Consider the following 56805-nt stretch of genomic DNA (forward strand, 5'->3'; position numbering starts at 1 on the left):
GTTGATAGGCCAGATGTGGAAGCCCGGTAACGGGTGGAGCTGACTGGTACTAATAGGCCGAGGGCTTGTCCTCAGTTGCTCGCGTCCACTGTGTTGTTCCCAGGCCACGAATAGTCGTGCTGGTTGAACAGTTTCACTACTTAATTGAAAAGTGTGCTTGTTCGCTAAGTGCCGATGCTCTGCTTTTTATTGCGGAGTTGGCCGATAGTGTTTCGGTGGTCATTGCGTTAGGGAAACGCCCGGTTACATTCCGAACCCGGAAGCTAAGCCTTTCAGCGCCGATGGTACTGCAGGGGGGACCCTGTGGGAGAGTAGGACGCCGCCGAACAATCTTTCAAGGACCCTTGGTCCCAGCGTTCATGCTGGGACCAAGGGTCCTTTTGTTTTTTGTCGAAGCGCGTCGGATGGTCGGCTGCGCGAGAATGTCTGTGGTACCCGATGACAGGAGTCACCCCCATGTCCACCAACTCTTCCGACGACCGTCCGGAGCGCGAGCCGCGTCGCCGTGACGGCGGTGACAGGGGCGGTTTCCGTGGCGGTCGTGACGACCGGTCCGGCGCGCCTCGACGTGACACCAACGACCGTGCCGGCGCCCCCCGTCGTGATGACAGTCGTGGTGGCAGCACCGGTGGCGGTTTCCGTCGTGACGACAGCCGTGGTGGCAGCACCGGCGGTGGTTTCCGTCGTGACGACAGCCGTGGTGGCAGCACCGGCGGTGGTTTCCGTCGTGATGATCGTGCGCCGCGTCGTGATGACGAGCGTGGTGGGTACCGCGGTGGTCAGGGTGGTCAGCGTGACGACCGTGGTGGTCGTCCCAGTGGTGGCTTCGAGCGCCGTGACGACCGTGCACCGCGTCGTGACGACCGTCCCAGCAGCGGCCCCCGCCGCGACGACAGCCGTGGTGGCAGCACCGGTGGCGGCTTCCGCCGTGATGATCGTGCACCGCGTCGCGATGACCGTCCCAGCAGCGGCCCCCGCCGCGACGACAACCGTGGTGGCGGCACCGGCGGTGGCTTCCGTCGTGATGATCGTGCGCCGCGTCGTGATGACGAGCGTGGTGGGTACCGCGGTGGTCAGGGTGGTCAGCGTGACGACCGCGGTGGTCGCCCCAGTGGTGGCTTCGAGCGTCGTGACGACCGTGCGCCGCGTCGTGACGACCGGCCCAGCAGCGGCCCCCGTCGTGATGACAGTCGTGGTGGCAGCACCGGCGGCGGTTTCCGTCGTGATGACAGTCGTGGTGGCAGCACCGGCGGCGGTTTCCGTCGTGATGACAGTCGTGGTGGCAGCACCGGCGGTGGCTTCCGTCGTGATGACAGTCGTGGTGGCAGCACCGGCGGTGGCTTCCGCCGTGATGATCGTGCGCCGCGTCGTGATGACGAGCGTGGTGGGTACCGCGGTGGTCAGCGTGACGACCGTGGTGGTCGTCCCAGTGGTGGCTTCGAGCGTCGTGACGACCGGCCCAGCAGCGGCCCCCGCCGCGACGACAACCGTGGCGGCAGCACCGGCGGTGGCTTCCGTCGTGATGATCGTGCACCGCGTCGTGATGACGAGCGTGGTGGGTACCGCGGTGGTCAGCGTGACGACCGCGGTGGTCGCCCCAGTGGTGGCTTCGAGCGTCGTGACGACCGTGGTGGTCGCCCGAGCGGTGGTTTCGAGCGTCGTGATGACCGTGGTGGTCGTCCCAGTGGTGGCTTCGAGCGTCGCGACGACCGGCCGAGCAGCGGCCCCCGTCGCGACGACAGCCGTGGTGGCAGCACCGGCGGCGGTTTCCGCCGTGACGACAGCCGTGGCGGCAGCACCGGTGGTGGCTTCCGCCGTGACGACCGTGGTGGTCGTGACGACAGGAGCCGTGACCGGGACCGTGCGCCCCGCCGCGACAACGACCGCGGTGGCTACCAGGGTCGCGACGACCGGGGTGGTTACCAGGGTCGCGACGACCGCGACCGTGAGCCGATCAAGCGGCTTCCCATCCCGGACGACGTCACGGGCCAGGAGATCGACAAGGATGTCCGGCAGGAGCTGTACAGCCTGCCGAAGACCCTGGCCGATGACGTCGCTCGTAACCTCGTGATGGTGGCCCGCCTCCTCGACGAGGACCCCGAGCAGGCATACGCGTACTCGCGTATCGCACTGCGTCTTGCCTCACGCGTCGCAGCGGTGCGTGAGGCGGCCGGCTTCGCGGCGTACGCGACGCAGAAGTACGCGGAGGCGCTGGCAGAGTTCAGGGCGTCCCGTCGGATGACCGGCTCCGTGGACCTGTGGCCCGTCATGGCCGACTGCGAGCGCGGACTCGGCAGGCCCGAGCGGGCGATGGACATGGCCGGTGGGCCCGAGGTCCAGAAGCTGGACAAGGCCGGCCAGGTCGAGATGCGCCTGGTCGCCGCCGGAGCCCGCAGGGACATGGGGCAGATCGAGGCGGCAATCGTCACGCTGCAGGGCCCCGAGCTCGCCTCCACAGCCGTGCACTCGTGGACCCCGCGCCTGCGGTACGCGTACGCGGACGCGCTCCTGGAAGCCGGGCGCGAGGACGAGGCACGTGAGTGGTTCGGCAAGGCGCTCGAGGCGGACAAGGACGGCGCGACCGATGCGTCGGACCGGCTCGCCCAGCTCGACGGTGTGGAGTTCGTCGACGCCATGGGTGAGGACGACGAGCACCCGTCCACGGCCGAGGCCGAGGCCGAGGCGCCGGGCGCTGCGGAGCAGGACGACGAGGACGACGAGGACGACGGCGTCGAGGAGTACTACGACGAGGACGACCTGGAGATCGAGGAAGTCGAGGACGACGACGCGGAGGGTTCCGCGAAGGCGTAAGCGCTGAACGGCTGAAAGAAGGAGGGCGGCACCCGTCACGGGTGCCGCCCTCTTCTGTTTGCCGCCCGTCCTCAGTCCGTGTCGAGACTGCGAAGGACGAGACCCGTGGCCGGCTTGGGGCCGAACGAGGTCGATTTGCGGGGCATGGTGACGCCCTGTCTGGCCAGGTCCCGGACGACGTCCTCGCGGACCGGATGCATCAGCACCGCCGTGGCGTTGTGCCGCTCGGCCTGCTCGACGGCCGCCGCGGTGTCGTGGATGTACGCGATGTGCTCCGGCGCGTCGGGAATCCTCCAGACGTGGTCCAGGAGTGTGGAGTGCAGCACGGTCGCGTCCAGTGCACGCCAGGCCGCCGGCCGGTCGGCTCGAACCGTGCGGGCGAGGAGGTCCCCGTCCGGCCGGTCGACGAGGTGGAAACTGCCGTCACCGGCGAGCAGGAAGGCGTTGCCCTCCGCGGCGGCCCCCGTGAGTGCGTCGAGGGCCCGGGGGAGAGGCCCCTCGACCTCCCTGACCCGGAAGCTGCTGCCCAGGGCCTCGATCGCCTCGGCGACCGGAAGGCGGTGCAGCAGCCGGTGGATGGCCCGGACCTGCAGGGGATAGCGGGCCGTGTCGACGAGGAGGACAAGACCGAAGTCCCAGGGGCCCGGCGCCGGCTGTTCCTTCTGGAGCCCGAGATAGGTGGCCCAACGGTGGTGGCCGTCGGCGATCAGCGCCTGGCGGCGGGAGAGATCCGCCTGGATCTCCGTGTGCTCGCCAGGATCGGTGACGGCCCAGAGGCGGTGGCTGAAGCCGTCCTCCGTCGTGGTGGTGAGCAGCGGGAGGCGCTCCACCACGCGTTCGATGACGGCGTTCGCTCCCGCTCGCGCGCCGTCACTGACGTAGCTGAGCAGCAGCGGTTCGAGATGGGCCGCCGCGGTGCGCATCAGGTCGGCACGGTCCTCCACGACATCGGCCATGACGTCTTCGTGCGGGAGCACGATGCCCTCGCCGGCGGGGGAGAGCGCCAGGGCCCCGATCACACCGCGCTGCAGGATCTCGCCGCGCCGCTGCTCGTAGACGTAGAGCGCCGGGACGGGGTCCGGAGCGAGAACGCCCTCGGCGAGCCAGCGCTTCAGGGTCTCGGCTGCCTGCTGGTGGCGCGCCGCGGCGGTGCCGGCCTGCGGAAGGATCAGCCGCACGATGTTGTGCGGGTCCGCGGACTCCAGGTGGTGCAGCCCGTCGGGCCTGACCACGACGTCGTACGGCGGTGAGGTCACCGCGGCAAGGCTGCCGACCCGCTCGGGGACGTACCGCAGCCCGCGGAAGGGGATCAGCCGCAGTCCCTGCTCGGCGGGCCCTGATGTGTTCATTTGTGCATCGTATGTGCGGTCCCTATATGCGCGATGATCGGGGCAGAGGCATGGAAAGAGGAGCACAGGCATATGAGTCAGCAGTACAGGTCACGGCCGCTCGGGAGCACCGCGGCGCTGAGCGAGGCGTACGACACGGCTCTGCTCGATCTCGACGGGGTGGTGTACGCGGGCGGGCACGCCATCGTCCACGCCGTCGAATCGCTGGGCACCGCGCGTGAGGGCGGGATGCGGCTGGCGTACGTCACCAACAACGCCCTGCGCACCCCCGACGCGGTGGCGGAGCACCTGACGGAGCTCGGGGTGCCGGCGGAGCCCGGCGATGTGATCACGTCGGCGCAGGCGGTGGCCCGGCTGATGGCCGATCAACTGCCGTCCGGGGCCAGGGTGCTCGTGGTCGGCGGGGAAGGACTGCGCGTCGCGCTGCGCGAGCGGGGGCTGGTGCCGGTGGAGTCCGTGGACGACGAGCCGGTGGCGGTGGCGCAGGGGTACGGCGGGCCGGACCTGGCGTGGGGGCGGTTCGCCGAGGCGGCGTACGCGATCGCGCGCGGGGCCGTGTGGTTCGCGTCCAATACGGACCTGACGATTCCCGGCGCCCGCGGCATAGCGCCGGGCAACGGTGCGGCGGTGGAGGTCGTACGGATCGCCACCGGTGCCGAGCCGCAGGTCGCCGGCAAGCCGTTGCCCCCGATGCACCGGGAGACGGTCCTGCGGACCGGTGCGAAGAGGCCGCTGGTCGTCGGGGACCGGCTGGACACCGACATCGAGGGCGCGTTCAACGGAGGGGTCGACTCGCTGCTGGTGCTCACCGGCGTGACCGACGCGGCACAGCTGCTGGCCGCCGAGCCGAAGTACCGGCCGACGTACGTGGACCGGGACCTTCGGGGGCTGCTCACCGGTCAGCCGGAGGTGGCGGAGGAGGGCGGCCGGATCCGCTGTGGTGGCTGGACGGCCGAGGCGCAGGGGGACGCCCTGGTGCTGGAGGGCGACGGGGATGCGCTGGACGGGCTGCGGGCCCTGTGCGGTGCGGCATGGACGTACGCCGGTGAAGGTGCCTGCGGGCTCGACGCGGCGAAGGCGGTGGCCAGGCTCGGGCTGTAGGCGCCCGGGCGGAGGAGGCTGCCGAACCGGCCAGGTGAGGCAACTGGAGGGTAGGCTAACCTAACCCGGTGTTGGTTGAGAGTCCCTCCGAATCGAGCGCCGGCCCCGCGGCCACTCCGGAAACGCCCACGCGCCCCGCGCGTCATGCGGTGCGTGCCGCCGGTCTGCTGGCAGCCGTGGGCGTCCTGGTCCTGGTCTGCCTCGCGAGTGTCGCGATCGGGGCCAAGGCGCTGCCCCTGTCCGAGGTCTGGCACGGCCTGTTCCACTACTCGGGAACCAACGGTGACGTCCTCGTACGGGACGTGCGCGTCCCGCGGACCGTGCTCGGGCTGATCGTCGGAACGGCACTCGGCCTCTCCGGCGCGGTGATGCAGGCCCTGACGCGTAACCCGCTCGCCGAGCCCGGCCTGCTGGGTGTCAACGCGGGCGCTGCCGCGGCGGTCGTCTCCGCGATCAGCTTCTTCGGCGTCACCTCGCTGACCGGGTACGTCTGGTTCGCTTTCGTCGGTGCCGCGGTCGTGTCCGTGGCCGTGTACCTCCTGGGCGGCAGCCGGTCGGCGAACCCGGTGCGGCTCGCGCTCGCCGGTACGGCGGTCACCGCGGCGCTGTTCGGCTACGTCAACGCCGTACAGCTGCTGGACGCGGCGGCGCTGGACCGGCTCCGGTTCTGGACCGTCGGTTCGCTGGCCTCCGCCAACATGGAGACCGTCGGCAAGGTGTGGCCGTTCATCGCGCTCGGCGTGCTGCTCGCGCTCCTCATCGCCCGGCCGCTGAACGCCCTGGAGATGGGCGACGACACGGCCAGGGCGCTCGGTGCCCATCTGACCCGGACCCGCGTCCTCGCGATGGCGGCCGTCACCCTGCTCTGCGGGGCGGCCACCGCCGCCTGCGGGCCGATCGTCTTCATCGGGCTGATGATCCCGCACCTCGTCCGCACCATCACAGGGCCCGACATGCGGTGGATCCTGCCGTACGCGGCCGTGCTCTCGCCCGTGCTGCTGCTCGGCGCGGACGTGGTCGGCCGGGTCATGGCACGCCCCTCCGAACTGCAGGTCGGCATCGTCACCGCGCTGCTCGGCGGACCCGTCTTCATCCATCTCGTACGACGCAAGAGGATGGCCCAGCTGTGAAGGCCCCGCAGGACACGGCGAAGTCCGTCCGCGCCGTACGGACCGCCGGCGGCTTCTCCTTCCGGGTGGACGTCCGGGCGCTCGTCGTGATCGTGCTGCTCGCCCTGGTGGCGGCAGCCGCGGCCGTGGTGCTCACCGGCAGCGGCGACTACTCCATGACGCCGGGCGAGGTGCTCACCACGCTGTTCGGCAACGGGACCTTCCAGCAGGAGTTCATCGTCACGGACCTGCGCCTGCCGCGGGTCCTGGTCGGACTCCTGGTCGGCGCCGCGCTCGGCGTGGGCGGCGCCGTCTTCCAGAGCGTCTCCCGCAACCCGCTGGGCAGCCCCGACGTGCTCGGCTTCGGCCAGGGCTCCGCGGTCGGCGCCCTCACCGTGATCGTGCTCTTCCACGGCGGGCCGACCGAGGTCGCCGCGGGGGCCGTGGCCGGAGGGGTGCTCACCGGTGTCGCCGTCTACCTGCTGGCCTGGAGGCGGGGGGTGCACGGCTACCGGCTCGTCCTCGTCGGCATCGGCGCGGCCGCGATGCTCACCGCGGCCATCCACTACCTGATCACCAAGGCCAACCTCGTCGACGCCACCCGTGCCGTCGTCTGGATGACCGGCTCACTGGACGGCCGGGACTGGGCGCAGGTCTGGCCGCTGCTCGCGGTCTGCGGTGTTCTCGTCCCCCTGGTCCTGGGCCACGGACGCGCCCTGCGCATGCTGGAGATGGGCGACGACGCCGCCCACGCCCTGGGCGTACGGGTGGAACGCACCCGGCTCGTCCTGCTGGGCTGCGCCGTGATCCTCGTCGCCGTCGCCACGGCTGCCGCCGGCCCCATCGTCTTCGTCTCGCTGAGCGCCCCGCAGGTCGCCCGCAGGCTCACCCGTTCGCCCGGCCCCAACCTGGCCGCCGCGGCGTGCACCGGCGCGGCCCTGCTGCTCGTCGCCGACTGGACGGCGATGAACGCCTTCGGGGACCGCCAGCTTCCGGTGGGTGTGGTCACCGGTGTGCTGGGCGGCTGCTACCTGTTGTGGCTGCTGGTGTCCGAGCGCAAGGCGGGACGCATATGAAGCCCGGTACACCGGTGACGGCACCGGACACCTCGCAGACGAACCCCATCAACTCCGGGAGTACGACCATGCAGCGCCTCACCGCAGACTCGGTGACCCTCGGCTACGACCAGCGCGTCATCGCCGAGAACCTCTCGGTCGAGATCCCCGACAACTCCTTCACGGTGATCGTCGGTCCCAACGCCTGCGGCAAGTCGACCCTGCTGCGCGCGCTGTCCCGGATGCTGAGGCCGAGCCGGGGCGAGGTCCTGCTGGACGGACAGGCCATCCACCGGATGCCCGCGAAGAAGGTCGCCAGGACCCTGGGCCTGCTGCCCCAGACCTCCATAGCACCCGACGGCATCACGGTCGCCGACCTCGTCTCGCGCGGCCGGTACCCGCACCAGGGGTTGCTGCGCCAGTGGTCTCCCGAGGACGAACGGATCGTCGTGGAGTCCATGGCGTCCACCGGAGTCGGCGACCTCGCCGACCGCTACGTCGACGAACTGTCCGGCGGTCAGCGCCAGCGCGTCTGGATCGCCATGGCGCTCGCCCAGCAGACCCCGCTGCTCCTGCTCGACGAGCCGACGACGTACCTCGACATCCAGCACCAGATCGACGTGCTCGACCTGTGCGCCGAACTCCACGAGACACAGGGACGCACGCTGGTCGCCGTGCTGCACGACCTCAACCACGCCGCCCGGTACGCCACCCACCTCATCGCCATGCGCCAGGGCGAGATCATCGCCGAGGGCGTCCCCGGGGACGTGGTCACGGCGGAGCTGGTGGAGGAGGTCTTCGGGCTGCCGTGCCAGGTCATCGACGACCCGGAGACGGGAACACCGCTCGTGGTCCCGGCCGCCCGCCGGAAGCGGGCCGGTGCCAGGGCCACCGCCGGGGCCTGACGGGCACGGCCTACAACAGGGACTTGAGCTTCAGCAGATCGCGGAAGCCCGCCTCCAGCCGGACCCGGCCCGAGCCCCAGGCCTTCGCGAAATTGAGCTCGCCGTTCACCATGGCCACCAGATCGTCCCCGGTCATCGCGAGCCGGATCTCGGCCTTCTCGCGGGGAGGGCCCTCGACCGTGTCGAGCACCCGGATCCGGCCACCCGCCAGCCGCCCGACGAACGTGACGTCGAGATCCTTGATGTGGCAGCTCAGCGAGCGGTCGAGAGCAGCAGCGCTGCGTACGTCGCCGTCGGCACCTGCCAGGTTGCCGGAAAGTGTGTCGAGTGCGCTGCGGCACTCCGCCATGGTCGCCATCGTCACCGACGGTACCCCAGCCGTTCGGGGTAGCGTTTCGGGCATGAGCGACTGGATGCCGGAGCCGGGGACGGCGCAGGAGGGCGACGCGGTACACGGGGCCGCGGCACAGCCCGACGTGCCGCCCGCGCCCTCCTTCGACCCCGCCCCGCCCGCCCCCCTCGGCGTCGCACGCACCGCCACCGGGCATCCCGGGGTCGACGCGCAGCTGGAGCGACTGGCCGACGCGGACCACCTCCCGGCGGACGGGCACACCGCGGTGTACGAGGATGTACACCGCGGGCTGCGCGACGCGCTGAGCGAGCTGGACGCCGGACCCGCACCCGCACCCCCGTACAACAACAGGAGCTGAACGAGAAGTGGCAGGAGTGGCACGTCGCCGCCTCGACGCCGAGCTGGTACGCCGCAAGCTCGCCCGCTCGCGCGAACACGCGAGCCAGCTGATCGCGGCGGGGCGGGTGACCGTCGGCGGCAACACCGCGACCAAGCCCGCCACCCAGGTCGAGACGAGCGCCGCCGTCGTCGTCGTGAAGGACGACAGCGACCCCGAGTACGTCTCGCGCGGCGGGCACAAACTCGCGGGCGCGCTCGCCGCCTTCGTCCCCCTCGGGCTGAAGGTCGAAGGGCGACGGGCCCTGGACGCCGGCGCGTCCACGGGCGGCTTCACCGATGTGCTGCTGCGGGCAGGAGCCCGGCACGTCGTCGCCGTCGACGTCGGCTACGGGCAGCTGGCCTGGTCCCTGCAGTCGGATGAACGCGTCATCGTCAAGGACCGTACCAACGTGCGGGAGCTGACGCCGGAGCAGCTCGACGGAGAGGCGGTGGACCTGGTGGTGGGTGATCTGTCGTTCATTCCGCTCGGTCTCGTGCTGCCCGCACTGGCGCGCTGCGCAGCACCCGACGCGGACCTGGTCCTCATGGTCAAGCCGCAGTTCGAGGTGGGCAAGGAGCGCCTCGGAAGCGGTGGTGTGGTCCGCAGCCCCGAGCTGCGGGCCGAAGCGGTACGGGAAGTGGCGCGCCGGGCCGGCCTCCTGGGCCTCGGCGTCCGGGGTGTCACGGCGAGCCCGCTGCCCGGGCCGTCGGGAAATGTCGAGTACTTTCTGTGGCTGCGGGCCGGAGCTCCTGAACTGGATCCCGCAGATGTCGACCGTGCAGTGGCGGAGGGGCCTCGTTGACGACGCATGCGGCACAACCCGAGAACGCGGCACAACCCGAGAACGCCGTACGAACCGTCTTCCTGCTGGCGCACACCGGCCGCCCGGCGGCGATCCGCAGCGCCGAGCTCGTCGTCCAGGGCCTGCTGCGCAACGGCCTCGGCGTCCGGGTCCTGGCGGTCGAGGCGGCGGACCTGCCGCTTCCGCCGTCCGTGGTGACGGTCACGGACGCCACGCCCGCGGCCGTGGACGGCTGCGAACTGCTGATCGTGCTCGGCGGGGACGGGACGCTGCTGCGTGGCGCCGAGATCTCCCGGGCATCCGGCGTGCCCATGCTGGGCGTCAACCTCGGGCGCGTCGGATTCCTCGCCGAGGCCGAGCGGGACGACCTCGACAAGGTCGTCGACCGGGTCGTCACCCGCGCGTACCAGGTCGAGGAGCGCATGACGCTCGACGTCGTCGTCCACAGCAACGGCGACATCGTGCACACCGACTGGGCGCTCAACGAGGCGGCCGTGCAGAAGGTCTCGCCCGAGCGGATGCTGGAGGTCGTGCTCGAGATCGACGGCCGGCCGGTGACCGGCTTCGGCTGTGACGGAATCGTCTGCGCCACGCCGACCGGCTCGACCGCCTACGCCTTCTCGGCGGGCGGGCCCGTCGTCTGGCCCGAGGTCGAGGCCCTGCTGATGGTGCCGATCAGCGCCCACGCGCTGTTCGCCAAGCCGCTGGTGACCTCGCCCGACTCGGTCCTGGCGGTCGAGGTGCAGCCGCACACCCCGCACGGGGTGCTGTGGTGCGACGGCCGCAGGACCGTCGAGCTGCCCGCGGGGGCACGCGTCGAGGTGCGGCGCGGTGCGGTGCCCGTACGGCTGGCACGGCTGCACCAGGCCTCGTTCACGGACCGTCTGGTCGCCAAGTTCGCGCTCCCGGTGCAGGGCTGGCGCGGCGCTCCGCACTGAGCGGGAAGCGGTCCCGGGGCCCGGGAGAGTGAACCGGTACCCGGGGCCCTTGGCGCACCGGGGTCCGGACCTCGTAAGGTCATGTCCGTGTTGGAGGAGATGCGGATACGGTCGCTCGGAGTCATCGACGACGCGGTGGTGGAGCTGTCACCCGGTTTCACCGCGGTGACGGGCGAGACCGGCGCGGGCAAGACCATGGTCGTCACCAGCCTGGGGCTGTTGCTCGGCGGGCGTGCCGACCCTGCCCTGGTACGGATCGGGGCCAAGGCCGCGGTCGTCGAGGGGCGGATCACGGTGTCCGAGGGCGACGCGGCGGCGCTGCGTGCCCAGGAGGCCGGGGCCGAGATCGAGGACGGTGCGCTGCTCATCAGCCGTACCGTTTCGGCGGAGGGGCGCTCCCGCGCCCACCTCGGGGGCAGATCCGTGCCCGTGGGGGTCCTCGCCGAACTCGCCGACGAACTCGTGGCGGTACACGGCCAGACCGACCAGCAGGGACTGCTCAAGCCCGCGCGGCAGCGGCAGGCCCTCGACCGGTACGCCGGCGACGGCGTCGAGGGTCCGCACACCAAGTACGCGGCGGCCTACCGGCGGCTGCGCGCGGTCGTCGTGGAGCTCGACGAGATCACCACGCGTACCAGGGAGCGGGCCCAGGAAGCGGATCTGCTGCGCTTCGGCCTCAACGAGGTCGCCGCGGTCGAGCCGCTTCCCGGGGAGGACACCGAACTGGCCGCGGAGGCCGAGCGGCTCGGCCACGCCGAGGCGCTCGCCTCCGCGGCGGCCCTCGCGCACGCGGCGCTCGCGGGCGACCCGGAGGACCAGGAGGGCGTGGACGCCACGACCGTCGTCGCGGCGGCAGGCCGGTCCCTGGACGCCGTGCGGGCCCACGACCCGGCGCTGGCCGCGCTCGCCGACCGCATCGGCGAGATCTCCATCCTGCTCGCCGACGTGTCCGGGGAACTCGCCGGGTACGCCGACCAGCTGGACGCCGACCCGCGGCGGCTCGCCGCCGTCGAGGAGCGGCGCTCGGCGCTGACCGCGCTGACCCGCAAGTACGGTCAGGACGTCTCCGCCGTGCTCGCCTGGGCCGAGGAAGGTGCGGCCAGACTGACGGAACTCGAGGGCGACGACGACCGCATCGGTGAGCTGACGGCGGAGCGCGACGCGCTGCGCAGCGAGCTCTCCGGGCTCGGGCAGGCGCTGACCGACGCGCGTACGGAAGCGGCGGCACGTTTCGCCGGGGCGGTGACGGAGGAACTGGCGTCGCTCGCGATGCCGCACGCCCGTGTGTCCTTCGCCATCCGGCAGACGGAGGCGGCGGACGAGGCGTCCGGCATCGACATCGGCGGGCGGAGCGTGCTCTACGGGCCGTCCGGCGCCGATGAGGTCGAACTCCTGCTGGCACCGCACCCCGGGGCCCAGCCCCGGCCGATCGCCAAGGGTGCGTCGGGCGGTGAGCTGTCCCGGGTGATGCTCGCGGTCGAGGTGGTCTTCGCGGGTTCCGACCCCGTACCGACGTACCTCTTCGACGAGGTCGACGCGGGTGTCGGCGGCAAGGCCGCCGTCGAGGTGGGCCGTCGGCTGGCCAAGCTGGCCAGGTCCGCGCAGGTCGTGGTGGTGACGCACCTGCCCCAGGTGGCGGCCTTCGCCGACCGGCAGCTGCTGGTCGAGAAGACGGTGGACGGCTCGGTGACGAGCAGTGGCGTCACGGTCCTGGAGGGCGAGGACCGGGTGCGCGAACTCTCCCGGATGCTGGCCGGCCAGGAGGACTCGGAGACGGCGCGGGCCCACGCCGAGGAGCTGCTGGCGACGGCACGGGCGGACGGATAGCGAATTCTGGCGTCAATTCCGGGCCGCCGATCTCACTCTTACGGGTGGGGCGGCCCGGTCGCCTGTCGCCGCAAGGACGGGAACAACGTTTCGTCAGTCCCGGAACGTGCGTACGGACTGGCATCCTTGGTCTGTACATTCCGCCGACTCCGGAGCTCCGGGAGCCATTCGACGTGTCACAGCTGCGTACGGTCCAAGTCCTGGGCGGTGGTGCCGGAAGCAGCGCTCATGTCGTCTCGCTCGCCGCAGGTCTGGTCGCCAGAGGGGTGCAGGTCACGGTCTGCGCCCCCGCCGGAGCGGACCGCGGCCATGACTTCCCCGCGACGGGAGCCCGCTTCGTCGCGGTACCCCGGCGCAGCGACCCCGCGGCCGTCGCCGCCCTGCGCGCCGCCTGCGCCGGAGCCGACGTGGTCCACGCCCACGGTCTGCACGCCGCCGTCCGAACCGGGCTCGCGCTCAGCGGCCGCAGTACGCCGCTGGTCGTGACCTGGCGCGCCCGTGCCCACACCGAAGGCGCCCGCCGCCGGCTGCTGCACCTGCTGGAGCGAAGGGCCGCCCGGGCGGCGGCCGTTGTGCTGGGTACGTCATCGGATCTGGTCGACCGGGCCCGTCGCCGGGGCGCCAGGGACGCACGCCTCGCACCGGCCGCGATCCCGGCGGGCCCCTCTCCCGTCGCCGGTCACGACGGCAAGGCGCGCGTAGAACTGGGCGCGGTGGGAAGGCCGTTGCTCGTGTCGGTCGGCAGTCTCCTGCCGCACCACGGCTTCGGCACGCTGCTGGACGCCGCCCGCGTCTGGCGCGGACTGGACCCCGTACCCCTGCTGGTGATCGTGGGGGAGGGGCAGGAGCGGGCCGCCCTGCAGCGCAGGATCACCGACGAGCAGCTGCCCGTCCTCCTTGCCGGCAGCCGGGACGACATCGTCGAGATCCTCGCCGCGGCGGACCTTGCCGTGCTGACCTGCGGCGGGGAGTCGCCGCCGCCGACGGCGGCGCACGAGGCGCTGCGGCTGGGGGTGCCCCTCGTGGCTGCCACGAGGGGCGGGCCGGCCGAACTCGCGGGCGACGCGGCGGAACGGGTTCCCTCCGGGGACGCGGAGGCGCTCGCGAGCGCCGTCGTGCGGCTCCTCGGCGACCGGGAACGGCGCGAGCGGCTCGTGGCGGCGGGGCTCGTACAGGCCGCGGGGTGGCCGACCGAGGACGACACGATCGCCCATGTGCTGTCCGTCTACGACGAGTTGGCGCAGCCGTTGGCCACGGTCCGCACGTGAGGCCCCGGGGCGCGAGCCCCGGGGGTGCGGGGCACCTGGGGCGTGGGTCTCACGACGTGTGGCGCCGGGCACGCAGGGCCAGGCTCAGGGCCAGGACCGTCTGGGGGTCGTCCAGATCGGCGCCGAGCAGCTCCCCGATGCGGGCCAGCCGGTTGTAGAGCGTCTGCCGGTTCAGATGCAGCTCGCGTGCGGCCTCCGCCTTGCGGCCCGCATGGTCGATGTACGCCTCGAGCGTGGGCAGCAGCGGGGGACGGGAGGTCCGGTCGTGCTCCCGCAGCGGCCCGATCGTCCGGTCCACGAAGGACGCCAGATCAGGGTGCTCCCGCAGCCGCCACAGCAGCAGATCGATGTCGAGGCGCTGTGCGTCGTACCAGGGAAGCTCGTCGAGCCCTTGGGCGGCCGTCGCCGCTTCCGCCGCGTGCCGCAGTCCGGCACCGGCCGCCGCCCAGCTGCCGGCCGCCCCGACCACCACGACCGGCGCACGGTCACCGGCCCGTTCGAGACCGGCCCGCTCGACGCCCGCCCGCAGCGCCACCGCCACCCGGTCCGCGACCGCCGCGCGCCCCGTCCCCGGACGCAACGCCAGCAGCAGCGGGATCCTGCCCTCCACGGGCCGCACCCCGAGCAGCACGGGTACGCCCACGGCCGACAGCTCCTCCAGCACCGCCCGGGCCAGCAGAGCCCAGTTGCCCGACGGCGACAGCTCGGGTGCGATACGCATCACCACCGGCAGCAGGGGGTCCCCGCCCGGCTTGAACCCCAGGACCTTGGCCTGCGCGGGCGCGTCCTCGGGGGCGATCCTGCCCTCGGCGAGATCCGTGAGGAAGTCACCGCGCCCCCGAGCCGCCAGCTCCTCGTCCTGACGCGCCTGCATCAGGACGACGGCGAGGATGCCCGCAGCCCGCTCGGCCGCCATCCGGTGCACCACCACCAGCGGCCCCGACACCGCGAGCAGCACCAGCCGGGCCCGCACGGAACCGGTCCCGGCACCGCCGCCCGGAACATCCACCAGGACCGCCCCGGCCGGCGGTGCCTCGCGGGCCGCACGGTCACCGCGCAGCCCCTCCCAGACCTGCAGCGGATCGGCTCCCACCGGCCCGGTACCCGTCCCCGCCGCGTACAGCAGCCGGCCGTCCGGGGTTTCGAGGAAGACGGGGTTCGTGGTGAAGTCCGCCAGGATGCCCAGCACCTGCGGCACCCCACCGCCGCCGAGCACCGCCTGCGTACAGCGCCGGTGCACCTCCTCGGCCCGCTGGAGCAGCGCGTAGTGCCCGTTGACGATCTCCGTATGGATCTCCTCGGTCACCGACACGAACGGGACCTCACGGTGCAGCTGTACGAGCGGCAGCCCCGCCGTCCGTGCCGTGTCCACGATCGCCGCGGGCAGCCGGCTGAAACGGGGTCCGAGCTCCACCACCAGGGCGGCGATGCCCCGGTCGGCGAGCCGCCGCACGAAGGCGCGCTGTTCGGCGGGCCGGGAGCCCAGCACGAGACCCGTGGTGAGCAGCAGCTCGCCGCCCTTGAGGAGGGAGGCGATGTTCGGCACCTCGCCCGTGTGCACCCAGCGCACCGTGCGGTCCAGCCGGTCCGCCCCGGCCAGCACCTCCGGGACCCCGCCGCGCAGCCCCGGCAGTTCCAGCGCCCGCCGCACGGTGATTCCGCCCTGTGTCTCCACTGACTCCGACCTTCGTGCTTCCTGCTCGCGTGCGACGGGGCGATTCGCCCCGGTCAGGAAGGTACCGGGCTCGGCCGGGAACGTCACACCGCGGCCGCGGCGGGCTTGATGTTGTGGTTCAGGTGGAAGACGTTGCCGGGGTCGTACCGCGCCTTGACGGCGGCCAGCCGGGCGTAGTTCTCCTCGCCCACTCCGGCGACGACGCGGTCCTGCCCCTCGCGTCCGATGAAGTTGAGGTAGACCGCACCGTTCGCCCAGGGACGGACGCCCGCGCGCACGTCACGCACCCACTGCTTGCCCCGCTCGTCGTCCGCCGCGCTCTCCCAGATCCCGAACGGGTGCACACCCCACGGGGACGAGCGCCAGGGGACCGGATAGTCGGCGGGGCCGCGCGCCATCGCGCCGCCCATCGGGAACAGCACATGCTGGGAGCCGGAGGGAACCGGCATCGCCTCCGCGGTGGAGCAGAACACGGACACGGCCTCGTCGGGGAAGCTGTCCAGGTACTCGGCGGACCAGTAGTTCCGCATGCCGGGCGGATCGTCCAGCATGCACTGGAGCTCCGCGTAGGGGAGTTCGGCCACGAGCTCCGACTCATGCCCGAGCGCGAGCAGCGGGGCCGCCGTCTCGCGGAGCTCCGCCTCCGTCCCGGCATAGGTGAACACGATCGCGCAGACGAGGGTGCCCACCAGCGGCTCGGGCACGAACTCCTCGGGCGGGGCGGTGAGGTACAGGCAGCCGCCACCCGCCTCGTCCGGCGCCGACTTCATCAGATCCCGGTACACACGGACGGCCCCGGGGCCGTCCTCGGGCCGGAAGAGAATCAGGGCCATGCTCATCGCGGGCAGGTCGTGCAGCCGCAGGGTGAGCGAGGTGACCACGCCGAAGTTCCCGCCGCCGCCGTGCAGCGCCCAGAAGAGCTCCGGGTTCTCCTCGGGCGTGGCGCGGACGCTGTCGCCGTCCGCGGTGACCAGATCGGCGGCCAGAAGATTGTCGCAGGCCAGCCCGAACTTGCGTTCCAGCCAGCCGGATCCGCCGCCCAGGGTGAAGCCGCCGACCCCGGTGGTGGAGACCCGGCCGCCGGTGGTCGCCAGGGCGTACGGCTGGGCCGCCCGGTCCAGATCGCTCATGGTGGCCCCGCCGCCGACGCGGGCCGAACGGGCCTCCCGGTCGACACTCACGCTGCGCATACGGCGCAGGTCCACCACCAGGCCGCCCTCGCTCAGGGCCATGCCCGCGACACTGTGGCCGCCTCCGCGCACGGCGACCTCCAGGTCGTGCTCCCGCGCGAAACGCAGTGCCCGAGCCACATCCGCCTCGGAGGCACACTGCGCCACCACCGACGGCCTGCGGTCGATCATGCTGTTGAAGACGGCGCGGGCCTCGTCGTAACCCGGATCGCCGGGCACATGGACAGCGCCGGTGAGATCGGTGCGCAGGCCGCTCAGAGCGGCGTCCGGCAAGGTGCTGCGGGGCGTCATGATGTCCCCTTCGCAGGGTGTGACAGGACCTTTCCATCGTAGGCCCGGCCCCGGAGATCGGCCGTTCCGCAGGGTCCTGTCACACCGCTCGCGCACGCCTTCCGGCGCGCCCCTCAGCCGACGTACGCCCCACTGGCCGTCAGCCGCAGCGCCGTGTCGATCAGCGGCACATGGCTGAACGCCTGCGGGAAGTTCCCCACCTGACGCTGCAGCCTGGCGTCCCACTCCTCGGCCAGCAGCCCCAGGTCGTTGCGCAGGGACAGCAGCCTCTCGAAGAGCTGGCGGGCCTCGTCGACCCGGCCGATCATCGCGAGGTCGTCCGCCAGCCAGAACGAGCAGGCCAGGAACGCGCCCTCGTCGCCCTCCAGGCCGTCCACGCCCGCGTTCTCACCGGCGGTGGGGTAGCGCAGGACGAAGCCGTCCTCCGTGGACAGCTCCCGCTGGATCGCCTCGATCGTGCCGATGACCCGCTTGTCGTCGGGCGGCAGGAAGCCCATCTGCGGGATCAGCAGCAGGGACGCGTCGAGCTCCTTCGACCCGTAGGACTGGGTGAACGTGTTGCGTTCCTTGTCGTAGCCCCGCTCGCAGACATCGCGGTGGATGTCCTCGCGCAACTGGAGCCACCGCTCCAGCGGCCCGTCCGTGTCCCCGGACTCGATCAGCTTGATGGTGCGGTCGACCGCGACCCAGGCCATCACCTTGGAGTGGACGAAGTGCCGGCGGGGGCCGCGCACCTCCCAGATGCCCTCGTCGGGCTCCTCCCAGTGCTTCTCCAGATAGCTGATCAGCTTCAGCTGGAGGCCCACCGCGTAGTCGTTACGGGTCAGGCCCGTCATGTGCGCGAGGTGCAGCGCCTCGGTGACCTCTCCGTACACATCGAGCTGGAGCTGGTTCGCCGCCCCGTTCCCGACCCGGACGGGCCCGGAGTTCTCGTAGCCGGGCAGCCAGTCCAGCTCCGCCTCGCCGAGCTCCCGCTCACCCGCGATGCCGTACATGATCTGCAGGTTCTCCGGGTCACCCGCGACGGCCCGCAGCAGCCACTCGCGCCAGGCGCGGGCCTCCTCGCGGTAGCCGGTGCGCAGCAGCGAGGACAGCGTGATCGCCGCGTCCCGCAGCCAGGTGTAGCGGTAGTCCCAGTTCCGTACGCCCCCGATCTCCTCGGGCAGGGACGTGGTCGGAGCCGCCACGATACCGCCGGTGGGCGCGTACGTGAGCGCCTTGAGAGTGATCAGGGAGCGGACCACGGCCTCCCGGTAGGGCCCGTGGTACGTGCACTGGTCGACCCATTCGCGCCAGAAGTTCTCGGTCGCCTCGAGGGAACCCTCGGGGTCCGGCAGGCTGGGCGGCTCGTGGTGCGAGGGCTGCCAGCTGATCGTGAACGCGATCCGGTCGCCGGGGGCGACGGTGAAATCGGAGTACGTCGTCAGATTCTGGCCGTACGTCTCCGCCTGCGTGTCCAGCCAGACCGAGTCGGGGCCCGCCACGGCGACCGTCCGGCCGTCGACCTTGTGCACCCAGGGGGTGACGCGTCCGTAGCTGAAACGCATCCGCAGTTCCGAGCGCATCTGCACCCGGCCGCTGACACCTTCCACGATCCGGATGAGCTGGGGGGCACCGTCACGCGGCGGCATGAAATCGGTCACGCGGACCGTGCCGCGCGGGGTGTCCCACTCCGATTCCAGGACGAGCGAGTCCCCGCGATATCGGCGGCGGTCCGCGGCGAGGGGCTGTGCCCCTTCCGCGCGTGCGGGTCCCAGACGCCAGAAGCCGTGCTCCTCGGTACCGAGGAGCCCGGCGAAAACGGCGTGCGAGTCGAAGCGGGGGAGGCACAGCCAGTCTGCTGTGCCGTCCCGGCAGACCAGGGCAGCGGTCTGCATGTCTCCGATGAGTGCGTAATCCTCGATGCGCCCGGCCACGTGCGTCTCCAGTCGAACGGCCAATTCGCCCCGTGGGGCGCTTATTGCTGGTCAAGGGGTCGTTGTAATAGAACCGACGAGCTCTTGCACGGGTGAGCGGGCTGGGGTGGAGCCGCTGGCCGGCCAACTCGGCAGCGAGTGGTCCGAGCAGGATACGACGCACCAGGAAGATCCGCGCGATGCTGTCCACAAGTTCTCCGCGGTCCGCCCGTGGCGAACGGGTGGGACGTGAAGTGCCTGCGGTGTTTCTGTGATGCCGGTGTGAGAGGTGTGGCCGGAAGCAGCCTCCTCCCGTCGCTGTTACCCTGGTAGCCCGTGGACCGGTGGTCGTCCCGACAGTGGACGAGGCCCCCGAACCGCAGCGACGGCGCCTCCGGAATTCTCCGGACGGCACGCCGGTACGCACCTCACGATCGCGACCACGGGAGCCCCCTTTGGCTATGCAGCCCACATCCACGACGACCAAGCACATCTTCGTCACCGGGGGTGTCGCCTCCTCCCTCGGCAAGGGTCTGACTGCCTCCAGCCTGGGTGCCCTGCTCAAGGCACGTGGCCTGCGGGTCACCATGCAGAAGCTCGACCCCTACCTCAACGTCGACCCCGGCACGATGAACCCCTTCCAGCACGGTGAGGTGTTCGTCACCAACGACGGCGCCGAGACCGACCTGGACATCGGCCACTACGAGCGCTTCCTCGACGTCGACCTCGACGGCTCGGCCAACGTCACCACCGGCCAGGTCTACTCGCAGGTCATCGCCAAGGAGCGGCGCGGCGAGTACCTCGGCGACACCGTCCAGGTCATCCCGCACATCACCAACGAGATCAAGCACCGCATCCGCCGCATGGCCACCGCGGACGTCGACGTCGTCATCACCGAGGTCGGCGGAACGGTCGGCGACATCGAGTCGCTGCCGTTCCTGGAGACCGTCCGCCAGGTACGCCACGAGGTCGGCCGGGACAACGTCTTCGTCGTGCACATCTCGCTGCTCCCCTACATCGGCCCGTCCGGTGAGCTCAAGACCAAGCCGACCCAGCACTCGGTGGCGGCCCTGCGCAACATCGGTATCCAGCCGGACGCCATCGTGCTGCGCGCCGACCGCGACGTACCGCTCTCCATCAAGCGCAAGATCTCGCTGATGTGCGACGTCGACGAGGCCGCCGTGGTGGCCTGCCCGGACGCCAAGTCGATCTACGACATCCCCAAGGTGCTGCACACCGAGGGCCTGGACGCCTACGTCGTGCGCAAGCTCGACCTGCCGTTCCGCGACGTCGACTGGACCACGTGGGGCGATCTGCTGGACCGCGTCCACAACCCCGACCACGAGGTCACCGTCGCCCTGGTCGGCAAGTACATCGACCTGCCCGACGCCTACCTCTCGGTCACCGAGGCCATCCGGGCCGGCGGCTTCGCCAACAAGGCCCGCGTCAAGGTCAAGTGGGTCGCCTCCGACGACTGCAAGACACCGGCCGGCGCGCAGAAGCAGCTCGGTGACGTCGACGCCATCTGCATCCCCGGCGGCTTCGGCGAGCGTGGTGTGGTCGGCAAGGTCGGCGCCATCCAGTACGCCCGCGAGAACAAGGTGCCGCTGCTGGGCCTCTGCCTCGGCCTCCAGTGCATCGTGATCGAGGCCGCGCGCAACCTCGCCGGAATCCCCGACGCCAACTCCACCGAGTTCGACGCCGCCACGAGCCACCCCGTCATCTCGACGATGGAGGAGCAGCTCGCCTACGTCGAGGGCGCGGGCGACCTCGGCGGCACCATGCGGCTCGGCCTGTACCCGGCGAAGCTCGCCGAGGGCTCCGTGGTCCGCGAGGCGTACGACGGCGAGCCGTACGTGGAGGAGCGCCACCGCCACCGCTACGAGGTCAACAACGCCTACCGCACGGAGCTCGAGAAGAAGGCAGGCCTGGTCTTCTCCGGCACCTCCCCGGACAACAAGCTCGTCGAGTACGTCGAGTACCCGCGCGAGGCGCACCCCTACCTGGTCGCCACCCAGGCGCACCCGGAGCTGCGTTCCCGCCCGACCCGCCCGCACCCGCTCTTCGCCGGTCTGGTGAAGGCGGCCGTGGAGCGCCAGGCAGCAGCGCGGGGGACCGGCGCCAAGGCCTGAGGCGATACGGTTGACCGGGGTACGGATCCTTCGTGGATGCGTGCCCCGGTTTCTGTTTTCGTGGGAGGACGTACATGGGTTTCCAGGACACGCCCGAGGAGTGGCAGGTCACCGCGACGGTGACCCCCTTCACCGGTAACAAGACCAGCGTCCGCACCGACGACGTGGTGATGCCCGACGGCACCGTCGCGCGCCGCGACTACCAGGTACACCCCGGATCCGTCGCCGTCCTCGCACTCGACGAGAGCGGCCGCGTCCTGATCCTGCGGCAGTACCGGCACCCGGTACGCCACAAGCTGTGGGAGATCCCTGCCGGGCTCCTCGACGTCCCCGGCGAGAACCCGCTGCACGCCGCGCAGCGGGAGCTGTACGAGGAGGCGCACGTCAAGGCCGAGGACTGGCGGGTGCTGACCGACGTCTACACCACGCCCGGCGGATGCGACGAAGCCGTACGCATCTTCCTCGCCCGGAACCTCTCCGAGGCGGAGGGTGAGCGTTTCGAGGTCTCCGAGGAGGAGGCCGACATGGAGCAGGCCCGCGTGCCGCTGCAGGAGCTCGTGCAGGGAGTGCTCGCGGGAGACCTGCACAACAACTGCCTCGTCGTGGGCGTCCTCTCGCTCACGGCGGTGCTCGCGGGCGACGGGGTGGACTCACTGCGCCCGGCCGAGGCGCCGTGGCCCGCCCGGCCGTTCGAGGTCTGAACCGGCCCTGCCAGGTCCGAGCCGGCCTCGGATGTCCGAGGCCGGCCGGTCCGGGGCCCGGCGATCCGCCGGCGAGGCCCGCATCGGCATTCGATCGGCATCCGATCGTACGAAACGCTGATCCGATCGGGGGATGTGTCCGCCGCGCTCGGCCGTGATCGTCCGCACCACTGAACTACGCTCAAAAGGCCCCGACCGGAGTTCCGGCGGGCAACCGCGTGCAGTGAAGTGGAGCGTGGCCCGTGACCGATCAGGCGGTGGACACCAGCGGTCCGGCCGGTGCGGCCAGAACGGCGGGGACCGAGAAGCCGTCCGATCCCACCCCACCCCAATTCTTCGGCCGTGAACGTGAGCTGAAAGCCCTTCAGGCGGACATCGAGCGAGCGGGACTGGACACCCTCGCCGGCCGGAAGGCCGCACGCGCCAGGGTCCTGCTGATCGCCGGACGGCCCGGATCCGGACGCACCGCCCTCGCCGCCGAACTCGCCCGTCGGCTCGCGGAACCCGGCGACTACCCCGACGGGGTGTTCCGGGTCCCGCTCACCGATCCCGGAGGCGAACGCGTCCCCGTCGAGCGCACCGCACGCGAACTCCTGGACCTGCTCGCCATTGCCGCCCCGGCCGGCGCCGACGAGGACGAACTCTCCGAGATGGTCCGCGAGGCGTTCGCCGTACGCCGCGCCCTGATCGTGCTCGACGACGCCGTGGACGCCGAACAGGTCGACCCGCTGCTGCCGGACAACCCGGACTGCCTGGTCGTCGCCACCTCCACCGGCCCGCTCACCGGAATTCCGGGCGTCCGGCCGTGCACCATCGGGGGCATGGACGCCGGGTCCGCCGTACAGCTGCTCGCCCGCACCATCGGTCAGGTCCGCATCACCGTCGATCCGCGCACCGCCGAGACACTGACGGAGGAGTGCGCGGGACAGCCCGCCGCCCTGACGCTGGTCGCCGGCTGGCTCGCGGCCCGCCCGGGCGCCTCGGTCGCCGACGTCACCAAGCAGCTGCACGACCTGCCGGGCGACGCCGAACAGCCCACCGGCGCCCGCCCGCTGGCCCGTGCCTTCCAGCTGGTCCACGAGTCGCTGCCGCAGGCCGCCGCCCGGATACTGCGACTGCTCGCGCTCGCCCCCGCCGGACTGGCCGACGCCCACACCGCCTCCGCGCTGGCAGGGTGCTCCGTCTCGGCCGCACAGACCACCCTGGACGACTTCGTCCGGTTCGGCCTTCTGCGGACGAACGGCGCGGTCCTGCCCCAGTACGAGGTCCCCGGCTGCCTCGCACCCCTGCTGCGCGCCCTGTTGGAGGAGCGGGACCGGCCGGCCGAGATCCAGCTGGCACGGGCCAGGATGCTGGAGCGGACCGTACGTCAGCTCCAGTCCTGCCGGGCCGTCACCGATCCGGAGGGTTCCACGGCCCGCCGCAAACTCGCCGGGCTGCCCCGCTCGCTGCGCTTCCCCAACCCGGAGGCCGCCGCCGAGTGGCTGCGGATCCGCAGGCCCGCCCTGCTGGCCTCCGCCCGGATCGCGGTCGAGGACGGGGAGCTGGACACCCTCGCCCGCCGGCTGGTCGCCGCACTCGTCAGGGCGCTCGCCGTGCACCGGGGCACCGAGGACGCCGCGCCCGATCTGTACGGGCTGCACGGTCTGGTCCTGGACGTGGCCGAGCGCCGCGATCTTCCCCGGGAGAAGGCCGCGGCCCTGCTCAATCTCGCAGACCTCGACGCGGGCACCGGCCGTACCCGGGCGGCGCTGACCCGGTACCGGGCCGCTCTGGACGCCGGACGCGCGGCGAACGACCTGTACGCGACCGGACGCGCCATGGAATCCGTGGGCGGTGCCTACGCGGAGCTCGGCGACTTCAATCGTGCCTCCGACTGGTACGGCCGGGCCCTCGCGCAGCGGCTCACCCAGGGCGAGGGGGCCGACGAGGCGCGGCTGTACGGGCGGCTCGGGGCCGTCCACACGTACGCCGGGCGCTACGGCGAGGCCCTGCGCAGCTGGCGGGCCGCGGCCGCGGGCCACCGCAGGCTCGGTGACCTGCCCGCGCAGGCGCGGGCGCTCAGTGAGGCCGCGCGGGTCCAGGAGTACGCGGGCAGGCCGCAGGAGTCGCTGCACACCTGCCACGAGGCGGTCGAACTGGCGCGTCGGGCGGGTGACGTGCGGCTGCAGGCGGCCCTGCAGCTCAGGCTGGCCGACACGCTGGACCGGCTCGGTGACCCCGCAGCGGCCAGGCTGCACCGGGGTGCAGCCGACAGATTACTGGCGGAGGAGGGCTCAGCCTACGAAATCCGTAGTGCTTCGACGGAAACTTAATGCTTTGTAAGGCTGGACAGCGAGAAGTCCTTCATTAATGATGGCTCTGCCGCGCATCCCTGCGGTGTCTCCATTTATGCTTGATTCATGCGGGTATCTCCCGTCATGTCCGAGCCATCCTCCGAGCCAAGGACCGTGATCGACGTGAAGGTCGGCATCCCCCGCGAAGTCAAGAACAACGAGTTCCGGGTGGCGATCACCCCCGCCGGAGTGCATGAGCTCGTCCGTCACGGCCACCAGGTCCTCGTCGAGCAGCACGCCGGCGAGGGCTCCTCCATCCCGGACGAGGAGTACGTCGCCGCCGGGGCGCAGATCCTTCCCACCGCCGACGAGGTCTGGGCCGCCGCCGACCTGCTGCTCAAGGTCAAGGAGCCGGTCGCCGAGGAGTACCACCGCCTCCGCAAGGGCCAGACCCTCTTCACGTACCTGCACCTCGCCGCCTCCCGCGAGTGCACGGACGCGCTGCTGGAGTCGGGCACGACCGCGATCGCCTACGAGACGGTCGAGACCGTGACCCGCGCGCTGCCGCTGCTCGCTCCGATGTCCGAGGTCGCGGGCCGCCTCGCCCCGCAGGTCGGCGCGTACCACCTGATGCGCTCGGTCGGCGGTCGCGGTGTGCTCCCCGGCGGCGTCCCCGGTACGGGCTCGGCCAGGGCCGTCGTCATCGGCGGCGGCGTGTCCGGCTGGAACGCCACGCAGATCGCCGTCGGTCTCGGCTTCCACGTCACGCTGCTCGACCGTGACATCAACAAGCTCCGCGAGGCCGACAAGATCTTCGGCACCAAGGTGCGGACGGTCGTCTCCAACGCGCTCGAGCTCGAGAAGGCCGTCGTCGAGGCCGACCTCGTCGTGGGTGCCGTGCTCATCCCCGGCGCGAAGGCCCCGAAGCTCGTCACCAACGAGCTGGTCGCCAAAATGAAGCCCGGAAGTGTCCTTGTCGACATTGCGATCGACCAGGGCGGCTGCTTCGAGGACTCGCGTCCGACGACGCACGCCGAGCCGACCTTCATGGTTCACAACTCGGTCTTCTACTGCGTCGCGAACATGCCGGGCGCCGTGCCGAACACCTCCACCTACGCGCTCACGAACGCCACGCTGCCCTACATCCTGGAGCTCGCGAACCGCGGCTGGGTCGACGCGCTGCGGCGTGACGCCGCCCTCGCCCGGGGTCTCAACACCCATGACGGACAGGTGGTTTACCGCGAGGTGGCCGAGGCGCACGGCCTCGACCACGTCGAACTGAGCACGCTTCTCGGCTGAACGGTCAACGCCGTTCGTCAACCTCATGAGTCCGGCCGGACCTTGCCCAGCAAGGTCCGGCCGGACTCATGCCGGGGCCCGTCGGGGGCCCCGCTCAACTCGCCGGAGACGTAACCCTCTACCCGTTTTGCACCCCCGTGAATGATGCGCTCCGCTCCCCGTGCACTCTTGACAGAGGGGTGTTCGATTGCCGACACATCGGGCCGGGTCCGGCGGATTGTGTTGCTGCGAACCGGTGACACGCCATAGAGTCGCCAATCGTCGGCATGGTGCCACGCTGACCTATCGATAAGTTTCCTGGTCACATCCAAGGAGGTAAGACGACTTGTGAATGAGTCGACAATTACTCCCGGGGGTGGTCAACCAGGGATGCCTGCACGGGGTCTGAGCCCGATCGGGCTCGAAGCTGTCGGCTCCGTCGCTGTCCGCACCTTCGCCACCCACCAGCACATGACGACAGCCCCCCAGATGATGGACGGCCTACACGTGAACGCCATGGCCGGCAACGAAAGTGGCCGAGACACAGCCCACTTCGCCGACTTCGCCGAGGTGCCCGAGGGGCACTTCTACGACCCCGATGCCGAGTACGAGCCCGATCCGGAGTACGCGGCCACCCTCGCGCCCGACGCCGCTCGCCAGCGCCGCGAGCGGATCGGCCCGACCGGCCGGCCGCTGCCGTACTTCCCGATTCCCGGTCCGCTGACCGATCACGGCCCCGCGAAGATCATCGCGATGTGCAACCAGAAGGGCGGTGTCGGCAAGACCACGTCGACCATCAACCTCGGTGCCGCGCTCGCGGAGTACGGACGACGTGTCCTGCTCGTCGACTTCGACCCGCAGGGTGCCCTGTCGGTCGGACTCGGGGTCAACCCGATGGAGCTCGACCTCACGGTCTACAACCTGCTCATGGAGCGGGGCATGGCGGCCGACGAGGTCCTCCTGAAGACCGCCGTACCCAACATGGACCTGCTCCCGAGCAACATCGACCTCTCGGCCGCCGAGGTGCAGCTGGTGAGCGAGGTGGCGAGGGAGTCGACGCTGCAGCGTGCGCTCAAGCCGCTGATGGCCGACTACGACTACATCGTGATCGACTGTCAGCCCTCGCTCGGCCTGCTCACCGTGAACGCCCTGACGGCGGCTCACAAGGTGATAGTCCCGCTCGAGTGCGAGTTCTTCGCACTGCGCGGGGTGGCGCTGCTCACCGAGACCATCGAGAAGGTCCAGGAGCGGCTCAACCCGGAGCTGGAGCTCGACGGCATCCTCGCCACGATGTACGACTCCCGTACGGTGCACAGCCGTGAGGTGCTCGCACGCGTGGTCGAAGCCTTCGACGAGCACGTCTACCACACCGTCATCGGGCGCACGGTGCGCTTCCCGGAGACCACGGTCGCCGGCGAGCCCATCACCACGTACGCCTCCAACTCGGTCGGTGCCGCCGCCTATCGCCAGCTCGCCAGGGAGGTGCTCGCCCGGTGTCACGCCGAGTGAGTCTGCCGGGGGCCGACGAGCTGTTCCGCACCACCGGGGGCATGGGCCTTCAGGCCTCGTCCCCGGCCGAACGGCGACGCAAGGCGAACGGCGAGGCACGCGTGCCCGGGCCGGCCGGGGAGAGCGACACCTCGGCAGCCGCGGACACGGCCGGGCAGAGCGGCTCCGCCGGGGGAGGTTCCTCCGCCGCTCCGTCCCGGGAGGAGCACTCCGCGGCGGACTCCGACGGGGGCGGCTCCCGCAGCCGCGCCGACGGGGGCGAACGGGCCGGGTCCGCCGCGGGCAGGCCGGGCGGCAACGCACCGCAGGAGGCTCCTCCGGTCGTCCAGCCGCAGCGCGGTCGCGGCGGCGGTCGCGGCGCGAACCGCCGGCCCAGCGGTCGTGAGCGCCACGACGAGAAGATCACCGTCTACGTGTCCGCCGAGGAACTGATGGACCTCGAGCACGCACGCCTCGTGCTGCGCGGTGAGCACGGACTGGCGGTCGACCGCGGGCGCATCGTCCGCGAGGCGGTCGCGGTGGTGCTCGCCGACCTGGAGTCGCGGGGCGACGCGAGCATCCTCGTACGAAGGCTGCGGGGCCGCTGACCGGTGCGGCGCCGGTAGCCTGCCCGGGAGCGGGCCGCCCCACGGGCGGCCCGGCCCGTGTGCACGGGCCAGCGCCCGTCCGTCACTCCGCCGCACCCCTGGACCGCAATGCCGACTGCCGACGACCCCGCCCGTCCGCCCCGCCGTGCTCTCGGCCGCGGACCGGGTGTCCGGCCCACGGGCCCGCCGGACGTAGGCGTGGGGCCGACGGACCCGCCGGACGTACCTGTGGGGCCGGCAGGCGCGCCGCAGGAGGCCGGAGAGGCCCCGGGAGGCCCGGAGGAGGGTCCCGGCGCGGGTGACCCCCGTGAGGGCGCCACAGACGTGCCGCAGGCCGCCCGGGCGGACACGGAGACCGCTCCGGCTCCGGATCCCGCCTCGGGTCCTGCCTCGGACCCGAGGACGCCCGACAGGGATCCGGCGCCCGAGGCGGCCGACGACAAGCGGTTCACCGTGCGGCTGGTCAATTTCGAAGGCCCCTTCGACCTGCTGCTCCAGCTGATCTCCAAGCACAAGCTCGACGTGACCGAGGTCGCGCTGTCCAAGGTCACCGACGAGTTCATGGGACACATCCGGGCCATGGGCCCGGACTGGGATCTCGACCAGACCACCGAGTTCCTCGTCGTCGCCGCGACCCTGCTCGACCTGAAGGCCGCCCGGCTGCTTCCGACCGCCGAAGTGGAGGACGAGGCGGACCTCGCACTCCTGGAGGCGCGGGACCTGCTCTTCGCACGGCTCCTGCAGTACCGGGCGTACAAGCGGATCGCCGAGATCTTCAGCGAGCGGCTGGAGTCCGAATCCCGCCGCTACCCCCGTACCGTCGGGCTCGAACCCCATCACGCGGCGCTGCTGCCCGAGGTCGTCATCAGCATCGGCCCGGACGGCTTCGCCAGGCTCGCGGTGAAGGCGATGCAGCCGAAGCCCAAGCCGCAGGTGTACGTCGACCACATCCACGCACCCCTGGTCAGCGTCCGTGAACAGGGCGAGATCGTGGTGGCGCGGCTGCGCGCGGAGGGCGAGCTCAGTTTCCGGACGCTCACCGAGGACGCCCCGGACACCCTCACCGTGGTCGCCCGGTTCCTGGCGCTCCTGGAGCTCTACCGGGAGAAGGCGGTCGTCCTGGACCAGGAGGAGGCGCTCGGTGATCTCATCGTGCGCTGGGCGGGCGTGGAAGGGGCCGAAGCCTTGGTGACGGACGAGTTCGACCAAGAGGCGCGAGAGATACTGGAGGGCGAACGGGAATGAGCGCAGAAGATGACGGGCGCGACGGTACGGTCGCCGGTCTCGACCTCAAGCCCGCTCTGGAGGCGGTCCTGATGGTCGTCGACGAGCCCGCCACCGAGGAACACCTCGCCAAGGTGCTCCAGCGGCCCCGCCGGGCCGTCGCGGACGCCCTGCGGGAGCTGGCGGACGAGTACACCGTCCAGCGCCGCGGCTTCGACCTGCGGCTCGTCGCCGGGGGCTGGCGCTTCTACACCCGCCCGGAGTACGCGGAGGCGGTCGAGGGCTTCGTCCTGGACGGACAGCACGCCCGGCTCACCCAGGCAGCCCTGGAGACGCTCGCGGTGGTCGCCTACCGCCAGCCGGTGAGCCGGTCGAGGGTCTCGGCGGTGCGCGGGGTCAACTGCGACGGGGTCATGCGGACCCTCCTCCAGAGGGGTCTGGTCGAGGAGGCGGGCGCGGAACCCGAAACAGGTGCGATCCTGTACAGGACGACGAACTACTTTCTGGAGCGCATGGGCCTGCGAGGCCTGGACGAGCTCCCGGAGCTCGCGCCCTTCCTCCCGGAGGCGGACGCGATCGAGGCTGAGACGCTAGAGGGTGTGCCGTCGTTCGATCCGGACGCACCGGACACCCCGGAAACTCACGCAGACGACAAGACGGAATTTTGATGCGAAGCAGTGGCAGCAGCAACGGAAGCGGCAGCGGCAAGAGCGGCGGCAACCGGAACCCCCGGGGCGGCTCGGGCGGCTCCTTCCGGCCCAAGGCCGGGGGACCGAAGGCCGACGGCGGACGTGACGGCGGACGTGACGGCGGGCGCGAGGGCGCGCGCGACGACAAGCAGGAGCAGCGCCCCCGCCGGCCCCGCCCCGAGGAGCGCCGCTACGACGTGGGCTCCGACAAGCCGGGCGGCGACGGCGGCGCCCGCAAGGGCCGCGGCGCGGCGGCCCGCGGCGGGGCCAAGGGCGGCCCCAAGTCCGCACAGAACGTGACCAAGGGTGGACGCCGCGTGGGCGCTCCGTCCCGCCCCCGCGAGCTCGACGCCAAGATCGAGCAGCGCAACCGTGACAGGTACGCGGACAAGCCCGACGTCAAGACGCCCAAGACGCACCCGGGCGCCGAGCAGGAGGGCGAGCGGCTGCAGAAGATCCTCGCCCGCGCCGGCATGGGCTCGCGCCGGGCGTGCGAAGAGCTCATCGAGCAGGCCAGGGTCGAGGTCAACGGCGAGATCGTCCTCGAGCAGGGCAAGCGTGTCGACCCGCAGAAGGACGAGATCAAGGTCGACGGCCTGACCGTCGCGACCCAGTCGCACCTGTTCTTCGCGCTGAACAAGCCTGCCGGTGTCGTCTCCACGATGGGTGACCCCGACGGCCGTCAGAACCTCGGCGACTACGTCAACAACCGCGAGACGCGGCTGTTCCACGTCGGCCGGCTCGACACCGAGACCGAGGGCATCATCCTGCTCACCAACCACGGTGAGCTGGCCCACCGTCTGACGCACCCCGGGTACGGGGTGAAGAAGATCTACCTGGCCGCCATCCAGGGTCCGCTCCCGCGCGACCTCGGCAAGCGGCTCAAGGACGGCATCCAGCTGGAGGACGGGTACGCCCGCGCCGACCACTTCCGGGTCGTCGAGAACACCGGCAAGAACTACCTGGTCGAGGTGACCCTCCACGAGGGCCGCAAGCACATCGTCCGCCGGATGCTGGCGGAGGCCGGCTTCCCGGTCGAGCGGCTCGTGCGTACGTCCTTCGGTCCGATCCCGCTCGGCGACCAGAAGTCCGGCTGGCTGCGCCGCCTGACCAACACCGAGGTCGGCATGCTGATGCGCGAGGTCGGTCTGTAACCCGCGCCCCCGCACCGAACGGCCCGCGGCCGGTTCCTGGTTCGTTTTCGAACAGGAACCGGCCGCGGGCCCTTTTGCTGCCGCCGATTCTTCTTTATAGTCAGAGTGACCATAAAGAAGAGAGAAGGAACGGCGTGACGCTCGCGGAGATACTCGACCCCCTGCAACAGCCCCTGGTGACGGTCCTGGACACCCCGGTCAGCTGGACCGAGGTGCTCGGCTTCGGCAGCGGGGCGCTGTGCGTGTGGCTCGTGGCCCGCCAGCACCTCGCCAACTGGCCGATCGGCATCGCCAACAACCTGTTCTTCATCCTGCTGTTCGCCCAGTCCGGTCTGTACGCCGACGCCGGCCTGCAGATCGTCTTCATCACCCTCGCCGCGTACGGCTGGTGGACCTGGACCCACGGGGGTGGACCAGGTGCGACCGTCCTGCCGGTGCGCAGAACCACGCGCACCGAATGGACCTGGCTGCTCGCGGCGGGGGTGGCGGGGACCCTCGGGCTCACCCTCCTGCTGTCCCGGGCCACGGACTCCACGGTGCCGTTCTGGGACGCCCTGACGACCTCGCTGTCCCTCATGGCGACGTACGGGCAGTGCCGCAAGCGGGTCGAGTCCTGGTGGCTGTGGATCGCCGCCGACGTGGTCTACATCCCGCTGTACGCGTACAAGGAGCTCTACCTGACCTCCCTGCTGTACGCCGGCTTCCTCACGCTCTGCCTCATCGGGCTGCGCAACTGGAGCCGCGACCTCGCTGCGGCCCCGGGCCGGGAGCGGGTGCCCGCATGAAGAGCTACGGGCACGGCCTGGTCCTCGGCAAGTTCTACCCGCCGCACGCCGGCCACCACCACCTCGTCCGCACCGCCCAGGACCGGTGCGAGCGGCTCACCGTCCTGGTCTGCGCCGCCTCCGTCGAGTCGGTGCCCCTGGCCGACCGGGTCGCCTGGATGCGCGAAGTGCACCCGGACGTACGGGTGGTGGGCGCCGTCGACGACACCCCCATGGACCTGAACGACCCCGCGATCTGGGACGCGCACATGGCCGTGTTCACCGGGGCCGTACCCGAACAGGTCGACGCCGTCTTCACCTCGGAGTCGTACGGCGACGAACTCGCCCGCCGCTTCGGCGCCCGGTCCGTCCTCGTCGACCCCGGCCGCACCGCCTTCCCCGTCTCCGGCACCGCGGTCCGCGCGGACCCGGCCGGCAACTGGGAGTTCCTCGAGCCGCCCGTACGGGCCGCGCTCACCCGCCGCATCGTCGTCCTCGGCGCCGAGTCCACCGGCACCACGACCCTGGCCCGGGCACTGACCGAGCACTACCGGTGGCGCGGCGGCACCTGGGCGCACACCCAGTACGTCGCCGAGTACGGAAGGGAGTTCAGCGAACGGAAGCTGGCGGACCTGCGCAGCCGGTGGCCCGGAGCGCAGTGGGAGGACGTCGCCTTCACCACCGACGACTTCCCCTTCATCGCCGAGACCCAGAACGACCGCGAGGAGGCTGCCGCCCGGATCGGCTCCCCGGTGCTCTTCTGCGACACGGACTCCTTCGCCACCACCGTCTGGCACGAGAGGTACATCGGCGGACGCAACCCGCTCGTGGAGAAGACCGCCGACCGGATCACCCACCACCTCTGGCTGCTCACCGATCACGAGGGCGTCGCCTTCGAGGACGACGGACTGCGCGACGGCGAGGAGCTGCGGCCCTGGATGACGGACCGCTTCCGTGCCGAACTCACCCGTACAGGAAGGAATTTCATCGAGGTCACGGGCCCGCACCGGACACGGCTGGACACAGCGGTCGCCGCGGTCGACGAACTCCTCGCCTCCGGCCCGTACCTCACCGACCCCCTCCCGGAGAAGCGATGAGCACCGTCCCCGAGGGATACGACCCCCATGCCTTCGCGCCCTTCGCCGTCACCGTCGACCTCGCCGTCTTCACCGTCCGGGAAAGCAGGCTCCACGTGCTGCTCGTGGAACGGGGCGAGGACCCCTACAAGGGCCACTGGGCACTGCCGGGCGGGTTCGTCCTGCCCCGCGAATCGGCCGAGGAGGCGGCACGCCGGGAACTCGCGGAGGAGACGGGCCTCACCCAGAACACCGTGAGCGCCTTCCACCTGGAACAGCTGCGCACCTACAGCGACCCGGACCGCGACCCCAGGATGCGGGTCGTCTCCGTCGCGTACGCCGCTCTCGTGCCCGACCTGCCCGAACCGCGCGGCGGCGGGGACGCGGCGCGCGCGCAGTGGTGGGACACCGGCGGAACCGGGCCGCTCGCCTTCGACCACGACGGCATCCTGGCCGACGCGCGCGACCGGATCGGCGCCAAGCTCGAGTACTCCTGTCTGGCGACGGCCTTCTGCCCCGCCGAGTTCACGCTCGGGGACCTCCAGCAGGTCTACGAGACCGTCTGGGGCGTCGAGCTCGACCGGCCCAATTTCCGGCGCAAGGTCCTGACCACGCCCGGCTTCGTCGAGGCCGTCGACGGACCGCCGCGCCGCACCGGCGGACGGGGGAAACCGGCCGCCCTGTACCGGGCGGGTGCCGCCACCGCCCTGCACCCTCCACTCCTGCGCCCGGAAGGACGGACATCATGATCCCGACAAGGACTCTCACCAAACAGGCGGCCTCGGGCGCGCTGACCGGGCTCGCGCTCGGTGACGCGCTGGGCTTCCCCACCGAGTTCAACAACGTGCCGTCCATCCTCGCCAAGTGCGGGCCGTGGCGGCAGATGCGGCTCCCGAAACCGGCGATCGTCAGCGACGACACCCAGATGACACTCGCCCTGGGACGCGGCATACGCACCGCCATGGACCGCGGACTGCTCACCCCGCTGCGGCTGGTGCGCCCCGTCCGCGAGGAGTTCGTCGCCTGGTTCCACTCGCCGGACAACAACCGCGCCCCCGGACGCACCTGCATGACGGCCTGCCGTCTCCTCGACAGCGAGCGGCCCTGGCAGGAGGCCAGCCAGACAGGCTCCAAGGGCTGCGGCGCCAACATGCGGGTCGCACCCGTCGGGCTCGTACCCGGCCTCAGCGAGGAACAGCGCTCCGGTGCGGCCCAGCTCCAGGCCGCCCTCACCCATGGCCACCCCACCGCCCTGGCCGCATCCGACCTGATGGCCCGCGCGGTGTTCCTGCTGGCGCAGGGGGCCGAACCCATGGGTCTGGTGGGGCAGTTGCGCAGCTACGCGTTCGAGAGCAGGGGCCGCTACCTGGAGCGCTGGCTCGGCGACCTCTGGCGGTACGCGGGCGACGCCTCGCCCCAGGAGTACATCGGCCGAGGCTGGGACGAGTGCCTGAGCGCCCTGGCCACGGTCCAGGACGCCCTTCGTCACCCTTCCCCGGAGACCGACCCCTGCGAGGCGACCGGCGACGGCTGGATCGCCGAGGAGGCCCTCGCCACGGCCCTGCACTGCTTCCTGCTCTTCCCGGAGGAACCGGCCACCGCACTGCGCAGGGCCGCCTGCACCCGGGGCGACTCCGACTCGCTGGGCTGCCTGACGGGAGCGCTGGCCGGGGCGCATCTGGGGGCGGCGGCCTGGCCCAAGGAATGGTCGGAACGCATCGAGTACCGGAGCGACCTGCTGTCGCTCGGTGCGCTCTGGGACTCTTGATCCATGCACCTCGACACGACGTCCCTCGAGCGGGCCGGGCTGCCGGTCACCGACTTCACCCCGGTCCTCGCCGAGGAGCCCGGCCCGCTCCTGTTCGCCACGGTCTCCGGCGCGCATCTGTACGGCTTCCCCTCCCGCGACTCGGACGTGGACCTGCGGGGGGTCCACGTCCTTCCCGCGGAGGACCTCGTGGGGCTGCGCGACCCGGAGGAGACGCGCTCGCGCATGTGGGACCGCGACGGCGTCGAGATGGACCTCGTCACCCACGATCTCCGCAAGTTCGTCCGCCTCATGCTGAAGCCCAACGGCTACGTACTGGAGCAGCTGCTGTCCCCGCTGGTCGTGCACACCACCGCACTCCACACCGAACTGACCGCACTGGCGCCGAGCGTGCTGACCCGCAACCACGCCCACCACTACCGCGGGTTCGCCGGCACCCAGTGGCGGCTCTTCGAGAAGACCGGTGAACTGAAACCGCTGCTCTACACGTTCCGGGCCCTGCTCACCGGCATCCACCTCATGCGCAGCGGTGAACTGGTGGCGCACCTGCCGACGCTGCTGGGGGAGGTCGCGGCACCCGCCTACCTGCCCTCCCTGATCGAAGCCAAGGCGGAGGCCGAGCACGGCGGCGCCCGTACCGTGGACGGTGCGGTGGCGGCGCGGGACGTCGAGGCACTGCACACGGTCCTGGACGAGGCCCAGGGCCGGTCCCGGCTGGCCGACGCCGGGTCGGGGTTCGACGCGCTGCACGACCTGGTGGTCCGCGCGCGGCTCGGCTAGCCGGCAGCCGCCGAAGCCCTCCGTGCCCGGACCAGGAACGCCTCCACGCGCTCCAGGTCCGGCTCCGGGGGCAGGGGCGAACGAGCGGCAGCCTCGTCGCCCTCCTCGGCCAGGCGTGCCATCCGGCGCTCCACCTCGGACCACGGGACCTCGCCCCGCTTCACCGCGAGGAGCTCCTCCCGCGCGTCGCCGACCTCGATCGTCAGCCGGCCCGTCCGCAACAGGTCCCGGCTGCTCGCCAGCAGCCGCAGCAGGTGCATGGCGTGCTTCCAGCGCGGGGCGCCGTACTGCCTGACGTCCGCCTCCAGCTTCCTACGCTGGCCCAGCGCGTAGCGGACGAACGTCTCGTGGGCCCGGCGGGACAGGAACGCCTCGCGCAGGCCGAGCAGTTCCCGGCCCGTGTCGTCGATCCGCTCCACGAGAGGTGAGTGCAGGCACTCCAGCACATTGGGATTGGCCCGGAGTGCCAGCTCGCAGAAGCGCTCCAGCTCCCAGGAGAACTGCTCCCGATCGGGTCCGTCGGCATGCGTCGGCGGTTTGGTGAAGCGCCAGAACAGGGGGGTCGGCGCGAGGAAGATCCCGCGCCGGTCCGTGTCGCTGTCGTCCGTGGCCAGCCCGAAGGCGCGGGAGCCCATCACACACGAGTAGACCGTGTGGTCGCGTACGAGGGCCTCGGCCTCAGGGGTGATCATGCGCGCGAGGCTACCGGCCTACCCGAGACGGATGCTGTCGCCCTCGACGGTGATCTGCTCGGCGGGCAGCGGGCGCGTGGCCGGGCCGGCCTCGACGGCGGCGTCCGTGATGCTGAATTTGCTTCCGTGGCAGGCGCAGTTGATCGTGCCGTCGCTCACCGACGCGACGATGCAGCCCGCGTGGGTGCAGACGGCGGAGAAGGCCTTGAACTCGCCCGCCTTCGGCTGGGTCACCACGACCTTGCGGTCCTTGAAGATCGTGCCACCGCCGACCGGGACGTCGGAGGTCCGGGTCAGCTCCCCGGTGCCGGTGGGGGTCCCCGAGGCCTCCGGGCTCTTCCCGGTCTCCGAGGCGGAGGCCGGCGCCGTGCTCCCGTCGCTGTCCCCGTCACCGGACGAGCCGCAGCCGGTCGCCAGTGCGGCGGCGCCCGCCGTCAGGACCGTCCTTCGCCGTGCGTTCATGGCTCTCCTCGCGTGTTGGTCGATGAGAGGCATCGTGGCGCCGCGGGCCGGGCGGACGAAGCAACCGCGCGGAGGGTGCGCCCGGGCGGGTGGCCGTGGAGGGACTTCCTGTACGGTTGTCCAGGAAATCTCTTCGCAGGAGGCCGAACGCCATGCAGACCGCCGCCCAGGTGCTCGTCGCGCTCGTCGCGCTGATCCACGCCTACTTCCTCGTCCTGGAGATGTTCCTCTGGGACACCCCGCGCGGCCGGAAGGCCTTCGGCACGACCGAGGAGTTCTCCGGCCGGAGCGCCGCGCTCGCCGCCAACCAGGGGCTCTACAACGGATTCATGGCCGCCGGACTGGTGTGGAGCCTGATCGCGGGCGATCCCGTCGCGTACCAGGCCCAGATCTTCTTCCTGAGCTGCCTGATCGTCGCCGGGGTGTACGGGGCGGTCACCGTCAGCCGCAAGATCCTGTACGTCCAGGCGGCGCCCGCCGCCCTCGCCCTCGCCCTCGTCCTGTCGGCGGGCTGAGCACCATGGCGCCGGCGGTGACGGACGGCAGCGGCGACCCGCGGACCGCACGCACCCGCGGCAGGCTCCGTGAGGCGCTGCTGGAGGCCTGCGCCGACCGGCCGCTGGACCGGGTCAGCGTCGCGGACGTGGTGCGCGGGGCGGGCGTCGGGCGCGCCACCTTCTATCTGCACTACGACGATCTGCGCGCCCTGGCCCTGGACGCGTGCGCCGGGGCCGTACGGGAGGCGGTCGACGCCCTCCATGCCTGGGACCGGACACCCCCCGGACCCGACGCGCCCCCGGAGGAGCTGGTCGCCCTGCTCGGGGACGTGCGCGACCGGGCCCCGGTCTACCGGAGCCTGCTCGGCCCCGGCGGACCCCTCGGGGACCTGCTGCACCAGCAGCTGCGGCAGCGCAGCCTCGACGAGCTGCGGCGGCGCAGGCCCGGCGGCAGCGGCCACGACCTCACCGCGAGCGCGGTGGCCGGGCTGTTCACCGGAATGCTCGCCGACTGGGTCCACGACCGGACCGACGCCACACCGGAGCGGCTCGCCGGACGGATCTGGCGCAACCTCCTCGCCGTGCATGCCGCGGCGGCGTCTCACGGACAGAGCACGGCGACCGCGGGTCCCGCCGCACCTCTAGGCTGAAAGAGCACGCAGATCGAGGAAGCAAGGGGTTACGACGTGGCGGTACGAGCGATCCGAGGCGCCGTCCAGCTGGAGCGGGACGAAGCCGGACACATGGACGAGCAGGTGGGTGCGCTGCTCACCGCGATCCTGGAGCGCAACCAGATCGTCGCCGACGACCTGATCAGCGTCTGGTTCACCGCCACCCCCGATCTGCACAGCGACTTCCCGGCCGCCGCCGCACGCGGCCTCGGCATCGTCGACGTACCGCTGATCTGCGCCCAGGAGCTCGACATCACCGGGGCCATGCCCCGGGTGGTCCGCATACTCGCGCACGTCGAGACGTATCTCGCCAAAGCAGAGATCAGCCACGTCTACCTCGGCGCCACCGGCGCCCTCCGCAAGGACATCGCCCAGTGAGAACAGCCGTCGTCATCGGAACCGGCCTGGTCGGCACCTCCGCAGCCCTCGCTCTCGCGGGTCGGGGTGTCCACGTCCACCTCGTCGACCGGGACACCACGTCGGCCGGGACGGCGGCGGCTCTCGGGGCCGGTACGGAAGAGGCGCCCGAGGGCCCCGTCGACCTGGCGATCATCGCCGTACCGCCCGCGCACACCGCGTCCGTACTGGCCACCGCCATGCGTGACGGTGTCGCCCGCGGCTACCTGGACGTCGCCAGCGTCAAGGGCGGCCCGCGCCGCGAGCTGGAGGCGCGCGGCATAGATCTCACCCCGTACATCGGTACGCACCCCATGGCCGGCAAGGAGCGCTCAGGCCCCCTCGCGGCCACCGCCGACCTCTTCGAGGGCCGCCCCTGGGTCCTCACCCCGACCAGGGACACCGACACCGAGGTCCTCAACCTCGCCCTGGAACTGGTCGCGCTCTGCCGCGCTGTTCCTGTCGTCATGGACGCCGACGCGCACGACCGCGCCGTCGCCCTGGTCTCCCACACCCCGCAGCTGATCTCCTCGATGGTCGCCGCCCGCCTGGAGGAGGCCGACGAGACCGCCGTACGCCTGTGCGGCCAGGGAATCCGGGACGTCACCCGGATCGCCGCCTCCGACCCCCGGATGTGGGTGGAGATCCTCTCCGCCAACCCCGGCCCGGTCGCCGACGTCCTGGCCGGCGTCGCCACCGACCTGGACGAGACGGTACGGGCGCTGCGCGGCCTCCAGTCCGCCGACGAGGACAAGCGCCGCGCGGGCACCGAAGGCATCGAGGACGTCCTGCGCCGCGGCAACGCCGGCCGGGTGAGGGTGCCGGGCAAGCACGGCGCAGCCCCGGCCTCGTACGAGATCGTTGCCGTGCTCATCAGCGACCGGCCCGGTGAACTGGCCGCGATCTTCGCCGACGCCGGGCGGGCCGGGGTCAACGTCGAGGACGTACGCATCGAGCACGCCACCGGGCAGCAGGCCGGTCTGGTCCAGCTCATGGTCGAGCCGAGCGCGGCGCCCGCACTGAGCGCGGCGCTCAGCGAGCGGGGCTGGTCGATCCGCCCGTAGCGGGACGGCGGGACAGGGGTGCGCAAGGGCCCTTCCCGCACTCGGTAACCTTGGGGGAGGCCGTCCCGTGGCCCCGCTCCGCCCACCCCGTGTACCAGGAAGGTGTCCACCACCGTGGAAACCGTAAGCGCCGCCGCCCGGACCGCACCGGCCGCAGTGATCGTCGCCATCGACGGACCCTCCGGCACCGGCAAGTCGAGCACCTCCAAGGCCGTCGCCACCCAGCTCGGCCTGAGCTACCTGGACACCGGCGCCCAGTACCGGGCGATCACGTGGTGGATGCTGAACAACGGCATCGACGTGCAGAACCCGTCCGAGATCGCCACCGCCGCCGCCAAGCCGGTCATCGTCTCCGGAACGGACCCGGCCGCCCCGACGATCACCGTCGACGGCGAGGACGCCTCCGGCCCGATCCGCACCCAGGAGGTCACCTCCAAGGTCAGCGCCGTCAGCGCCGTCCCGGAGGTGCGCACCCTGATCACCGAGCTGCAGCGCTCCATCGCCGCGGAGGCCGAGCGCGGCATCGTCGTCGAGGGCCGGGACATCGGTACGACCGTCCTGCCCGACGCCGACATCAAGATCTTCCTGACCGCCTCCCCGGAGGCGCGCGCCGCCCGTCGCAGCGGTGAGGTCAAGGGTTCCGATCTCGCCACCACCAAGGAGGCGCTGATCAAGCGGGACGCAGCCGACTCCGGCCGCAAGACCTCGCCGCTGGCCAAGGCCGCCGACGCGGTCGAGGTGGACACCACCGAGCTGACCCTTCAGCAGGTCATCGAGTGCGTCGTCACCCTCGTCGGGGAGAAGCAGGCCGTGAAGTGACCGAAGCCACTGCCGCACCCGCACTGCGCGGAGCGGCCGTCGGACGGGGCATCGGCATCGGGCTCATGTACGGGCTGTTCAAGCCACGAGTCCTCGGTGCGTGGCGGGTACCCGCCGCCGGACCCGTCATACTCGCGGTGAACCATGCGCACAACATCGACGGACCGATGCTGATGGGCACCGCGCCCCGGCCCGTCCACTTCCTGATCAAGAAAGAGGCGTTCGTCGGCCCCCTCGACCCGTTCCTGCGCGGAATCGGTCAGCTGAAGGTGGACCGTACGACCGTCGACCGCACCGCCATCACCCAGGCACTCGGTGTGCTGGACAACGGCGGGGTCCTCGGGATCTTCCCCGAGGGCACCAGGGGTGAGGGAGACTTCGCCTCCCTGCGGGCAGGACTCGCGTACTTCGCCGTACGCGGCGGGGCACCGATCGTCCCCGTGGCGGTCCTGGGAAGCACCGAGAGCCGCGGACGGCTGATACCGGCACTGCCCCCGCTGCGCAGCCGGGTCGACGTCGTCTTCGGCGACGCCTTCCAGGCCGGCGACGGCAGCGGACGGCGCACCCGGAAGGCGCTGGACGAGGCGACGCTCCGTATCCAGGGAGAGCTGACCGCTCACCTGGCGAACGCCAGGCGCCTCACCGGGCGCCAGGCCCGGCCGTCAGCGGTTTGACGGCAGGGCCTGCGAGACTTGAGTAGTGGGCCGCGCGATCGTGGCCCATCGATGATGATGCAAAGAGGGAACGGACTTCATGAACGACCAGATTCACTCCGACGGCTCGGACCACGAGCACGGAGCACTTGGCGATGCCGAGTACGCGGAGTTCATGGAGCTCGCCGCGCAGGAGGGGTTCGACCCCGAAGAGGTCGAGGGCGCGATCGGTGAGGCCGGTCACGGCCCGCTTCCCGTCCTCGCCGTCGTCGGCCGTCCCAATGTCGGCAAGTCGACCCTGGTGAACCGCATCCTCGGCCGCCGCGAGGCCGTCGTGCAGGACAAGCCGGGCGTCACCCGCGACCGGGTGAACTACGAGGCCGAATGGGCCGGCCGCCGCTTCAGGCTCGTCGACACCGGCGGCTGGGAGCAGGACGTGCTGGGCCTCGACGCCTCCGTCGCCGCCCAGGCCGAGTACGCGATCTCGACGGCCGACGCGGTCGTCTTCGTCGTCGACGCGACGGTCGGCGCGACCGACACCGACGAGGCCGTCGTCAGGCTGCTGCGCAAGGCGAAGAAGCCCGTCGTCCTGTGCGCGAACAAGGTCGACGGACAGAGCGGCGAGGCGGACGCGACCGCGCTCTGGTCGCTCGGTCTCGGGCAGCCCCACCCGGTCTCCTCGCTGCACGGCCGCGGTACCGGCGACATGCTCGACGCCGTGCTGGAGGCGCTGCCCGAGGCGCCGGCCCAGACGTTCGGCACCGCCCTCGGCGGCCCGCGCCGCATCGCGCTCATCGGCCGCCCGAACGTCGGCAAGTCCTCGCTCCTGAACAAGGTCGCCAACGAGGACCGGGTCGTCGTCAACGAGCTCGCCGGCACCACCCGTGACCCGGTCGACGAACTGATCGAGCTCGGCGGCATCACCTGGAAGTTCATCGACACGGCCGGCATCCGTCGCAAGGTCCACCTCCAGGAGGGCGCTGACTACTACGCCTCCCTGCGCACCGCGGCCGCCGTGGAGAAGGCCGAGGTCGCCGTCATCCTGATCGACTCGAGCGAGTCCATCAGCGTCCAGGACCAGCGGATCGTCACGATGGCCGTCGAGGCGGGCCGCGCGATCGTGCTCGCCTTCAACAAGTGGGACACCCTCGACGAGGAGCGTCGGTACTACCTCGAGCGCGAGATCGAGACGGAGCTCGCGCAGGTCGCCTGGGCTCCCCGCGTCAACGTCTCGGCCGTCACCGGCCGCCACATGGAGCGGCTGGTCCCGGCGATCGAGACCGCGATCGAGGGCTGGGAGACCCGTATCCCGACCGGTCGGCTGAACGCCTTCCTCGGTGAGATCGTCGCCTCCCACCCGCACCCGGTCCGCGGCGGCAAGCAGCCCCGCATCCTCTTCGGGACGCAGGCCGGCGTGAAGCCGCCGCGGTTCGTGCTCTTCGCCTCCGGCTTCCTGGAGCACGGCTACCGCCGCTTCGTCGAGCGCCGCCTGCGCGAGGAGTTCGGCTTCGAGGGGACTCCGCTCCACATCTCGGTCCGCGTGCGCGAGAAGCGCGGCCGCAAGAAGTAACGGCACGACGAAGCCCCGGACCGCTCGCACGGAGCGAGTGGTCCGGGGCTTCGTCGTGCCGTCAGGCGTCCGAGGACCCGGGCGGCAGCGCCGCGGGCCGGGCGTGCCCGGCATGCCGTCCGACCCGCTGCCAGGACCCGAGGTTCCCGGTGTGGGTGCTCTGGCTGCCCTGCCCGTTCGCCGTGCGGCCGCCCAGCGGCGCACGGCTGCCGAACATCCCGGTGCCGAACGTTCTGAAGCCGAGATTCTCCTCACCGCTCCGGTCCCCAGGCAGCGCCCGGAACGACCGCCGGTACTCGGAGTACAGCGCGTCGTAGATCGGGGTGGGGGACTTGCCGCCCGAGGGGTCCTGCGACGGGCGCATGGCCGGGATCGGGGTCTGCTGCTGGCGCGGAGGGTCGTATGAGTGCACGTAGGTGCCAACGACCTCACCGCCCGTCGGATGCGGGCCGGGCGGAGAAAACGCTGTTCGGCGGGTGTGGGAAGGCAGCACGGACACGGTCAGGTCCCGGCCAGCGGCATCGACGCGGCGACCAGGAGCCCGTTGACGGCGGCCTTGTCCAGCGCGTCGCGGAGCAGGTCCTCGCGCGGCTGCTGGCCGATCGAGCCCGCCGGGGCGGCGAAGACGAGCACGGTCTGCGACTTGTTCGCCGCCGCCCGCCAGCCCTCGGTGACCTGGAGCGGCTGATGGGCCTGCCACCAGGCGACCGGGTTGCCGCCCCCGGCGCCGGGCTGCAGCACCGCGTGCAGCTGCCCCATGGCGAGGAGGACCGACCAGCCGGGGAGCACGGCCGGCAGACGGTTCAGGTCGGGCGTGTGCAGGAAACCCTGTTCCTGCAGCAGCTGGAGGAACTGGTCGCCCTCGAGGCCGTCCGTGCCCGGCCGGGCGATCGGGCCGGTCGGTTCGACGACCAGGGCCGGGCGGAGGTCCTCCTCGATGAGGACGAGACCGCTGGTGATGCCGAGGACGGCCTGCTGGGGCATGAGGCTCTCCGCGTTCTGTGGCTCGCTGCCGGTGATGGATCGCACGGCGCCCTGCAGCTGGTCCTCGGCGACCTGGACGACCTGCGACGGGATGCAGGTCGCGTGGGCGAACGCGAGTACGGCGGTCTCCTCACCGATGAACAGCACCGTGCTGGTGCGCTCCTGGTCGGAGTCGCCGGGAGTGCGGCAGGAGGTGCAGTCGTAACTGCCTGGGGCGTTGTCGCCGACGAGCAGCCGGTCGGCTTCGGCGTCGCCGATCTCGGCGCGTACGTCCTCGCTGACGTCGAGCATGCGCGGCACGGGTGGCTCCTCGAACTCGGTGCGTGGGCCGGGCGGTTCCCGGCTCATGAAGAGACAACGGGCGATCCGGGGCCGGGGTCACGCGCGAATCGTGAGGAGAAAAGCGGGAGAGTCGGCAGGCCGATACATCGACAGATCGGGAAACTGATACGGAGTCGGATATTCCGCGGATCAATCCCCTGTGCACGGGCGTTCGTTCGAATTGTCACGACTCTGCACGACTCCTGTGCGAGCCCTGTGACCGTTCCTGATGCCACGTAATGTCCGCTGCAGACCAGTCGATCAGGGGAAACGACTACGTAATGCACCTTTCATTTCTGCTCCACAACGCGTACGGCATCGGGGGAACGATCCGTACCACCTTCACGCTCGCGCAGACCTTGGCCGAGCAGCACGACGTCGACATCGTGTCGGTCTTCCGGCACCGGGACGAACCCGCGCTGGGTGCGCCCGGCGGCGTACGGATGAGCCACCTCGTCGATCTGCGCAAGGCGAGTCCGTACTACGAGGGGGGCGACGGCGCACATGCCAGGCCCGCGGCGGTGTTCCCGCGCGGCGACACCAGGCACCGGCAGTACAGCAGGCTCACCGACACCAGGATCGCGGCGCATCTGGGCGCGCTCGAAGCGGATGTCGTCATCGGCACGCGCCCCGGCCTCAACGTCCACATCAGCGCACAGGCGCGGCGCGGGCCCGTGCGCATCGGCCAGGAGCACCTCACCCTCGACAGCCACAGCTACCGGCTGCGGCGGGAGATAAGCCACCGGTACGGACTGCTCGACGCGGTCACCACCGTCACCCGGGCGGACGCCCGCGACTACCGGAACAGGCTGCGTCTGCCCGGCGTACGGATCGAGTCCATCCCGAACAGCGTGCCGGAGCCCGCAGGCCCGCCCGCGGGCTCCGACGCCAAGTGGGTGATCGCGGCGGGCCGGCTGCACCGGGTCAAGCGGTACGACTTACTGGTGCGTGCCTTCGCCGAGGTGGCGGCTGCCCGCCCCGGCTGGCGGCTGCGGATCTACGGCGGTGGCGACGCGACCGGCAACGAGCAGAAGACACTGCGCGGACTCATCGACGCACTCGGGCTCCAGGACCGGGTGCGCCTCATGGGCTCGGTCCATCCGATGGAGGCGGAGTGGCCCAAGGGCTCCATCGCCGCCGTCACCTCGGAGCGCGAGTCGTTCGGCATGACCATCGTCGAGGCGATGCGCTGCGGTCTGCCGGTGGTCGCCACCGACTGCCCGCACGGTCCGGCCGAGATCATCGACGACGGCACGGACGGGCGGCTCGTGCCGGTGGGGGACACCGACGCGTTCGCGCGGGCCCTGCTCGCCCTGATCGACGACGACGAGCTGAGGCGGCGGATGGGGCGTGCCGCGCGGGCCTCCTCCGCGCGGTTCGACCCGGCACTGATCGCGGAACAGCACGAGAAGCTCTTCACCGAGCTGGCGGCGCAAGGCCCGCGGGGCCGTTCCCGGAGCGTGCTGCGCACCGTGCTCCACCGCTCCAGGGGCACGGTCCTGGACGGGGCGTATGCGCTGCGTTACAAGGCGGCCGACGCGGTGCGCAAGGGGCGTGCCGGGTGAGCTCTGGCCATGACATCCCGGATCGTTTCATTCCGGATAGTGCGGACGGACGGGGGCGGGCGAGGGGCGCGGAGGGGATCGCGGCGGCGGATTCATAAGACCCGTATAAGGCCGCGCACATTCAGGGGGTGGCGAAACTTTTCACGCCAGTCTCCGTGAGTCGGGGGGAATGCGGAGCTCGTGCCGCATCTCTCCCGCAATTCCCTTCGTGGGCACCGGATAGTCATTCTCCGGACGGGCCGCATTCTTACTGTGTGCACTCGGGTGGCTCGTTCGGGTGAAGCGGTTCGAAGTAAACGGGTGTGGGGATCCTGTGACACAAGCGTGACCGGTGAGGTACGTGGGGATGCATTGCCGCTTGTTTCCGCCCCGGCTTCCGTCACGGTGCGGTGCCGCCTACGGTGAGAGGTATGGCACCTATACCGACCCCTCCCGCCCAGCCGGACGACACCCCCCAGTCGTACGTCGGCCTCGACGCCGAAGCCGCCGAACGGCAGGCCAGAGCGCGTGGCTGGAGCACGGTGAGGGCTCTTGCGCCGGGCACCTTCATCACCATGGAGTTCGTCGGCGGGCGGATCAACTTCGAGGTCGACGCCTCCACCGTGACCCGCTGCTGGGTGGGCTGAACCCCTCCGTACGAGTGAAGGCCCCGACCGGAGTCGGGGCCTTCACTCATGCAGGGAAGCGGCTGTGCGTACCGTCCGCGCAGCTCAGGGGGCGACCGATCCGCCCGTCACCGGGTGGGCCGGAGTCGTGCCGCCCCGCGGGGTGCGGTCCGCGTGCGGCGGCCGCCGCGAGCCGGCCGGGGTGATCGGCGTCCGTTCCGAGCGGACCCCGTGCGGGGGGTGCGCCCTCGCCCGGGTGCCCGTGCCGGTGTGGCCGCCGACCGTCGGTGCGTCCGGTGCGTCCGGTACGGAGTCACAGCCCTCGGCACGCTGAGCGCGCTCGGCGCCGAGCGCGCTCAGCGACTGGGGCAGGAGCACCGGCGCGGGGCCGTCCGCGGCCACCGGGGCGGCGGCCCGCGCCCTGCGCCGCGCGCGCCACTGCTCGCGCACGGACAGGACCCAGACCTCCGTACGGGTGATCAGCGGCTCGAACCAGGGCAGGGCCAGCAGGATCAGCAGACCGGCGGCCCAGCCCAGCAGGACGTCGCTGAGCCAGTGCGTGCCGATGTAGACGGTGGTCAGCCCCACGCCCAGCGAGACGAACGCGGACAGGGCCGACAGATAGCGCCTGGCGCGCGGCGTGGTGGCCAGGTAGGCAAGGATTCCCCAGGTCACCACGGCGTTGGCGGTGTGTCCCGAAGGAAATATATCGCCGCCGGCGAAGAGCTCCGCGGAGCCGATCTGGGTGGCGTAGTGCGGGCCGAGCCGCCCCAGGCCGAGCTTGACCGCCCCGACCGTCACGTTGAGCAGCAGCAGCGAGGCGCCCAGCGTGAGCAGGGGGCGCAGCGTGTGCTGACGCCAGGAGCGCCAGCCGAGCCAGGAGGCGACCATCACGGCCGTGGGGCCACGCTGGCCGAGCACGACGTAGTAGTCGAGGAAGGCATGGAGTCCGGGCCACTGCTGGTAAGGCCGGAACAGCATGACCTTCCAGTCGAGGGCCACCAGCCAGGACGAGACCAGCACGGCAACGACGATGGCGAGATAGAACGCCAAAGTCCCGCCGAAGAGAGCGATGCGGTGACGACTCATCCGCGGGATCTCTATCTTCGGCGGTTCCGGCTCCCGGTCCAGCCGGGCAAAGATGTCGGTACGCACGCAAAGGACGTTACAGCGAGTGAGTGTGCGATCCGGCCGATCCCGGCTCTTTGTGATGACGATGTGATGTGGACTTTGTCTCAGACCGGCATCTATTACGGGTGCCACGGAGAATCCGATCAGCCTTGCGGCCTATTCACCCCGGTGGCAATTCGTAGGAATGTTTGATCATCGCTGTAATGGTGCCGCGCATCTTTCGTATGTATTCACCCGGCCATTCGGAGGAGGCGCGACGCGGCTCCCGGGGCGCCGCCCGGGGAGCCCTCCGGGCCGCCCCCACGCCGGTGCGGGGGGCCTCGGGCGCGGCCCCGCCGCAGGGGGTGGAAGTGGCGTACGACACACTCGGGGCCGGGCGAAGGTATGAGCTGGACCACGTGTGACCACGTGGAACTCGCGTACGCTGACGGCTCACTCGCCCGTCGATGCCGGACCTGAGGGACGCCGAAAGCAGGGGCCCCGGTAGGTCTGCCGAGCGCGAGGGACTCATTGGGAGGTACGTACATGAGCGGGACGTCCACGGCTGTGACCCGGCTGCGCGCAGCGGCCGGCGGTGCCAACCGCTGGGTCGTCCTGGTCGTCCTCTGCCTCAGTCTGCTGCTGGTCGCACTCGACGCGACCGTGCTGCACGTCGCCGTCCCCGCCGTCACCGAGGATCTGCGGCCCAGTGCCGTCGGTCTGCTGTGGATCGTGGACGCCTATCCGCTGGTCTGCGCCTCGCTGCTGATTCTCTTCGGCACGCTCGGTGACCGGATCGGCAGACGGCGTGTCCTGCTGTTCGGCTACGCGCTCTTCGGGATCGCCTCCGCTCTGGCGGCGGCAGCCGATACTCCCGCCGTACTGATAGCGGCGCGTGCCCTGCTCGGTGTCGGCGGCGCGATGATCATGCCCGCGACGCTGTCGATACTCCGCCAGGTCTTCCCCGACCGGCGCGAGCGCGCCCTGGCCATCGGGATATGGACCGCGGTCGCCGCCGTGGGAGCCGCCGCCGGACCGGTCATCGGCGGATTCCTCGTCGAGCACTACTGGTGGGGTTCGGTCTTCCTCATCAACATCCCGCTCATGGCCATGATCCTTCCGCTCGGCCGCTTCCTGCTGCCCGAGTCCCGCGGCACCGGAGAGGGCCCCTGGGACGTGGTCGGTGCCCTGATGGCCGCGGCAGGCGTGCTCGGAGTCGTCCTCGGGGTCAAGCGGATGGGCGGAGGCGGGCTGGACCTCGCCGGAGTCGCCCCGCTGCTCGCGGGAGCCGCGCTCCTGGTGTTCTTCGTGCGCAGGCAGAAACGCCGTACGCATCCGCTGATCGACATCGCGATGTTCTCCCGGCCCGCCTTCACCACCGCCGTCGGCTGCATCGTCCTCGCGATGCTGGCCCTGGTCGGACTGGAGCTGATCGCCGTCCAGTACCTCCAGCTGGTGCTGGACCTCAGCCCACTGGAGACCGGGCTGCGGCTCCTTCCGCTGACCTTCGCCGCGATGGCGGCCGGCGCCACCGGTTCGTACACCCTGAGCCGGATCGGCCCCCGCCGCATGGTCGGCTGGGGCTTCGTCCTCACGGCGGCCTCGGTGCTCCTGCTGACCCTGATGGGGCAGCACGACCGGCCGGCACTGCTCACCGCGGGCTTCGTGCTGCTGGGCTTCGGGCTGCAGTCCACGCTCTTCGGGGCGTACGAATCGATGCTCAGCGAGGCGCCCGCCGAACGCGCCGGCGGCGCGGCGGCGATCGGCGAGACCTCGTACCAGCTGGGCGCCGGACTGGGCATCGCCCTGCTGGGCAGTGTCATGAACGCGGCCTACACGCCCGGTCTGGCACGGCTCCACGAGGAGGGCGTGCCCGCAGCGGCCGGCTCGGCCGCCTCGAACTCGCTCGGTGAGGCCTACCAGGTGGCGGGCCAGCTGGGCGGCCCGATGGGTGATCTGCTGCGGAACACGGCCCGGCACGCATTCGTCCAGGGTCTGCATGTCACCCTGCTGGTCAGCGCCGGACTGCTGCTGCTCGGGGCACTGGCGGCGCTGCGGCTGCCGAAGGTCATGGACTGTGCTCCGGCCAGGGAGGCCTGCCGACCGCGCGTGGCCGAACAGGCGGCCTCGGGGCAACGCTCCGAGCCGCGTGCGCTGCCGGTGCAGAAGCGGCCGGGCCGCCGGCTCGCACTGCCCGCGCGGCGCGAACCCGCCGAGGCCACGGGCTCTGGACGGGCGCCGCGCTGAGCCGTAACGTCGGCACGACGCCATAACTATCACTGCTAGTTTTAGTACCGTGCGAGCCGCCGGAGGCACTCCCATGTCCGTCAAGCCGTCGAAACTCCCACCGTTCGACCCGGCCGACCCCATCGGCATCGACGACCTCCTCGAGCCGGAGGACCTCGCGATCCGCGACACCGTGCGCGGCTGGGCCACCGACCGCGTCCTGCCGCACATCGCCGAGTGGTACGAGAACGGCGAGCTCCCCGGCATCCGCGAGCTGGCCCGCGAACTCGGCTCCCTCGGCGCCCTGGGCATGTCCCTGCAGGGCTACGGCTGTGCCGGCGCCACCGCGGTCCAGTACGGCCTGGCCTGTCTGGAGCTGGAGGCGGCCGATTCCGGCATCCGCTCCCTCGTCTCCGTCCAGGGCTCGCTCGCCATGTACGCGATCCACCGCTTCGGCTCCGAGGAGCAGAAGCGGCAGTGGCTGCCCGGCATGGCGGCCGGCGAGATCATCGGCTGCTTCGGCCTCACCGAGCCGGACCACGGTTCGGACCCGGCCGGGATGCGGACGTACGCCAAGCGTGACGGCGACGACTGGATCCTCACCGGCCGCAAGATGTGGATCACCAACGGATCGGTCGCCGGGGTCGCCGTCGTCTGGGCGCAGACCGACGGGGCCGACGGCGGCTCCGGCATCCGCGGCTTCGTCGTGCCCACGGACAGCCCGGGATTCTCCGCGCCGGAGATCCGGCACAAGTGGTCCTTGCGTGCCTCGGTCACCAGCGAGCTCGTCCTGGACGGGGTGCGGCTGCCCGCCGATGCCGTACTCCCCGGCGTCACCGGTCTGCGCGGCCCGCTCAGCTGTCTCAGCCATGCCCGCTACGGCATCGTCTGGGGGGCCATGGGCGCGGCGCGCGCCAGCTTCGAGTCGGCCGTGGACTACGCGAAGACCCGGGAACAGTTCGGCAAGCCGATCGGCGGCTTCCAGCTGACCCAGGCCAAGCTCGCCGACATGGCCGTCGAACTGCACAAGGGAATCCTGCTCGCCCACCACCTGGGCCGGAGGATGGACGCGGGCAGGCTCCGTCCCGAGCAGGTCAGTTTCGGCAAGCTCAACAACGTGCGGGAGGCCATCGAGATCTGCCGCACCTCGCGCACGATTCTCGGCGCCAACGGGATCTCGCTGGAGTACCCGGTGATGCGCCACGCCACGAATCTGGAGTCGGTGCTCACCTACGAGGGCACCGTGGAGATGCACCAGCTGGTGCTGGGCAAGGCGCTCACCGGTCTGGACGCCTTCCGATAGAAGGCGGACGGTGAACCGGACCTGTCCGGCGAGCGCCCTGCTCAGCTCTGGTTGAAGAAGCCGTCGGCCGGCCGGCCGGCGGCTTCGCCGGTCACCACCTGGGTGTCGGCGGGGGTCAGAAGGAAGACCCGTGTGGCCACGCGCTCGATCGAGCCGCGCAGCCCGAACGTCAGACCTGCGGCGAAGTCCACCACGCGCTTGGCGTCGGCGGGGTCCATGGCCGTGAGGTTGACGATCACCGGCACACCGTCCCGGAAGAGCTCGCCGATGCCGCGCGCGTCCCGGAAGCTGTCCGGGGTGACGGTGGCGATCCGGCGGCCTCTGTCCTCGGCCGTCTCGGCAGCCACCTGCACGCGGGGGTCGGTCGTCCAGGCCTGGTTCGTGCCGGTCTCAGCATCCTCGGAGTACTCGTCGTCGTAGTACCGCTCGTCGTTGTCCTCTACGAGGCCCAGCCAGGCACTCGCCTTGCGCACCGATCCCATGGACGCCTCCTCTCACCGCGGTTCCTTGGTGTCCGCATCTCTTTCCTGTCCCTATGGTCGTCCATGATGCGGATACTGCGCCAAGGGGATAGTCGGCGCGCAGGGGATTCGTGACGGTACTGGTGCAGAAGATGTGGCGATTCGTCAAGGTTCCTCCTGTGTAAGGCCGCTCGCGGAAAGAAAATATGATGCTCCGGTCCGTACGGGTGACATGGGGGACGTACGGGTGAACGGGTCACTCGATACGATGCACGCCGCGCATGTGCACGAGCGCGGCACATCAGGTGAACGACTCCCGGGGGATCGTCGTGTTCGGAATCGTGAGGCCCTGTACCCATCGGCTGTCCGAGAGGCTCAAGACGGAGTGGATGGCCCATCTCTGCGGGCTGTGTCTCGCTCTTCGCGCGGACCACGGCCAGTTCGCCCGGATCGTCACCAACTACGACGGCCTGATCGTCTCGGTCCTGACGGAGGCTCAGAGCGAACGGGTCACGGGACAGCGGCGCACCGCGGGCCCCTGCCCGCTGCGCTCGATGCGGACGGCTCCGGTCGCCCGCGGTGAGGGGGCCAGACTCGCCGCCGCCGTCTCGCTCGTGCTGGCGTCGGCGAAGGTGCGCGACCACGTGGCCGACCAGGACGGGCTGTTGAAGCGGCGTCCGGTCGCCGCCGCGGCGCGCCGGGTGGCCGCAGGCTGGGACAGGGCCGGGGCGCGTACCGGCGCCGAGCTCGGATTCGACACGGCGGTACTGGTCGACGCCGTCGACCGGCAGACCGGGATCGAGTCACTCGCCGGACCGGGTACCCCCCTGCTGACGGTCACCGAACCGACCGAGACGGCGACGGCCGCTGCCTTCGCGCACACCGCCGTACTCGCGGGCAAGCCGCAGAACGCCGCGCCGCTCGCCGAGGCCGGGCGGCTCTTCGGGCGGCTCGCCCATCTGCTGGACGCCGTGGAGGACCGGGAAACTGACGCGGCGTCGGGTGCCTGGAACCCGCTCACCGCCACCGGCACGCCGCTCGCCGAGGCCCGGCGGCTGTGTGACGACGCACTCCACGGGGTGCGGCTCGCGATGCGCGACGCGGAGTTCACCGACGGCAAGCTGGCGCACGTGCTGCTGGTGCACGAGCTGCGGCGCTCGGTGGACCGGGCCTTCGGCTCGGCCTCCTGCTCGCATCAGCCGGACCTGCCGTCGGGATCCTTCGGCCCGGCGCCCGGCAACCCGTACGCGCCGACACCCGGTGGCCCGTACGGTCCGCCCGGTCCGCCGCTCCCGCCCGAGCCGCCCCGCAACCGGCGCGGTCTGATCGCCGGCTGTTTGGTGTGGGCGGGACTCGCCTGCACCTGCCAGATGTGCTGCGGAAGCTTCCACGACCCCTGGTCGGGGCAGGAACGCGAAGGCCTCTGCCAGAAGTGCGACTGCGGGGACTGCTGCGATGCCTGCGACTGCTGCAGCAACTGCTGCAGTTGTGGCGGGGAGGACGGCGGCTGCTGCGACTGCGGGTGCGACTGCTGAACCGGCCGGTCAGGCAGCCGCACCGTGGCGGCGCGTGGGGCGGTCGTACGTGAGACGGTCGCCCGTCCTCACCTGATCTCGGGGGGCGAGATCTGCGACGACTCGATCGCCGAGCCCTTCGTGCCCCACTTCCTCAGGATCCGGTCGTAGGTCCCGTCCGTCTTGAGGCCGTTGACCGCAGCCTGGAAGGCGGGTGCGAGCGGGGTGCCCTTCTTGAAGGCGAATCCGACATCGAGCCGCTTGAACTCGCTCAGGAAGCGCAGCCCCTTCTGCTGGGTCACCGCGTAGCGCAGCCCGTTGATCGTCGACATGACGACATCGCTGCGGCCCTGCTGGAGCGAAATCCAGACGGCGGCCTGGTCGGCGTACGTCTTCACGTCGTACGCCTTCTTGCCCGCGTCGGCGCACACGTGCTTGTTCTCCTCCAGCGTCGCCTCGAACGTGGTACCGGCGCTGGTGGCCACGGTCAGGCCGCAGAGCTGGGTGAGGTCGGTGACGTCCTTCAGCTTGCTGTCGTCGCGGACGGCGAAGCCCTGGCCGTCGTTGATGTACGTCACGAAGTCGATCGTCTTCAGGCGCTCGTCGGTCACCCCGAAGTTGCCGGTACCCAGGTCGTACTTCCCGCTGCCGAGCGCCGGGAGGATCGCCTCGAACGAGGCGACCTCACGCTTCAGCTTCAGCCCGAGGGCCTTGGCCGCCGCGTCCGCGAACTCGATGTCCGCGCCGGCCAGGGTCTTGCCGTCCTCCAGGTAGAACGCTCCGGGCGGTGTCCCGATGCTGGAGGCGATGGTGAGGGTGCCGGAGTCACGCACATCGGCGGGCAGCAGCTTCGCCGCGGCCTCGTTCTTCTTCACCGACGAGACGACGTCGACCGTGGAGAACTTCTTCTTGCCCGCAGGGCCGGAACCGGCAGAGGAGGCCGCCGGGTCACCCGATCCGCAGGCGGTGAGCGTGAACGCGGCAACGGTGATCAGGGCGAAGGCAGCGGTGTGCCGAATTCGGGGCATGACGGAGACTCTCCGGGTTCGTCGACCGCGCTCCGGTGCGTGGGCGCACGGAGCCACGGGGCGGGAGATCAGCTGTGCGAGGGGAGGGTGGAGCAGCGTCGTGTACGTGAAGGCACGCGGAAGATCAGCTCGAGCGCCGGCAGGGGCGCGAGCGGGGAAGAGCGGAAAAGCAGGGGGTCAGCTCAACAGGAACAGGACCACACGCGACCGAAGTCGATGTGGGAGCGGGTGACCAGCCACTGCTGCGAATACATGGCCCAAGTGGAACAGGCATCCGGTTGCACGTCAACTGGCCTGAGACGTACGGCTCACAGTGTGGACAAGCTTGACAACCGGCCCCGGACAGCGGTTGTCTCGGAACCGGACCGGCGCTGAGGGGCCCGGTCCACGTTGTGTTTCTGCTGAAGGCACATCCCGTGTTCGATCTCTGCATCCACGGAGCCTTCGCATGTCCGCGCAGACAGATACCCTCCCGCCACCGCTTCCGGCCCCGCCCGCACAGCACGACGAAGCCTCCGCCCCGCGCATCGTCCCGGTACGACGAACAGGGCAGTGGGCAGCGGCCGTTGCCGTCCTCCTGCTTCTCGCGGGGGCGTTGAGCTCGGTCATCCGCAACGACGCGTTCCAGTGGGACGTCGTCGGCGACTACCTCACCACCGCCTCCGTACTGCGCGGCCTCGGGCTCACCCTGTGGCTCACCGGCCTCGTGATGGTGCTCGGCTTCGCCCTCGGGACGCTCCTCGCCGTGTTCAGGCTCTCCGGCAACCGTGTGCTGCAGGCCGTCAGCTGGGGATACATCTGGCTGTTCAGGTCCACCCCGATCCTGGTCCAGCTGCTCTTCTGGTTCAACATCGGCGCGCTGTACCCGGAGGTACTCGGCGTCAGCACGGTGAACATCCTCGGCCCCGTCGCCGTGGCCGTGATCGGACTCACCCTCCACGAGGCCGCGTACGCCGCCGAAGTGGTCCGCGGCGGCATCCTCTCCGTCGAGCGCGGGCAGCTGGAGGCCGCCCAGTCGCTCGGCCTCGGACCCTGGCGCCGGCTCCGGCGGATCGTGCTGCCGCAGGCCATGCGCTCCATCGTCCCGCCCGCCGGGAACATGCTCATCGGCACGCTCAAGGGCACCTCGATCGTCAGCATCATCGCCGTGCAGGACCTGCTCTACTCGGTGCAGCTCGTCTACCACCGCACGTACGAAGTCATCCCGCTGCTGCTGGTCGCCACCCTCTGGTACATCGCCGTCACCTCCCTCCTGTCCCTCGGGCAGTACTACGTCGAACGCCACTACGCGCGCGGCACGGCGGACGCCCGATGAGCGGCGTACCGACCCTCGTCATCATCGGCGGCGGACCGCGCGGCACCGGCGTCATCGAACGCATCGCCGCCAACGCGGAGGACCTGTACGAGGACCGGGGCCTGGACATCCACCTCGTCGACCCGTACCCGCCCGGCGGCGGCCGGATCTGGCGGCAGGACCAGTCCCCGCTGCTCTGGATGAACTCCATGGCCGAGGACGTCACCATGTTCACCGACGACACGGTGCAGCAGGACGGCCCCGTACGCCCCGGCCCCGCCCTGCACACCTGGGCCGCCGACGTCCGCGAGGGGCGGACCACGACCGGCGCCGCCCCCGCGATACTGGAGGAGATACGAAGCCTCGGTGCCCAGGACTTCCCCAGCCGCCGACTGCAGAGCGCCTATCTGCGCTGGGTGTACGAGCAGGCGCTCGCCGCACTCCCGCCGGGCATCACCGTCCACGAACACCGCGGCCGCGCACGGCAGATCACCGGTCCCCGCGACGGCCGGCAGCGCGTCTGGCTCGACGGGCGCACCGAGCCCCTCGTCGCCGACCTCGTCGTCCTGACCGTCGGTCACCTCGACGCCGAACTCGACCCCGCACAGCGGGAACTGGGCGACTTCGCGGCACGCCACGGGCTGGTCCACCTGCCACCCGACTTCACCGCCGACACCGACCTGGCGGCCCTGCCCGCGGGCGAACCGGTCATCGTCCGCGGCTTCGGTCTCGCCTTCATCGACCTGATGGTCCTGCTCACCGAGGGCCGGGGCGGACGGTACGAGAACGGCGTCTACGTGCCCTCGGGCCAGGAACCCGTCCTGTACGTCGGATCGCGGCGCGGCGTTCCGTACCACTCGAAGATCGGCTACACCTGGACAGGTGAACGGCCGCCCCTGCCACGGCACTTCGGGCCCGACCGGGTGGCGGAACTGCTGAGCGGTCCCGGCCCTGTGGACTTCCGGGGCGATCTGTGGCCGCTGATCGGCAAGGAGCTCGGCCACGCCCACTACCACCGGCTGTTCACCACCCACCCCGAGCGCACCACCGTCGAATGGGGCGACTTCGACGAGAAGTACGCCGTCGCGGAGCCCGACAGCGCCGAACTGCGGGCCCTCGTCTCCTCGGCCGTACCCGACCCCGCCGACCGGCTCGACCTGGAGGCGCTCGACCACCCGCTGGACGGGGTGCGCCACGCCTCGCACGACGCCCTGCAGGACGGGCTGCGCGACTACATCACCGCCGACCTGGCACGCCGCCACGACCCCGCCAACAGTCCCGATCTCGCCGTCTTCCTCGGACTGCTGTCCGTCTACGGGCAGCTGATCCACTTCGGCGACATCGGCGAGAAGTGGCACAGCTTCTTCAGCTACCTCGCCTCCGGACCGCCCGGCCCCCGGCTGCGCCAGCTCCTCGCCCTGTCCCGCGCCGGAGTCGTCCGCTTCCTCGGAGCCGGGCTCACCGTCGAGGCCGACGAGGAGCGGGGCGTCTTCCGGGCCTCCGGCACGACCGTGCCCGGAGAGTTCACCGAGGCCCGGGCACTGGTCGAGGCCAGACTCCCCGACCCGTCCCTGCACCGCACCCGCAGCAGGCTGCTGCGCGGACTGTACGAGGACGGGGCCGCCGGCACCGACACGGGACTGCTCTCCGTGGACGCCCACGACAGCCGGATCCTGGGCGTCGACGGCCGCCCGCACCCGCGCCGTTTCGCCCTCGGCCCGTACACCACCGCACGGTCGAGCGGCGCCTTCACCAGGCCGCGCACCGGCGGCCCAGCGTTCCGGCAGAACGACGCCACCGCCCGCACGGCGCTCGCGTTCCTGCGCGACCTCTCCTGTCGTGACCGCCGCACCGCGTGAGTGCGGCACACCCTCCCGTACACGTCGCCGAAGGAATCCGAATGCCGCTGACCAGCGATCCACCCATCGACAAAGAGACCGTACGAACACCCCCGCAGGAAGAACCCGGCTTCGCCGAGCTGACCGTGGTCCCACTGCGTCACCCCTGGCGCTGGGTCGCCGTCGCGGCCACCGCGGTCCTGCTCGCCCAGTTCCTGAACGGGCTGATCACCAACCCCGGCTGGGAATGGGACGTCTTCGCCCAGTTCTTCACCACCGAGACCATCCTCAAGGCGGTCTGGGTCACCCTCCAATTGACCTTCTACGGAACGGTCATCGGCTTCGCGCTCGGCATCGTCCTCGCCTTCATGCGGCTGTCGGCCAGCCCCTTCCTCAGGGCCGTCGCGTACGCCTACATCTGGGCGTTCCGTTCGATCCCGCTCATCGTCCAGCTGCTGTTCTGGTTCAACCTCGCCTACCTCTACAAGGAGCTGCAGTTCGGCATCCCGTTCGGACCCGGCTTCCTCTCCTTCGACACGATGAACCTCGTCGGAGCGATGAGCGCGGCCGTCCTCGGGCTCGCGCTGCACCAGGCGGCGTACGCCGCGGAGATCGTCCGGGGCGGCGTACTGGCCGTGGACAGCGGCCAGTTGGAGGCCGCCGCCGCTCTCGGGATCCCCCGGCTGCGGCAGCTGCGGCGGATCGTGCTGCCACAGGCGATGCGCTCCATCCTGCCGAACGCCGCCAACGAGATCATCTCCCTCTTCAAGGGCACCTCGATCGTCTCCGTGATGGCGATCGGCGAACTCTTCTACCAGGTCCAGGTCGTCTACGGCCGCAACGGCAG

General features: G+C 71.1%; 52 protein-coding genes and 1 rRNA gene (1 of these 53 only partly in view). 41 read left to right on the forward strand and 12 right to left on the reverse strand.

What is annotated here, in order from left to right; genetic code table 11:
* Window positions 1-211: 211 nt before the first annotated feature.
* The 3 genes from rrf (at window position 212) to ACFW9O_RS00015 (ending at window position 2811) form a co-directional block, all read left to right on the forward strand.
* Window positions 212-328 (forward strand): 5S ribosomal RNA (rrf, locus tag ACFW9O_RS00005).
* Window positions 329-541: 213 nt separating this feature from the next.
* Window positions 542-2071, forward strand: a complete 1530-nt coding sequence (locus ACFW9O_RS00010; RefSeq protein WP_384603291.1) for a hypothetical protein — start codon at window positions 542-544, stop codon at window positions 2069-2071.
* On the forward strand, window positions 2071-2811 hold the full coding sequence (locus tag ACFW9O_RS00015) for a hypothetical protein (protein ID WP_384603294.1): 741 nt from the start codon (window positions 2071-2073) through the stop codon (window positions 2809-2811). The genes ACFW9O_RS00010 and ACFW9O_RS00015 overlap by 1 nt, the downstream gene beginning before the upstream one ends.
* Before the next feature lie 71 nt (window positions 2812-2882).
* Here the strand turns inward: ACFW9O_RS00015 and ACFW9O_RS00020 are convergent, their stop codons facing one another.
* The gene (locus ACFW9O_RS00020) at window positions 2883-4160 is read right to left on the reverse strand and encodes a DUF1015 family protein (RefSeq protein WP_384603296.1); all 1278 of its coding nucleotides are present in this window, start codon (window positions 4158-4160) and stop codon (window positions 2883-2885) included.
* Between the two features lie 72 nt (window positions 4161-4232).
* Here ACFW9O_RS00020 and ACFW9O_RS00025 point away from each other — a divergent pair, with 72 nt between their 5' ends.
* From ACFW9O_RS00025 to ACFW9O_RS00040, 4 genes are all read left to right on the forward strand, one after another.
* Window positions 4233-5261 (forward strand): HAD hydrolase-like protein, encoded by a 1029-nt coding sequence (locus ACFW9O_RS00025; protein WP_384603299.1) that lies wholly within the window; start codon window positions 4233-4235, stop codon window positions 5259-5261.
* A 149-nt stretch (window positions 5262-5410) separates the two neighbouring features.
* A complete protein-coding gene (locus tag ACFW9O_RS00030; protein ID WP_384605175.1) occupies window positions 5411-6391 on the forward strand; it encodes a FecCD family ABC transporter permease in 981 nt (326 codons plus the stop codon).
* Complete coding sequence (locus ACFW9O_RS00035; protein ID WP_384603301.1) at window positions 6388-7446, forward strand: FecCD family ABC transporter permease; 1059 nt, start codon at window positions 6388-6390, stop codon at window positions 7444-7446. Before ACFW9O_RS00030 ends, ACFW9O_RS00035 begins: the two co-directional genes overlap by 4 nt.
* Window positions 7447-7514: 68 nt before the next feature.
* Entirely contained in the window at window positions 7515-8330 is an 816-nt protein-coding gene (locus tag ACFW9O_RS00040; protein ID WP_384605178.1) for an ABC transporter ATP-binding protein, read from the forward strand.
* A gap of 10 nt (window positions 8331-8340) precedes the next feature.
* On the opposite strand, the gene ACFW9O_RS00045 is transcribed toward ACFW9O_RS00040, so the two are convergent.
* A complete protein-coding gene (locus ACFW9O_RS00045) occupies window positions 8341-8688 on the reverse strand; it encodes an SCP2 sterol-binding domain-containing protein (protein WP_329212556.1) in 348 nt (115 codons plus the stop codon).
* A 55-nt stretch (window positions 8689-8743) separates the two neighbouring features.
* On the opposite strand from ACFW9O_RS00045, the gene ACFW9O_RS00050 reads away from it, so the two are divergent.
* The 5 genes from ACFW9O_RS00050 to ACFW9O_RS00070 all read left to right on the forward strand — a co-directional run bounded on the left by ACFW9O_RS00050 (window position 8744) and on the right by ACFW9O_RS00070 (window position 13896).
* Entirely contained in the window at window positions 8744-9040 is a 297-nt protein-coding gene (locus ACFW9O_RS00050) for a hypothetical protein (RefSeq protein ID WP_384605180.1), read from the forward strand.
* A 7-nt stretch (window positions 9041-9047) separates the two neighbouring features.
* A complete protein-coding gene (locus ACFW9O_RS00055; protein WP_351176359.1) occupies window positions 9048-9863 on the forward strand; it encodes a TlyA family RNA methyltransferase in 816 nt (271 codons plus the stop codon).
* On the forward strand, window positions 9860-10801 hold the full coding sequence (locus ACFW9O_RS00060) for an NAD kinase (RefSeq protein WP_384603304.1): 942 nt from the start codon (window positions 9860-9862) through the stop codon (window positions 10799-10801). Before ACFW9O_RS00055 ends, ACFW9O_RS00060 begins: the two co-directional genes overlap by 4 nt.
* Window positions 10802-10882: 81 nt before the next feature.
* On the forward strand, window positions 10883-12628 hold the full coding sequence (gene recN, locus ACFW9O_RS00065; RefSeq protein WP_384603307.1) for a DNA repair protein RecN: 1746 nt from the start codon (window positions 10883-10885) through the stop codon (window positions 12626-12628).
* A gap of 173 nt (window positions 12629-12801) precedes the next feature.
* Complete coding sequence (locus ACFW9O_RS00070) at window positions 12802-13896, forward strand: glycosyltransferase family 4 protein (RefSeq protein ID WP_384603310.1); 1095 nt, start codon at window positions 12802-12804, stop codon at window positions 13894-13896.
* A 49-nt stretch (window positions 13897-13945) separates the two neighbouring features.
* Here the strand turns inward: ACFW9O_RS00070 and ACFW9O_RS00075 are convergent, their stop codons facing one another.
* From ACFW9O_RS00075 to ACFW9O_RS00085, 3 genes are all read right to left on the reverse strand, one after another.
* Window positions 13946-15571, reverse strand: coding sequence for a PucR family transcriptional regulator (locus ACFW9O_RS00075; protein ID WP_384603312.1), 1626 nt, complete (start codon window positions 15569-15571; stop codon window positions 13946-13948).
* Window positions 15572-15654: 83 nt separating this feature from the next.
* The gene (locus ACFW9O_RS00080; RefSeq protein WP_384603315.1) at window positions 15655-17052 is read right to left on the reverse strand and encodes an FAD-binding oxidoreductase; all 1398 of its coding nucleotides are present in this window, start codon (window positions 17050-17052) and stop codon (window positions 15655-15657) included.
* Between the two features lie 113 nt (window positions 17053-17165).
* Window positions 17166-18968, reverse strand: a complete 1803-nt coding sequence (locus ACFW9O_RS00085) for a glycoside hydrolase family 15 protein (RefSeq protein ID WP_384603316.1) — start codon at window positions 18966-18968, stop codon at window positions 17166-17168.
* A 440-nt stretch (window positions 18969-19408) separates the two neighbouring features.
* Here ACFW9O_RS00085 and ACFW9O_RS00090 point away from each other — a divergent pair, with 440 nt between their 5' ends.
* From ACFW9O_RS00090 to ACFW9O_RS00155, 14 genes are all read left to right on the forward strand, one after another.
* A complete protein-coding gene (locus ACFW9O_RS00090; RefSeq protein ID WP_351176372.1) occupies window positions 19409-21079 on the forward strand; it encodes a CTP synthase in 1671 nt (556 codons plus the stop codon).
* 74 nt (window positions 21080-21153) lie between these two features.
* Window positions 21154-21780: an NUDIX hydrolase gene (locus tag ACFW9O_RS00095; RefSeq protein WP_351176375.1), complete on the forward strand. Its 627-nt coding sequence runs from the start codon at window positions 21154-21156 to the stop codon at window positions 21778-21780.
* A 242-nt stretch (window positions 21781-22022) separates the two neighbouring features.
* On the forward strand, window positions 22023-24095 hold the full coding sequence (locus ACFW9O_RS00100) for a tetratricopeptide repeat protein (protein ID WP_384603320.1): 2073 nt from the start codon (window positions 22023-22025) through the stop codon (window positions 24093-24095).
* 144 nt (window positions 24096-24239) lie between these two features.
* On the forward strand, window positions 24240-25355 hold the full coding sequence (gene ald, locus ACFW9O_RS00105; RefSeq protein ID WP_384605182.1) for an alanine dehydrogenase: 1116 nt from the start codon (window positions 24240-24242) through the stop codon (window positions 25353-25355).
* A gap of 369 nt (window positions 25356-25724) precedes the next feature.
* On the forward strand, window positions 25725-26843 hold the full coding sequence (locus ACFW9O_RS00110; RefSeq protein ID WP_329212580.1) for a ParA family protein: 1119 nt from the start codon (window positions 25725-25727) through the stop codon (window positions 26841-26843).
* The gene (locus ACFW9O_RS00115; RefSeq protein ID WP_384605185.1) at window positions 26840-27430 is read left to right on the forward strand and encodes a hypothetical protein; all 591 of its coding nucleotides are present in this window, start codon (window positions 26840-26842) and stop codon (window positions 27428-27430) included. Before ACFW9O_RS00110 ends, ACFW9O_RS00115 begins: the two co-directional genes overlap by 4 nt.
* A 108-nt stretch (window positions 27431-27538) precedes the next feature.
* The gene (locus ACFW9O_RS00120) at window positions 27539-28675 is read left to right on the forward strand and encodes a segregation/condensation protein A (RefSeq protein ID WP_384603325.1); all 1137 of its coding nucleotides are present in this window, start codon (window positions 27539-27541) and stop codon (window positions 28673-28675) included.
* On the forward strand, window positions 28672-29322 hold the full coding sequence (scpB, locus tag ACFW9O_RS00125) for an SMC-Scp complex subunit ScpB (RefSeq protein ID WP_384603328.1): 651 nt from the start codon (window positions 28672-28674) through the stop codon (window positions 29320-29322). The genes ACFW9O_RS00120 and scpB overlap by 4 nt, the downstream gene beginning before the upstream one ends.
* Window positions 29322-30497, forward strand: coding sequence for a pseudouridine synthase (locus tag ACFW9O_RS00130; protein ID WP_351179148.1), 1176 nt, complete (start codon window positions 29322-29324; stop codon window positions 30495-30497). Before scpB ends, ACFW9O_RS00130 begins: the two co-directional genes overlap by 1 nt.
* Window positions 30498-30631: 134 nt before the next feature.
* The gene (pnuC, locus tag ACFW9O_RS00135) at window positions 30632-31282 is read left to right on the forward strand and encodes a nicotinamide riboside transporter PnuC (protein WP_384603331.1); all 651 of its coding nucleotides are present in this window, start codon (window positions 30632-30634) and stop codon (window positions 31280-31282) included.
* Entirely contained in the window at window positions 31279-32358 is a 1080-nt protein-coding gene (locus ACFW9O_RS00140) for an AAA family ATPase (RefSeq protein WP_384603333.1), read from the forward strand. Before pnuC ends, ACFW9O_RS00140 begins: the two co-directional genes overlap by 4 nt.
* Window positions 32355-33086, forward strand: a complete 732-nt coding sequence (locus ACFW9O_RS00145; protein WP_351179157.1) for an NUDIX domain-containing protein — start codon at window positions 32355-32357, stop codon at window positions 33084-33086. The genes ACFW9O_RS00140 and ACFW9O_RS00145 overlap by 4 nt, the downstream gene beginning before the upstream one ends.
* Window positions 33083-34105 (forward strand): ADP-ribosylglycohydrolase family protein, encoded by a 1023-nt coding sequence (locus tag ACFW9O_RS00150; RefSeq protein WP_384603335.1) that lies wholly within the window; start codon window positions 33083-33085, stop codon window positions 34103-34105. Before ACFW9O_RS00145 ends, ACFW9O_RS00150 begins: the two co-directional genes overlap by 4 nt.
* Before the next feature lie 3 nt (window positions 34106-34108).
* Entirely contained in the window at window positions 34109-34885 is a 777-nt protein-coding gene (locus tag ACFW9O_RS00155; RefSeq protein ID WP_384603337.1) for a DNA polymerase beta superfamily protein, read from the forward strand.
* Here the strand turns inward: ACFW9O_RS00155 and ACFW9O_RS00160 are convergent.
* The gene (locus ACFW9O_RS00160) at window positions 34882-35577 is read right to left on the reverse strand and encodes a DNA polymerase beta superfamily protein (protein ID WP_384603340.1); all 696 of its coding nucleotides are present in this window, start codon (window positions 35575-35577) and stop codon (window positions 34882-34884) included. The genes ACFW9O_RS00155 and ACFW9O_RS00160 overlap by 4 nt on opposite strands.
* 18 nt (window positions 35578-35595) lie before the next feature.
* Window positions 35596-36039 (reverse strand): Rieske (2Fe-2S) protein, encoded by a 444-nt coding sequence (locus ACFW9O_RS00165; protein ID WP_384603343.1) that lies wholly within the window; start codon window positions 36037-36039, stop codon window positions 35596-35598.
* Window positions 36040-36191: 152 nt separating this feature from the next.
* On the opposite strand from ACFW9O_RS00165, the gene ACFW9O_RS00170 reads away from it, so the two are divergent.
* The 7 genes from ACFW9O_RS00170 to der all read left to right on the forward strand — a co-directional run bounded on the left by ACFW9O_RS00170 (window position 36192) and on the right by der (window position 41709).
* Window positions 36192-36554 carry a DUF1304 domain-containing protein gene (locus ACFW9O_RS00170; RefSeq protein WP_351179172.1) on the forward strand — a complete coding sequence of 121 codons (363 nt, stop codon included), beginning with the start codon at window positions 36192-36194 and terminating at the stop codon, window positions 36552-36554.
* A gap of 17 nt (window positions 36555-36571) precedes the next feature.
* Window positions 36572-37186, forward strand: coding sequence for a TetR/AcrR family transcriptional regulator (locus tag ACFW9O_RS00175; RefSeq protein ID WP_384603346.1), 615 nt, complete (start codon window positions 36572-36574; stop codon window positions 37184-37186).
* Window positions 37187-37222: 36 nt separating this feature from the next.
* Window positions 37223-37585 (forward strand): chorismate mutase, encoded by a 363-nt coding sequence (aroH, locus tag ACFW9O_RS00180; protein WP_351179178.1) that lies wholly within the window; start codon window positions 37223-37225, stop codon window positions 37583-37585.
* Window positions 37582-38667 carry a prephenate dehydrogenase gene (locus ACFW9O_RS00185; RefSeq protein ID WP_351179181.1) on the forward strand — a complete coding sequence of 362 codons (1086 nt, stop codon included), beginning with the start codon at window positions 37582-37584 and terminating at the stop codon, window positions 38665-38667. The genes aroH and ACFW9O_RS00185 overlap by 4 nt, the downstream gene beginning before the upstream one ends.
* A 102-nt stretch (window positions 38668-38769) precedes the next feature.
* Window positions 38770-39486, forward strand: a complete 717-nt coding sequence (gene cmk, locus ACFW9O_RS00190; protein ID WP_384603349.1) for a (d)CMP kinase — start codon at window positions 38770-38772, stop codon at window positions 39484-39486.
* Complete coding sequence (locus ACFW9O_RS00195; RefSeq protein ID WP_384603352.1) at window positions 39483-40160, forward strand: lysophospholipid acyltransferase family protein; 678 nt, start codon at window positions 39483-39485, stop codon at window positions 40158-40160. Before cmk ends, ACFW9O_RS00195 begins: the two co-directional genes overlap by 4 nt.
* 79 nt (window positions 40161-40239) lie before the next feature.
* Entirely contained in the window at window positions 40240-41709 is a 1470-nt protein-coding gene (gene der, locus ACFW9O_RS00200; protein WP_384603355.1) for a ribosome biogenesis GTPase Der, read from the forward strand.
* 61 nt (window positions 41710-41770) lie between these two features.
* On the opposite strand, the gene ACFW9O_RS00205 is transcribed toward der, so the two are convergent.
* Together ACFW9O_RS00205 and ACFW9O_RS00210 are read right to left on the reverse strand one after the other, a co-directional pair.
* Window positions 41771-42073 carry a hypothetical protein gene (locus ACFW9O_RS00205; RefSeq protein WP_356416275.1) on the reverse strand — a complete coding sequence of 101 codons (303 nt, stop codon included), beginning with the start codon at window positions 42071-42073 and terminating at the stop codon, window positions 41771-41773.
* Window positions 42074-42210: 137 nt separating this feature from the next.
* The gene (locus tag ACFW9O_RS00210) at window positions 42211-42993 is read right to left on the reverse strand and encodes a hypothetical protein (RefSeq protein ID WP_384603358.1); all 783 of its coding nucleotides are present in this window, start codon (window positions 42991-42993) and stop codon (window positions 42211-42213) included.
* Between the two features lie 302 nt (window positions 42994-43295).
* On the opposite strand from ACFW9O_RS00210, the gene ACFW9O_RS00215 reads away from it, so the two are divergent.
* Together ACFW9O_RS00215 and ACFW9O_RS00220 are read left to right on the forward strand one after the other, a co-directional pair.
* Complete coding sequence (locus ACFW9O_RS00215) at window positions 43296-44579, forward strand: glycosyltransferase (protein WP_384603361.1); 1284 nt, start codon at window positions 43296-43298, stop codon at window positions 44577-44579.
* A 410-nt stretch (window positions 44580-44989) separates the two neighbouring features.
* Window positions 44990-45205, forward strand: coding sequence for an I78 family peptidase inhibitor (locus tag ACFW9O_RS00220; RefSeq protein ID WP_351171237.1), 216 nt, complete (start codon window positions 44990-44992; stop codon window positions 45203-45205).
* Between the two features lie 84 nt (window positions 45206-45289).
* Here the strand turns inward: ACFW9O_RS00220 and ACFW9O_RS00225 are convergent, their stop codons facing one another.
* Window positions 45290-46339, reverse strand: a complete 1050-nt coding sequence (locus tag ACFW9O_RS00225) for a phosphatase PAP2 family protein (protein ID WP_384603363.1) — start codon at window positions 46337-46339, stop codon at window positions 45290-45292.
* A 501-nt stretch (window positions 46340-46840) separates the two neighbouring features.
* Here ACFW9O_RS00225 and ACFW9O_RS00230 point away from each other — a divergent pair.
* Entirely contained in the window at window positions 46841-48541 is a 1701-nt protein-coding gene (locus ACFW9O_RS00230; RefSeq protein WP_351171243.1) for an MFS transporter, read from the forward strand.
* A 73-nt stretch (window positions 48542-48614) separates the two neighbouring features.
* Window positions 48615-49823, forward strand: coding sequence for an acyl-CoA dehydrogenase family protein (locus tag ACFW9O_RS00235; RefSeq protein ID WP_384603366.1), 1209 nt, complete (start codon window positions 48615-48617; stop codon window positions 49821-49823).
* A 41-nt stretch (window positions 49824-49864) separates the two neighbouring features.
* Here the strand turns inward: ACFW9O_RS00235 and ACFW9O_RS00240 are convergent, their stop codons facing one another.
* Window positions 49865-50305 carry a cell division protein SepF gene (locus ACFW9O_RS00240; RefSeq protein ID WP_329212617.1) on the reverse strand — a complete coding sequence of 147 codons (441 nt, stop codon included), beginning with the start codon at window positions 50303-50305 and terminating at the stop codon, window positions 49865-49867.
* Window positions 50306-50613: 308 nt separating this feature from the next.
* On the opposite strand from ACFW9O_RS00240, the gene ACFW9O_RS00245 reads away from it, so the two are divergent.
* A complete protein-coding gene (locus ACFW9O_RS00245; RefSeq protein WP_384603368.1) occupies window positions 50614-51819 on the forward strand; it encodes a DUF5685 family protein in 1206 nt (401 codons plus the stop codon).
* A gap of 68 nt (window positions 51820-51887) precedes the next feature.
* Here ACFW9O_RS00245 and ACFW9O_RS00250 read toward each other — a convergent pair whose 3' ends face one another.
* Complete coding sequence (locus ACFW9O_RS00250) at window positions 51888-52826, reverse strand: ABC transporter substrate-binding protein (protein ID WP_384603370.1); 939 nt, start codon at window positions 52824-52826, stop codon at window positions 51888-51890.
* A 448-nt stretch (window positions 52827-53274) separates the two neighbouring features.
* Here ACFW9O_RS00250 and ACFW9O_RS00255 point away from each other — a divergent pair, with 448 nt between their 5' ends.
* The 3 genes in view from ACFW9O_RS00255 to ACFW9O_RS00265 are tightly spaced (at most 41 nt apart) and all read left to right on the forward strand, a layout consistent with a single transcriptional unit that may run on beyond the window.
* On the forward strand, window positions 53275-54141 hold the full coding sequence (locus ACFW9O_RS00255) for an amino acid ABC transporter permease (RefSeq protein WP_351171258.1): 867 nt from the start codon (window positions 53275-53277) through the stop codon (window positions 54139-54141).
* Window positions 54138-55979 carry an FAD/NAD(P)-binding protein gene (locus ACFW9O_RS00260; protein ID WP_384603373.1) on the forward strand — a complete coding sequence of 614 codons (1842 nt, stop codon included), beginning with the start codon at window positions 54138-54140 and terminating at the stop codon, window positions 55977-55979. Before ACFW9O_RS00255 ends, ACFW9O_RS00260 begins: the two co-directional genes overlap by 4 nt.
* A gap of 41 nt (window positions 55980-56020) precedes the next feature.
* Window positions 56021-56805, forward strand: partial view of an amino acid ABC transporter permease gene (locus ACFW9O_RS00265; protein WP_384603375.1) — the 5' portion only. Its footprint extends 112 nt past the window's final position; 785 of the gene's 897 nt are visible here — the first part of the coding sequence; the start codon lies at window positions 56021-56023; its stop codon lies off the right edge, out of view.

The sequence above is a fragment of the Streptomyces sp. NPDC059499 genome (genome assembly GCF_042749285.1).
Taxonomy (GTDB): domain Bacteria; phylum Actinomycetota; class Actinomycetes; order Streptomycetales; family Streptomycetaceae; genus Streptomyces.

Excerpts from the sequence above, each read along its gene's own strand:
- ACFW9O_RS00015 (WP_384603294.1), top strand. The coding sequence starts at position 2,071 with ATGGTGGCCCGCCTCCTCGACGAGGACCCCGAGCAGGCATACGCGTAC.
- ACFW9O_RS00020 (WP_384603296.1), bottom strand. The coding sequence starts at position 4,160 with ATGAACACATCAGGGCCCGCCGAGCAGGGACTGCGGCTGATCCCCTTC.
- ACFW9O_RS00025 (WP_384603299.1), top strand. The coding sequence starts at position 4,233 with ATGAGTCAGCAGTACAGGTCACGGCCGCTCGGGAGCACCGCGGCGCTG.
- ACFW9O_RS00040 (WP_384605178.1), top strand. The coding sequence starts at position 7,515 with ATGCAGCGCCTCACCGCAGACTCGGTGACCCTCGGCTACGACCAGCGC.
- ACFW9O_RS00045 (WP_329212556.1), bottom strand. The coding sequence starts at position 8,688 with ATGGCGACCATGGCGGAGTGCCGCAGCGCACTCGACACACTTTCCGGC.
- ACFW9O_RS00050 (WP_384605180.1), top strand. The coding sequence starts at position 8,744 with ATGCCGGAGCCGGGGACGGCGCAGGAGGGCGACGCGGTACACGGGGCC.
- recN (WP_384603307.1), top strand. The coding sequence starts at position 10,883 with ATGTCCGTGTTGGAGGAGATGCGGATACGGTCGCTCGGAGTCATCGAC.
- ACFW9O_RS00080 (WP_384603315.1), bottom strand. The coding sequence starts at position 17,052 with ATGACGCCCCGCAGCACCTTGCCGGACGCCGCTCTGAGCGGCCTGCGC.
- ACFW9O_RS00090 (WP_351176372.1), top strand. The coding sequence starts at position 19,409 with ATGCAGCCCACATCCACGACGACCAAGCACATCTTCGTCACCGGGGGT.
- ACFW9O_RS00095 (WP_351176375.1), top strand. The coding sequence starts at position 21,154 with ATGGGTTTCCAGGACACGCCCGAGGAGTGGCAGGTCACCGCGACGGTG.
- ACFW9O_RS00110 (WP_329212580.1), top strand. The coding sequence starts at position 25,725 with ATGCCTGCACGGGGTCTGAGCCCGATCGGGCTCGAAGCTGTCGGCTCC.
- ACFW9O_RS00120 (WP_384603325.1), top strand. The coding sequence starts at position 27,539 with ATGCCGACTGCCGACGACCCCGCCCGTCCGCCCCGCCGTGCTCTCGGC.
- scpB (WP_384603328.1), top strand. The coding sequence starts at position 28,672 with ATGAGCGCAGAAGATGACGGGCGCGACGGTACGGTCGCCGGTCTCGAC.
- ACFW9O_RS00130 (WP_351179148.1), top strand. The coding sequence starts at position 29,322 with ATGCGAAGCAGTGGCAGCAGCAACGGAAGCGGCAGCGGCAAGAGCGGC.
- ACFW9O_RS00140 (WP_384603333.1), top strand. The coding sequence starts at position 31,279 with ATGAAGAGCTACGGGCACGGCCTGGTCCTCGGCAAGTTCTACCCGCCG.
- ACFW9O_RS00145 (WP_351179157.1), top strand. The coding sequence starts at position 32,355 with ATGAGCACCGTCCCCGAGGGATACGACCCCCATGCCTTCGCGCCCTTC.
- ACFW9O_RS00150 (WP_384603335.1), top strand. The coding sequence starts at position 33,083 with ATGATCCCGACAAGGACTCTCACCAAACAGGCGGCCTCGGGCGCGCTG.
- ACFW9O_RS00155 (WP_384603337.1), top strand. The coding sequence starts at position 34,109 with ATGCACCTCGACACGACGTCCCTCGAGCGGGCCGGGCTGCCGGTCACC.
- ACFW9O_RS00160 (WP_384603340.1), bottom strand. The coding sequence starts at position 35,577 with ATGATCACCCCTGAGGCCGAGGCCCTCGTACGCGACCACACGGTCTAC.
- ACFW9O_RS00165 (WP_384603343.1), bottom strand. The coding sequence starts at position 36,039 with ATGAACGCACGGCGAAGGACGGTCCTGACGGCGGGCGCCGCCGCACTG.
- ACFW9O_RS00170 (WP_351179172.1), top strand. The coding sequence starts at position 36,192 with ATGCAGACCGCCGCCCAGGTGCTCGTCGCGCTCGTCGCGCTGATCCAC.
- der (WP_384603355.1), top strand. The coding sequence starts at position 40,240 with ATGAACGACCAGATTCACTCCGACGGCTCGGACCACGAGCACGGAGCA.
- ACFW9O_RS00205 (WP_356416275.1), bottom strand. The coding sequence starts at position 42,073 with ATGCGCCCGTCGCAGGACCCCTCGGGCGGCAAGTCCCCCACCCCGATC.
- ACFW9O_RS00215 (WP_384603361.1), top strand. The coding sequence starts at position 43,296 with ATGCACCTTTCATTTCTGCTCCACAACGCGTACGGCATCGGGGGAACG.
- ACFW9O_RS00220 (WP_351171237.1), top strand. The coding sequence starts at position 44,990 with ATGGCACCTATACCGACCCCTCCCGCCCAGCCGGACGACACCCCCCAG.
- ACFW9O_RS00230 (WP_351171243.1), top strand. The coding sequence starts at position 46,841 with ATGAGCGGGACGTCCACGGCTGTGACCCGGCTGCGCGCAGCGGCCGGC.
- ACFW9O_RS00235 (WP_384603366.1), top strand. The coding sequence starts at position 48,615 with ATGTCCGTCAAGCCGTCGAAACTCCCACCGTTCGACCCGGCCGACCCC.
- ACFW9O_RS00240 (WP_329212617.1), bottom strand. The coding sequence starts at position 50,305 with ATGGGATCGGTGCGCAAGGCGAGTGCCTGGCTGGGCCTCGTAGAGGAC.
- ACFW9O_RS00250 (WP_384603370.1), bottom strand. The coding sequence starts at position 52,826 with ATGCCCCGAATTCGGCACACCGCTGCCTTCGCCCTGATCACCGTTGCC.
- ACFW9O_RS00255 (WP_351171258.1), top strand. The coding sequence starts at position 53,275 with ATGTCCGCGCAGACAGATACCCTCCCGCCACCGCTTCCGGCCCCGCCC.
- ACFW9O_RS00260 (WP_384603373.1), top strand. The coding sequence starts at position 54,138 with ATGAGCGGCGTACCGACCCTCGTCATCATCGGCGGCGGACCGCGCGGC.